At 30.0% G+C, this 57,671-nt stretch carries 39 protein-coding genes (2 of these 39 only partly in view); 18 read left to right on the top strand and 21 right to left on the bottom strand.

What is annotated here, in order from left to right; genetic code table 11:
* From ABNT65_RS06510 to ABNT65_RS06495, 4 genes are all read left to right on the top strand, one after another.
* Positions 1-785: the 3' portion of an IS3 family transposase gene (locus ABNT65_RS06510; protein WP_348746436.1), read on the top strand. Its footprint begins 115 nt before the window's first position; the window shows 785 of its 900 coding nt (coding positions 116-900); its start codon lies beyond the left edge, outside the window; its stop codon occupies positions 783-785.
* Between the two features lie 74 nt (positions 786-859).
* On the top strand, positions 860-1,795 hold the full coding sequence (locus ABNT65_RS06505) for a hypothetical protein (protein ID WP_348747473.1): 936 nt from the start codon (positions 860-862) through the stop codon (positions 1,793-1,795).
* Positions 1,796-2,016: 221 nt separating this feature from the next.
* A complete protein-coding gene (locus ABNT65_RS06500) occupies positions 2,017-4,008 on the top strand; it encodes a S9 family peptidase (protein WP_348707333.1) in 1,992 nt (663 codons plus the stop codon).
* Between the two features lie 294 nt (positions 4,009-4,302).
* On the top strand, positions 4,303-5,226 hold the full coding sequence (locus ABNT65_RS06495; protein WP_348747472.1) for an EamA family transporter: 924 nt from the start codon (positions 4,303-4,305) through the stop codon (positions 5,224-5,226).
* Here the strand turns inward: ABNT65_RS06495 and ABNT65_RS06490 are convergent.
* Positions 5,201-6,013, bottom strand: coding sequence for a DUF1853 family protein (locus ABNT65_RS06490; protein WP_348747471.1), 813 nt, complete (start codon positions 6,011-6,013; stop codon positions 5,201-5,203). The genes ABNT65_RS06495 and ABNT65_RS06490 overlap by 26 nt on opposite strands.
* A 72-nt stretch (positions 6,014-6,085) precedes the next feature.
* On the opposite strand from ABNT65_RS06490, the gene ABNT65_RS06485 reads away from it, so the two are divergent.
* From ABNT65_RS06485 to ABNT65_RS06475, 3 genes are all read left to right on the top strand, one after another.
* Positions 6,086-7,213, top strand: a complete 1,128-nt coding sequence (locus tag ABNT65_RS06485) for a vWA domain-containing protein (RefSeq protein ID WP_348707330.1) — start codon at positions 6,086-6,088, stop codon at positions 7,211-7,213.
* Positions 7,214-7,216: 3 nt separating this feature from the next.
* Positions 7,217-8,677: an AAA family ATPase gene (locus ABNT65_RS06480; protein WP_348747470.1), complete on the top strand. Its 1,461-nt coding sequence runs from the start codon at positions 7,217-7,219 to the stop codon at positions 8,675-8,677.
* Between the two features lie 1,606 nt (positions 8,678-10,283).
* Entirely contained in the window at positions 10,284-11,204 is a 921-nt protein-coding gene (locus ABNT65_RS06475) for a hypothetical protein (RefSeq protein WP_348740256.1), read from the top strand.
* A gap of 289 nt (positions 11,205-11,493) precedes the next feature.
* On the opposite strand, the gene ABNT65_RS06470 is transcribed toward ABNT65_RS06475, so the two are convergent.
* Positions 11,494-12,000, bottom strand: coding sequence for an OmpH family outer membrane protein (locus tag ABNT65_RS06470; RefSeq protein ID WP_348707327.1), 507 nt, complete (start codon positions 11,998-12,000; stop codon positions 11,494-11,496).
* A 164-nt stretch (positions 12,001-12,164) separates the two neighbouring features.
* Between ABNT65_RS06470 and ABNT65_RS06465 the strand changes: the two genes are divergently transcribed.
* The 4 genes from ABNT65_RS06465 to ABNT65_RS06450 all read left to right on the top strand — a co-directional run bounded on the left by ABNT65_RS06465 (position 12,165) and on the right by ABNT65_RS06450 (position 18,634).
* Positions 12,165-13,004, top strand: a complete 840-nt coding sequence (locus ABNT65_RS06465) for a T9SS type A sorting domain-containing protein (RefSeq protein WP_348747469.1) — start codon at positions 12,165-12,167, stop codon at positions 13,002-13,004.
* Positions 13,005-13,120: 116 nt separating this feature from the next.
* A complete protein-coding gene (locus tag ABNT65_RS06460; protein ID WP_348707325.1) occupies positions 13,121-14,980 on the top strand; it encodes a DNA topoisomerase IV subunit B in 1,860 nt (619 codons plus the stop codon).
* Between the two features lie 82 nt (positions 14,981-15,062).
* Positions 15,063-17,780, top strand: a complete 2,718-nt coding sequence (locus tag ABNT65_RS06455) for a DNA gyrase/topoisomerase IV subunit A (protein ID WP_348740254.1) — start codon at positions 15,063-15,065, stop codon at positions 17,778-17,780.
* Entirely contained in the window at positions 17,780-18,634 is an 855-nt protein-coding gene (locus ABNT65_RS06450; RefSeq protein WP_348707323.1) for a mechanosensitive ion channel family protein, read from the top strand. Before ABNT65_RS06455 ends, ABNT65_RS06450 begins: the two co-directional genes overlap by 1 nt.
* 687 nt (positions 18,635-19,321) lie before the next feature.
* On the opposite strand, the gene ABNT65_RS06445 is transcribed toward ABNT65_RS06450, so the two are convergent.
* On the bottom strand, positions 19,322-28,984 hold the full coding sequence (locus ABNT65_RS06445; protein ID WP_348747468.1) for an RHS repeat-associated core domain-containing protein: 9,663 nt from the start codon (positions 28,982-28,984) through the stop codon (positions 19,322-19,324).
* Positions 28,985-29,808: 824 nt separating this feature from the next.
* Between ABNT65_RS06445 and ABNT65_RS20980 the strand changes: the two genes are divergently transcribed.
* Positions 29,809-30,045 (top strand): transposase, encoded by a 237-nt coding sequence (locus ABNT65_RS20980; protein WP_412766845.1) that lies wholly within the window; start codon positions 29,809-29,811, stop codon positions 30,043-30,045.
* A 347-nt stretch (positions 30,046-30,392) separates the two neighbouring features.
* On the opposite strand, the gene ABNT65_RS06440 is transcribed toward ABNT65_RS20980, so the two are convergent.
* The 4 genes from ABNT65_RS06440 to ABNT65_RS06425 form a co-directional block, all read right to left on the bottom strand.
* On the bottom strand, positions 30,393-30,698 hold the full coding sequence (locus ABNT65_RS06440; protein WP_348702971.1) for a DUF6787 family protein: 306 nt from the start codon (positions 30,696-30,698) through the stop codon (positions 30,393-30,395).
* Positions 30,699-30,765: 67 nt separating this feature from the next.
* A complete protein-coding gene (locus tag ABNT65_RS06435; RefSeq protein ID WP_348747467.1) occupies positions 30,766-32,286 on the bottom strand; it encodes a glycosyl hydrolase in 1,521 nt (506 codons plus the stop codon).
* 3 nt (positions 32,287-32,289) lie between these two features.
* Positions 32,290-33,234 carry a hypothetical protein gene (locus tag ABNT65_RS06430; RefSeq protein ID WP_348747466.1) on the bottom strand — a complete coding sequence of 315 codons (945 nt, stop codon included), beginning with the start codon at positions 33,232-33,234 and terminating at the stop codon, positions 32,290-32,292.
* Positions 33,235-33,239: 5 nt separating this feature from the next.
* Positions 33,240-36,281: a hypothetical protein gene (locus tag ABNT65_RS06425; protein ID WP_348747465.1), complete on the bottom strand. Its 3,042-nt coding sequence runs from the start codon at positions 36,279-36,281 to the stop codon at positions 33,240-33,242.
* A 166-nt stretch (positions 36,282-36,447) separates the two neighbouring features.
* Between ABNT65_RS06425 and ABNT65_RS06420 the strand changes: the two genes are divergently transcribed.
* A complete protein-coding gene (locus tag ABNT65_RS06420; RefSeq protein WP_348702967.1) occupies positions 36,448-37,182 on the top strand; it encodes a glycosyltransferase in 735 nt (244 codons plus the stop codon).
* A 292-nt stretch (positions 37,183-37,474) separates the two neighbouring features.
* Here the strand turns inward: ABNT65_RS06420 and ABNT65_RS06415 are convergent, their stop codons facing one another.
* From ABNT65_RS06415 to ABNT65_RS06390, 6 genes are all read right to left on the bottom strand, one after another.
* Positions 37,475-39,208 (bottom strand): ATP-binding protein, encoded by a 1,734-nt coding sequence (locus ABNT65_RS06415; protein WP_348702966.1) that lies wholly within the window; start codon positions 39,206-39,208, stop codon positions 37,475-37,477.
* Entirely contained in the window at positions 39,198-39,743 is a 546-nt protein-coding gene (locus tag ABNT65_RS06410) for a heme NO-binding domain-containing protein (RefSeq protein WP_348702965.1), read from the bottom strand. The genes ABNT65_RS06415 and ABNT65_RS06410 overlap by 11 nt, the downstream gene beginning before the upstream one ends.
* A gap of 59 nt (positions 39,744-39,802) precedes the next feature.
* Positions 39,803-40,204: a response regulator gene (locus ABNT65_RS06405; protein ID WP_348702964.1), complete on the bottom strand. Its 402-nt coding sequence runs from the start codon at positions 40,202-40,204 to the stop codon at positions 39,803-39,805.
* A 130-nt stretch (positions 40,205-40,334) separates the two neighbouring features.
* Positions 40,335-42,926: a DUF6923 family protein gene (locus ABNT65_RS06400; protein ID WP_348747464.1), complete on the bottom strand. Its 2,592-nt coding sequence runs from the start codon at positions 42,924-42,926 to the stop codon at positions 40,335-40,337.
* Between the two features lie 152 nt (positions 42,927-43,078).
* Positions 43,079-44,293, bottom strand: coding sequence for an aspartate aminotransferase family protein (locus tag ABNT65_RS06395; RefSeq protein WP_348747463.1), 1,215 nt, complete (start codon positions 44,291-44,293; stop codon positions 43,079-43,081).
* 99 nt (positions 44,294-44,392) lie between these two features.
* Complete coding sequence (locus ABNT65_RS06390; protein WP_348738362.1) at positions 44,393-46,063, bottom strand: OstA-like protein; 1,671 nt, start codon at positions 46,061-46,063, stop codon at positions 44,393-44,395.
* A gap of 579 nt (positions 46,064-46,642) precedes the next feature.
* Between ABNT65_RS06390 and ABNT65_RS06385 the strand changes: the two genes are divergently transcribed.
* The 3 genes from ABNT65_RS06385 to ABNT65_RS06375 all read left to right on the top strand — a co-directional run bounded on the left by ABNT65_RS06385 (position 46,643) and on the right by ABNT65_RS06375 (position 49,199).
* Positions 46,643-48,070, top strand: coding sequence for an aspartate aminotransferase family protein (locus ABNT65_RS06385; protein WP_348747462.1), 1,428 nt, complete (start codon positions 46,643-46,645; stop codon positions 48,068-48,070).
* 34 nt (positions 48,071-48,104) lie between these two features.
* The gene (locus ABNT65_RS06380) at positions 48,105-48,527 is read left to right on the top strand and encodes a cupin domain-containing protein (protein ID WP_348702959.1); all 423 of its coding nucleotides are present in this window, start codon (positions 48,105-48,107) and stop codon (positions 48,525-48,527) included.
* Positions 48,528-48,785: 258 nt separating this feature from the next.
* On the top strand, positions 48,786-49,199 hold the full coding sequence (locus tag ABNT65_RS06375) for a hypothetical protein (protein WP_348702958.1): 414 nt from the start codon (positions 48,786-48,788) through the stop codon (positions 49,197-49,199).
* 145 nt (positions 49,200-49,344) lie between these two features.
* Here ABNT65_RS06375 and ABNT65_RS06370 read toward each other — a convergent pair whose 3' ends face one another.
* The 8 genes from ABNT65_RS06370 to ABNT65_RS06335 form a co-directional block, all read right to left on the bottom strand.
* Positions 49,345-50,700: a GH25 family lysozyme gene (locus ABNT65_RS06370; RefSeq protein WP_348747461.1), complete on the bottom strand. Its 1,356-nt coding sequence runs from the start codon at positions 50,698-50,700 to the stop codon at positions 49,345-49,347.
* A gap of 110 nt (positions 50,701-50,810) precedes the next feature.
* On the bottom strand, positions 50,811-51,047 hold the full coding sequence (locus ABNT65_RS06365) for a hypothetical protein (RefSeq protein ID WP_348702956.1): 237 nt from the start codon (positions 51,045-51,047) through the stop codon (positions 50,811-50,813).
* A 71-nt stretch (positions 51,048-51,118) separates the two neighbouring features.
* A complete protein-coding gene (locus tag ABNT65_RS06360) occupies positions 51,119-52,627 on the bottom strand; it encodes a hypothetical protein (RefSeq protein WP_348702955.1) in 1,509 nt (502 codons plus the stop codon).
* Between the two features lie 161 nt (positions 52,628-52,788).
* On the bottom strand, positions 52,789-53,697 hold the full coding sequence (gene miaA / locus ABNT65_RS06355) for a tRNA (adenosine(37)-N6)-dimethylallyltransferase MiaA (protein WP_348747460.1): 909 nt from the start codon (positions 53,695-53,697) through the stop codon (positions 52,789-52,791).
* On the bottom strand, positions 53,697-54,512 hold the full coding sequence (locus ABNT65_RS06350) for an ion transporter (protein ID WP_348702953.1): 816 nt from the start codon (positions 54,510-54,512) through the stop codon (positions 53,697-53,699). The genes miaA and ABNT65_RS06350 overlap by 1 nt, the downstream gene beginning before the upstream one ends.
* 71 nt (positions 54,513-54,583) lie before the next feature.
* On the bottom strand, positions 54,584-55,273 hold the full coding sequence (locus ABNT65_RS06345; protein WP_348747459.1) for a cyclase family protein: 690 nt from the start codon (positions 55,271-55,273) through the stop codon (positions 54,584-54,586).
* Positions 55,274-55,276: 3 nt separating this feature from the next.
* Positions 55,277-55,828, bottom strand: coding sequence for an acyl-CoA thioesterase (locus ABNT65_RS06340; protein WP_412766844.1), 552 nt, complete (start codon positions 55,826-55,828; stop codon positions 55,277-55,279).
* Positions 55,812-56,210: a 6-phosphogluconate dehydrogenase gene (locus tag ABNT65_RS06335; protein WP_348738369.1), complete on the bottom strand. Its 399-nt coding sequence runs from the start codon at positions 56,208-56,210 to the stop codon at positions 55,812-55,814. The genes ABNT65_RS06340 and ABNT65_RS06335 overlap by 17 nt, the downstream gene beginning before the upstream one ends.
* A 179-nt stretch (positions 56,211-56,389) precedes the next feature.
* On the opposite strand from ABNT65_RS06335, the gene ABNT65_RS06330 reads away from it, so the two are divergent.
* The gene (locus tag ABNT65_RS06330; RefSeq protein ID WP_348747458.1) at positions 56,390-57,208 is read left to right on the top strand and encodes a choice-of-anchor V domain-containing protein; all 819 of its coding nucleotides are present in this window, start codon (positions 56,390-56,392) and stop codon (positions 57,206-57,208) included.
* Positions 57,209-57,298: 90 nt separating this feature from the next.
* A protein-coding gene (locus ABNT65_RS06325; RefSeq protein ID WP_348747457.1) for a GlmU family protein crosses the window boundary here: on the top strand, positions 57,299-57,671 show its start. The gene runs 803 nt beyond the window's last position; 373 of the gene's 1,176 nt are visible here — the first part of the coding sequence; its start codon is at positions 57,299-57,301; its stop codon lies beyond the right edge, outside the window.

Raw genomic sequence — 57,671 nt, 5'->3', positions numbered from 1 at the left:
AATTAATAGTAAAACAAGTTCTGAAGATACGTCGAAATCATCGTCATATGGGAGGTAGAAAGCTTTATGAAAAGCTTCAACCTTTTTTATTAGAACATCAAATTAAGATGGGAAGAGATCGATTGTTTGATATACTTGGTGCTAATCATCTGTTAGTTAGAAGGAAAAAGAAACAAACAATCACTACAAACTCATTCCATAGATTTAAAAAATATTCTAATCTAGTTAAAAATATGGCTCCAACAGCTCCTAATCAATTATGGGTTAGTGATATTACTTATTGGAAGCTTAATAATAGTTTTAGTTATATAAGCTTTATAACAGATGCTTACTCAAAAAAGATTGTTGGTTATCATTTAGGTTATAGTTTACAAACCTCAGAAACCATTAAAGCTTTAAAAATGGCATTATCTAACTTGCCAAATCATTGTAAATTAATACATCATTCAGATAGAGGAACACAATATTGTAGTAATGAATATGTAAAGTTATTAAAGGAAAACTCTATAAATATTAGTATGACAGAAAATGGAGATCCTCTTGAAAATGCAATAGCAGAAAGAGTTAATGGCATTATAAAAGAAGAATACTTAAATGATTATAAAATTGATAATATTGAAGAGGCTAAGAGTTTACTGGATCAAGTTGTAAAATTATATAATGAAGAAAGACCGCATATGAGCATTGGAAACCTTACTCCAAATCAAGTACATCAGAACAATTTAAAAGTTGAAAAATTATGGAAGAGTTATTATAAGAAAAATCCTATTATTGTAAACCAATAATAGGACTAAATATTAAATGTAAACGTATTATAGGATTAATCTAAAATATGTAAACTTTTTTTAGGACAAGACATATGGCAGAAAGTGCCCGCACCATTTACAACTTATTTTTGCAAGATTTAGCCCAATTTACAGCTTTTAATACTAGGTTTACTAGTGAGTATGCTACTAATTTTTTAAATCAAATTGATACAGCAGATACTATTGTAACAGATGTTAGTACTTTAGCAAAGCAAGGTGTGGAAACCCAAAAAGTGTTAAACTCTATGCAAATAGCTCGTATTTTATACAACCGTATAAAAAACCATGCACAATGGGCATTTCCAGAAAACTCTGCTATTATAAAAGAGTTTACTTCTGGTTACAAAAAGATACATAGAAGTCAACCAAAAATGTTGGTGTTTTTAGATACCTTAGAAAAAGTTGTAGCTAAGTATTTAGAGGTTTTAACAGATGTAACCAAAGGAGGAATGCCAGCAAATATTGTAGAGGAATTGGCAACGGTAAAAGAACAATTAAAGACAGCCAATGTGCAGCAAGAAATTTATAAAAAAGAACGTTTGGTGCTTACCGAAGAACGTGTGAGTACTTTAAACGATTGCTATACTACCATGATACAAATTAACAATACAGCACAGTTAATTTTTGCCAATCAACCAGCAAAAAGAGCGCAGTATAGTTATAGACCTATTTCTTCAAGTGCTACAGTAACTGAGTTTGTGGGCATAGTAGCTCCAGATGAAACAGTAGTAATAACCAATATGTCTTTTGAAACAGGGAAGTATATCAGTTTTGAAAATAGGGGAGCGGCTACTTTGCAGTTTGATTTAAGTACAGATACTACTACCTTAGAAGGAAATATGGTAGAGTTGGAAAGTGGCGCTATGATGAGTCAGCCAATGGATTGGTTATTATCTGATGTTAATAATGGAACTTCCATAAATATTTTAGCATACAATACCTCAGAAACGGAACAAGGAAGTTACTGGGTAAATATAAATGTGGATTAATTTTTAGGATGTTTAATAGGCGCATCTTAAAAGATTAATTTTTCTTTTTTTTATACGGCAGAGTATAAAGTCTTAAAGTACTTTATGCTCTGTTTTTTTATAGAATATCTTTGTATTATAAAATAGCTGTTAGTACTAAATAACCTTAATTAACACTAATTAACATAAAAAAAGTTAGTTAAATATCAAATTTGTACCTGATTAATGATAAATCAGAACAAATGAAAAAAATAGTATATTTAATTGTAGTTATTCTTATTCATAATTTGAGTATGGCGCAAGAAAAAAAAGATAGTATTCCAGGAAATCCAAAATTACCTTCAACTAAAGAAGAGTTAGCTGCTGTAGCGGCTAATGAAAAGAAAGTCTACAAGTATTCGGTAAACGATTATTTTAAAAAGTCTACACAATCTTCTTTTGGTCTTTCTCCAAATGGATTATACCTTTCTTATAGAGAAAGAGATAGTAATGGTAAGGCACATGTATATATAAAAAATACTACAACTAATACCATAAAGAAGGTAATTGAAGAAGGAGAGAATTTAATAGCCGATTATGGATGGATTAATAATAAAAGGCTCTTTTATGCCAAAGATAAAGGAGGAGATGAAAATTACCAACTATATGCTGTTGATATTGATGGGAAGAATAAAAAAGCATTAACTCCTTTTAAAGATATTCAAGTAAGTATTTTAAGTTTTTTAAGGGACCAAGAAGATTATATTATAATTCAAATGAATAAAGATAATCCACAAATTTTTGAGCCTTATAAGCTAAATATAGTTAATGGGAATCTAGAAAAGTTATTTACTAATACAGACCCTAATAATTCAGTGTTTGGATATGTGTTTGATAAAGATGGAGAGTTAAGAGCCTATAAACAACGTAGAAATGGAACAGAGCATGTTTTGTTTTATAAGGTTTCTGGATCAGATAAGTTTGAGGAAATTGTAACAACAACATGGAAAGAAGATTTTTCAATTGCTGCATTTAACTATCAAACACCATATCCTCATGATGCGTATATAGGAACTAATATTTATAATGATACTAAGGAGTTGATATTGTATGATTTAAAGAAGAAAGAAATCATAAAAAAAATATATACGAATAAAAGTTTTGATGTTAATGAAATATCGTTTTCTAGAAAGAGAAATTATGAGTTAGATTACTATGGCTACGTTGGAGAAAAACGTGTAGAAATACCAATAAGTAAGACCTATAAAAAAAGATATAAATTTTTAAAAGAAAGGTTTAAAAATAAGGAGTTTATTATTGTTAGTAGAACAACAAATGAAGATAAGTTGTTAGTTTATGTAACTAGTGATAAATTAACAGGAATATATTATATTTATGATACGTTAAAAAATACTACAAAAGAGTTACTTAATCTTAGACCAGAGCTAGATCCAAGAGATATGGCAGAAGTAAAGCCTATTAAATTTAAATCAAGAGATGGATTAACTATATATGGTTATTTAACCATTCCTAATGAAGCTAAAAAAGGAAAAAAAATACCGCTAATTGTAAACCCACATGGTGGACCTTATGGAATTAGAGACTCATGGGGCTTTAACCCAGAAACACAGTTATTTGCAAGTAGAGGGTATGCAACGTTACAAGTAAATTATAGAGGATCTGGAGGGTATGGTAAAGAATTTTACTTAGCAGGAAGTAAGCAAATAGGAAGAAAAATGTTAAATGATTTAGAGGACGCAGTAGCTTATGTGAAAACATTGAACCTTATAGATGAAAACAATATTGCAATTTATGGTGCTAGTTATGGCGGCTTAGCTACCTTAGGAAGTTTAGTTAAAACACCTGATTTATACAAGTGTGGTGTTGATTATGTTGGGGTATCTAATTTATTTACGTTTGTTGACTCTTTCCCTGCGTACTGGAAGCCTTTAATGAAACAGTTTTATGAGCAATGGTACGATTCTGAAAATCCTGAAGAAAAGGAGATTATGAAAGCTGTATCTCCTGCGTTGCATGTAGATAAAATAACCAAACCGTTGTTTGTGGTTCAAGGGGCTAATGATCCAAGAGTTAATATAAATGAATCAGATCAAATAGTAAGTAATTTAAGAAATAGAGGCGTAGATGTACCTTATATGGTAAAATATAATGAAGGGCATGGTTTTGGGCACGAAGAAAATACGATTGAACTATATAAAACCATGATGGGGTTTTTTGCAAAGCATTTGAAATAAATATTTAACACTGTTTAAGAATTTTGTACAAAAAGCTACGAAACGGGTTTAACTTTTAAAGTTTTACCCGTTTTTAGGTATGTATATTAAAAATATCGGTGGAGTCTATTTTTCAGAGGGTTTCATTAGGGCTAAATAAATTGGTTTTTCAAGACATTATTAGTTGGAAATACTACTTCTAAAAAGAAATTCAAGCCATTATTTTAATGTTTAGTGATGTACAATAAACTCATGCTATTTTATTAATAATACCTAAAACTTTATTGTTACATTTATACACGAAAAAAGCCAGACATGAAAAAATCTACACTACTAGTACTACTTGCATTTTTTGCCATATACATTATTTGGGGATCTACTTATTTGTGGAATAAAATAGCAGTTGTAGAAATACCACCATTATTATTAGCTTCTATTCGTTTTATTACTGCTGGAGCTTTGATTATGATTATAGCTAAACTCTTAAAAAAATCATTAAAAGTAACCAAAACACAGTTATTAAACACTTTTATAGCAGGTTTTCTGTTCCTAGTATATGGGAATGGTGTATTTGTATGGGCGTTAAAATATGTAGATAGCGGATTTGCAGCATTACTAGCTTCAACACAGCCATTATTTGTATTGTTTTTAATGCGATTAATTGATGGTAAAAAAATGCAGAAAAAATCAATTATTGGTGTGTGCCTAGGTATTTTTGGAATGTATTTATTAGTTAGTCAACAAGAAATAACAGCTACAGAAGGAAGTACTTTAGGAATATTCATGATTTTTACCTGTGTATTAAGTTGGAGTTATGGAAGTGTATTTGTCTCCAAAGCCAATTTACCTAAAAACTTCTTTGTTAGTACAGGCTACCAAATGCTAATAGCAGGTATTTTATTATTTATTTCAAGTAAAATATTTAATGAAGAATGGATTGCTCCAACAAATTGGACGTATAGAACTCAGATGTCCATGTTATTATTAATTGTATTTGGAAGCATTGTCGCTTTTTCAGCTTTTAATTATTTATTAAAGGTCGTGTCAACAGAAAAAGTATCAACATCAGCGTATGTAAATCCAGTAGTAGCCTTGTTGTTAGGGTGGTATTTTTTAGATGAAAAACTAACACCTAAATCAATTATAGCATCAATTATACTATTAACAGGGGTTTATTTTATAACTTCAAGAAAAAGGTTGTCAAAAAATAAAGTTACCACCAAACCACAAAAAATTTAACCAGTTCACCATTAGGTTTCTTTAACCAGCATAACGGGGCATTTTGTTCCGCTAAATACACACTAAGAAGCTTCAGGAAATCAGTATAACCAAGCCAATTTACATGAGTGTGAGGCCAAACTAACCAGTTGTGTTTGGATGGTATGTAAAACTTACAATTAGAAAAGGCTGTAAGTTCTTTTAGGGTACAATAAAAACCAATAATACATTTGGGGTTGATTAAGGTAGGAGTATTAATTGTTACTTTTAATGGAACAAAAAGCTGTGCTTTAAAATAAGTTTGTTGTTGCATTAAAGTTGTATCTAAAGAAAGTGTTTTTAAAAACAGTTTACATTCCTCAGTATGCAAAAGAGGAAATTGCTTTTGTTGTAGCTTCGTAAGTTTTTGAATAAACGAATCTTTTCTATTAGGGCCAATCCAATGTTCAATTTCGGAGTTTCCTACTGTATTGTCATACAAGTAAAATTTATAAACAATTTCTAAATGAATAGGAACATTATTTTTTAAAAGTATACAATCCAATTCACCAAGCGTAATTTTATCTTTTTGTATTTGAATGTTTTCAGCAAGAATATTTATAAAATCAAGTTGTTCTAATTCAAAAGAAACAAAACGTTCTACAAGTTTTCCAAGACGAAGTCGTTGTGTAATTTCAGAAGAAAAAGAAGAAGAAGTAGAAGGTATTTCAAAAGGGATAATATCTAAAATAGTATTAGCTGTCCATAAAAAAGGGGTTTTTAAAAAACCTTCATATTGTAACTGTAACTCTTTGGTTTTAAAATGCATTAAAATGTTAAATAAAGTCAAATATAAAAAGATACCTTTTCAAAGAATAGAAAACCTTCGTATTTTTATAGAATGCAATATCAATTTAAAAAAGGACTCCGCTTTAAAAAATACGAAGCACCTAATCAATCTCCCTTTGAAAAGCTATTTGAAATTTTCAAAGAATTAATAACCTATACTTCTGGAGATTTTGACGAAGCTTTTGAGTGGTTAAAACAGTTAGATGTTGAATACAACTTAACCACGCCTGAATATACACTTGATGATTTTTTAGAGGATCTAAAGAAAAAAGGATATATAAAAGAAGAAATAAACAATCCAGACGGAAAAGGAGGATTGAAAATAACAGCGAAAACTGAACAAGCTATTCGGCAAAAAGCTTTGGAACAAATTTTTGGAAACCTTAAAAAGAGTAAGAGGGGAAATCATAAAACCAAAAGTATAGGGCAAGGAGATGAATATACAGGTGAGTTACGAAACTATCATTTTGGAGATTCATTAGACAAAATAGCCATGACTGAAAGCATAAAAAATGCGCAAATAAATAATGGAATAGGTAATTTTTCATTGACAGAAAACGATTTGGTAGTGGAAGAAACCAATTTTAAAGCCCAAATGAGTACTGTATTAATGATTGATATTAGCCATAGTATGATTTTGTATGGTGAAGATAGAATAACACCAGCTAAAAAAGTAGCCATGGCACTTACAGAGCTCATTAAAAGGCAATATCCAAAAGATACGTTAGATATTATTGTTTTTGGAAATGATGCTTGGCCAATAAGTATAAAAGAATTGCCCTATTTAAAAGTGGGGCCTTACCATACCAATACAGTTGCAGGTTTACAATTAGCGATGGATATGCTACGTAAAAAACGAAATACCAACAAGCAAATTTTTATGATTACAGATGGAAAACCTAGTTGTTTAAGGCTTTCAGACGGGACCTATTATAAAAACAGTAACGGACTAGATAGTTTTATTGTAGAAAAATGTTACACTATGGCAGCACAAGCAAGAAAACTACACATTCCAATAACTACCTTTATGATTGCACAAGACCCGTATTTAATGCGTTTTATTGAATACTTTACAAAAGCCAACCAAGGAAAAGCATTTTATACTGGTTTAAAAGGATTAGGAGAAATGATTTTTGAAGACTATGCACAAAATAGAAAAAAACGAATTAGAGGATATTAAAAGATGAATTATAAAGACATAAAAACACTTGGAGATTTAAAAAAAGCAGGGTATAAATCAATAAGTATAAAAGACGAACTACGTAATAATTTAATAGCGAAATTAAAAAATAATGAAACGGTTTTTGAAGGTGTTTGGGGTTATGAAAATACCGTAATACCTGAATTAGAAACCGCTATTTTGTCTAGGCATAATATTAATTTATTAGGATTAAGAGGGCAAGCAAAAACTCGTTTAGCTAGATTAATGATAACCTTATTGGATGAATATATACCAATAGTAGCGGGTTCAGAAATTAATGACGATCCTTTTTTTCCAATATCTAGATATGCAAAAGAATTAATAAAAGAAAAAGGGGAAGAAACACCAATTGTTTGGTTACATAGAGAGGAGCGTTTTTTTGAAAAGTTAGCCACACCAGATGTAACAGTTGCAGATTTAATAGGGGATATTGACCCAATTAAAGCCATGAATTTGAAACTTAATTATGCAGATGATAGAGTAATTCATTTTGGAATGATTCCTAGAGCAAATAGAAGCATATTTGTAATTAATGAAATTCCAGATTTACAAGCCCGTATTCAAGTAGCCTTATTTAATATTTTACAAGAAGGTGATGTGCAAATTAGAGGGTTTAAAGTACGTTTACCCTTAGACATCCAATTTGTTTTTACCGCAAATCCTGAAGATTACACAAATAGAGGGAGTATTGTAACTCCGTTAAAAGATAGAATAGGCTCACAAATATTAACCCATTATCCAGAATCGGTAGAGATAGCGGAAAAAATAACACAGCAAGAAGCAAAGTTATTACAGGAGCAAAAAGAAGGAGTTTATGTATCTAAATTAGCAAGGAAACTGGTTGAACAAATAAGTTTTGAAGCAAGGAAAAGTGAATATGTTGATGTTAAGAGTGGTGTAAGTGCAAGAATGAGTATTTCAATATTTGAAAATTTATTAAGTACAGCAGAAAGAAGAGCTTTTTTAACAGCTGATGATACAACTAGTGTTCGGTTGTTGGATTTCTTTGGAACCATACCCGCAATAACTGGTAAAATAGAGCTAGTTTATGAAGGGGAACAAGAAGGAGCAAATGCAGTAGCTCAACACCTTATAGGTAGTGCTATAAAAACACTTTTTGTAGAAATATTTCCTGAAATTAAAAAATTACGAAAAGAAACAGAAGAATCACCTTATGATAATTTATCAGCTTGGTTCTTAACAAATGAAATTGAATTGCTAGATGATATGGATGACACGTATTTTAACGACCAGTTAAACAATATTCAACCGCTAGAGGTTTTGATAAATAAATATGAGCCAAATCTTAATGAAAAAGACAAACCATTTTTAAAAGAATTAATTTTATGGGCGTTATCTGAGTTTAAAATTTTGAACAAAGAAAGGTTTACAAGAGGCTTTCAATATAATGATCCGTTATCAAGTTATATTAGAAGAATATAAAGGTCTTTTAGATATCAAGCCTCCTCCTAAAAGGAGGCTTTATCCCCTAAAATATATTAAAACAGCTTTCGCCATTTATTGTATATAACAGATTAAAAACTGTTTACCCTAAAAAAAATTGTACAAATACTGTTAAAAAAGGTTAAAAAAAGATAGCTCCCGTTAAGGAGCTATCAATATCAAAATTAATTAAGGGGAAAAACGATTCAAAAATCAACTATAAAACAATTGAATCTTTATTTACCCTACCTAAAAAATCAAAAAAAATATAAATTTTACTATAAAATAATATAAGTTGTTTGTTTTTAAACTATTATAAGGTAAAAAAATAAGAAGTATTCACTAGGAATACTTCTTACCAAATAAACTAACCAAACATTTAAAAATTTAAAAAATCAAACTTTAAACTTTGATACAAAGATACATTCACTTTAGTGTTAAGTTATTGTATATTAGTTGTAAACAAGGCTTAGTGTCGTTGAATGGTAATAATGTGTAGTTAAAATGAATTGGAGAAAGAAAAAAGCTCCCTTAAATAGGGAGCTTAATCTATGCTTAAAAAATTTGGGGGGATCTATTTGAAAACCGAATATAGAACAAATAAATTACAAATTACCCTACTTAATGAAGTTAAAAAAAAAAGAAGTATTCCCCCGCGAATACTTCTTTTAAGTGTCTATCTACCTAAGTTATTTATAATTATTCTCTTAATTATATGGTAAAGATAGTTTTAAAGAATTGATGTGGAAATAAATGTTAGGTGAAATTAAAGTAAGTATAGATGAACGGGAAGGTATTGTAGTTAAGTAGAAATGTTTTTAAAAAAGAATGGGAGCTCATACAAAGAACTCCCAAAAGTACTTACAAACCCTTCTAAAATTTATAAGCATGTAGTTTTTATCGTTAAACGATAATTCATTTTTTTTCTAATGTTAGAATCGGGGGCAATTCATTTAAAACCTAAAGGGGAGTAGATGTAAGATTTGGTATAAAACAAGTAGAAAGTCTTTTACCCTACTTAACGTATATTTAAAAAATTATAAAAAGAAATTGAGGTATATAAAAAAAGGAGCTCCAACCAGAGCTCCCAACATTAACTTATAAACCCTTCTAAAATTTACAAGAATAGCTTAAACCTTCGTTCAAACTGGGCGCGAAAGTATACTAATACATTCTAATAACAAAACCTTTTATCGATAAAAAGAGACAGATTTATTATCTGTTGATGTGATTGTTTTAATTTTTTTTGACTAATAGTGGGAGTGTGTTAAAAAAATAACTTTTATCTTAATGAAATGTCTTTTTGTTCCTTGGTGTTATTGGGATTTGTGTAAAAATGAAAAAAAGTAAAAAAAACACTTTAAGCCTTTGAATAAGGGGTAGAAAACTGAAAAATAAAAAAGGTTTCCGTTGTATGGGAAACCTTTTTATCGATTTTTTGTTAGAAAATCTACTACTAAACTATATCTACTACTACTCTTAAGAAACAAAAAAAAACAAAAAGTCACACATATTTAAAAAATCACCCGAAATGGGTTATAAAAAATGGGAGAAGGAAAGTTAGTTTTGTTTCAAATTAATAATCAAATTTTAAATGAAACTATTTATGAAAAAATCAAAGAAACTAACTGTAGTTATGTTTGCGTTATTAACAAGTTTATTTTTTACTTCTTGTTCTAATCAAGAAACAGAATTACTAGCAATGGATCAACAAGAAAGAAAACTTCCAAAGTTAGTAGATGGAAGACTTACTTTTGAGAGTAAAGAGCAATTTGCAACATATTTAAAAGAGAAAGTTTTAATGAATGAATTACTAACTTCCTTACAAAATGAAAATTTTCAACCATTAAAAAGTGTAATTATGGATGAAGAGAATGGGTATGCTGATTTTGTATTAGATTTATATAATTCAAAAAGAGAAATACAGATAGGCTCTGAAGTAATTTTTATTAAGAACTGGAAGCAGTTTGTTGTAAAAAAGAAGGATGAAAAACTTTTACAACAATTTAAAGAAAATAATACCTTTAATAAAGGTATTGTTTATGAAGGAGTAAAAGTATACGAAATTAAAAAACAAAGAACTCCTTTAAAAAAGCAAGAAGTATTACAAAGAGGATGGGTTGATGCTAAATATCAGTATAATTTTCATGATAACGGAACACCTGTGAAATTTGTATTTGAAGCGTATGTAAATACGTATTATATAGGAATTTTAAGGGTAGATTATGGTATAAGAATGAAATATGAATGGCTACATGGAAGAAGATGGAAACTGTCTGGAGATATCGTTTATAAAGAGGTTAAAGATTTAGCTATTGATGTATGGTCTAGAGGCCAAAGATTAAGAACATTTAGACAAGGTTTTGCGTCAAATACAAGTAGTAGTATGTATATTGTAAGTGGAACATTTAATGTATTACCAGCAACACCATTTACTATTAATTTCTCAGGAAATTTATTTGCTGAAATCCGCCAAGGGTCTAAGCCGAGGGTAAATTACCGTCAATATTGTCAATGGAACTATTAAAATATTCTTAGTTACATTTTCCAGCTTTATAGAAGTTTTGAAATTAAAAAAGGTTTCCATTGTATAGGAAACCTTTTTATTGATTTTTTGTTAGAAAATCTACTACTAAACTATTCTACTACTACTTTTAAGAAACATAAAAAAGTAAAAAGTCACTTATAATTTTAAAAAAAGCCAAAAAAATAAAAAGAATCTAAAAAAATCATCAGTTAATCTATGTAAGAAGATAAATAAAAAAGGCTATCTTTTATATAGACAGCCCTTAAAGATATATTATTTAATAATAGTATTATTCTTTAATTCCTAGTTTATCCATAACCTTCTTAGTAATATCAAAACGCTCATCTAGAAAGGCAAATTGATTTCCAGTAGTGGTTAAGATTTGAGTATAATTATTAGCTTTGGCTACTTCGTTAATAACCTCAGTAAGTTTTTTATACAAAGGCCTCATATACTCATCTCTGCGTAATTGCATTAAGGTAGTGCCATTCTGGCGAAACTTTCCCATGTCTTGTTCTAAAGCCACAATTTCTTGTACTCTAGCTTTTTTATTTTCTTCGGTTAATGTTTTTTCTTCTTTTTTTAAGGCGTCTATTTTAGCTTTATAATCTGTAGCTTTTAGTTGAAAAGTAGAGTCTAGTTGCTTACTGTAGTTTTCAAGTCTTTTTAAAACACCTTTCATTTGCGGCATTTTACTAATAATAAATTCGCTATCAACTGTACCAACTTTAGATTGTTGTGCATTACACATGCTAACAAAAAAGATAGCTATAAATAATGTAGTTTTAAATTTCATGTAACATTGTTTTCAGCAAAAATAGAAAAGTCAATTAGCTAACTTTCTAAAAATTAGTTAAAATTTAAAAATGTTGTATGTAAAAGACTTGTTATAAAAAAAGTATTGTAAGATGATAGAATTTAGTTTACATTTACCTTAGAAAATTTAAAAGTTTACTATTTATGAAAAAAATTACACTAGTACTAGCCAGTACTTTATTTACTAACTTATCTTTTTCACAAGTTACATTAGATGCCGAATATGAGGATAATTTATCTATTGTGAAATTTGCCAAAGCTGGAGATAAGATTGTGGTTTGTAATCATGGAGAAGCAGCGGTTGTAGTTCCTGATTCTACTAAACCTAATAAAGGAACAAATACAATTGTAAAAATATACAATCTAGATAATTCTATCTATAAAACCATTGATATTGGGAACGCAGATAGAATAGAAGATGTTTCACAGCATATTGTGAATACAGACGATAAGTTAGAGTTAATGATTTCACATACCGAATATGATTCAGCTAATAATACTAATAGTTATGCGTTTTATATTATTAATGAAGATTTAGAAGAAGTATTCAGAGCAGATGATTGGAGTGTTGGAGAGCAAGTTTTTGAAGGTAGACAACATGAAGATAAATTTTTGTTTCAAACACAAGAAGGAGTTAAATTGTTATTACAGAAATATAACAATACAACTAATGATACAAAATATAGAGTGTATAGTTTAGAAGGAAGTGCAACTTTATCTAATAAAGAAATAAAAGTAGCAGCAGAAGACAAAGCGTACCCAAATCCAAGTATTGAAACTGTTAATATCCCTTACACAGCATTAAACAATGAACTAGTAGAGATTCAAGTATACGATTTAAATGGAAAGCTATTAGAGGATAAAAAAGCAGACAATCAATTTAATAAGTTAAAGCTTAATGTGAGTAGTTATGCAACAGGAACTTATATTTACACAGTTAAAAATTCATTAGGAACTTACAATGGAAAGTTTATAAAAGAATAAGCTTTAGTATATAAAACCAAAATAAATTAAGCTCTGTTGAAAACTAATTCAACAGAGTTTTTTATTTTTTGATGTTATATGTTATTTTAGCGAACACTTCAATTCACTCAATTTTTATGGCACAAGAAACAAAATATACCGAAGATAATATACGATCGCTCGACTGGAAGGAACATATCAGAATGCGCCCGGGGATGTATATCGGGAAGTTAGGAGATGGGTCATCACCAGATGATGGTATATATATACTTGTAAAAGAAGTTTTAGACAACTCTATTGATGAGTTTGTTATGGGAGGAGGAAAAACCATAGAAGTATCTGTACAAGGAAATAAAGTAATTGTAAGAGATTACGGACGTGGTATTCCGTTAGGAAAAGTAGTAGATGTGGTTTCTAAAATGAATACAGGAGGAAAGTATGATTCTAAAGCTTTTAAAAAATCTGTTGGATTAAATGGAGTTGGTACCAAAGCTGTAAATGCTTTGTCTACCTATTTTAGGGTAGAATCAACTAGAGATGGAAAGTCAGCTTCTGCCGAATTTGAAAAAGGAAACTTAACAAATCAAGATCTTTTAGAAGAAACTTCAAGAAGACGAGGAACTAAGGTAACTTTTGTTGCTGATGAAACCATTTTTAAAAACTATAAATACCGCCCAGAGTACATTATAAAGCTATTAAAAAACTATGTGTACCTAAACCCAGGGTTAACCATTGTTTTTAATGGAGAGAAGTTTTATTCAGAAAATGGATTAAAAGATTTATTAGAGGATAACAATAATGTAGAAGACATGTTGTACCCTATAATTCATCTTAGAGGTGATGATATTGAAATAGCAATGTCTCACAGTAAAACGCAATACTCAGAAGAATACCATTCTTTTGTAAACGGACAAAATACATCCCAAGGAGGTACGCACTTAGCAGCTTTTAGAGAAGCAGTTGTAAAAACTGTTCGTGAATATTACGGGAAAAACTTTGACGCATCAGATATACGTAAGTCAATTATTGGAGCGATATCCATAAAGGTAATGGAACCCGTTTTTGAAAGTCAAACAAAAACAAAGTTAGGTTCTACAGAAATGGGAGGAGACTTACCAACGGTTAGAACGTATATAAATGATTTTGTTAAAACGAAGTTAGATAATTACCTACATAAAAATACGGAAGTAGCCGAGAAGCTTCAAAAGAAAATATTACAAGCAGAAAAAGAAAGAAAGGAGTTATCAGGAATACGAAAATTAGCTAGAGATAGAGCTAAAAAAGCAAGTCTACACAATAAAAAATTAAGAGACTGCCGAATTCATTTTGCCGATACTAAAAAAGAAGGGTATTTAGATACTACATTATTTATAACGGAGGGAGATTCGGCTAGTGGATCTATTACCAAATCTAGAAATGTAAATACGCAAGCGGTATTTAGTTTAAAAGGAAAACCATTAAATTCTTATGGTTTAAGTAAAAAGATAGTGTATGAAAATGAAGAGTTTAATTTACTACAGGCAGCATTGAATATTGAAGATGGAATGGAAGGCTTACGTTACAATAATATTGTAATAGCAACCGATGCCGATGTAGATGGAATGCACATCCGATTGTTATTAATCACTTTCTTTTTACAATTCTTCCCTGAGGTTATTAAAGAAGGGCATTTATATATTTTAGAAACACCACTTTTTAGAGTGCGTAATAAAAAAGAAACTATTTATTGTTATTCAGAAGAAGAAAAACAACAAGCAATCAATAAATTAAAAGGAAAGCCAGAAATAACTCGATTTAAGGGACTAGGGGAGATTTCACCAAATGAATTTGTACATTTTATTGGAGATGATATTCGTTTAGACCCAGTAATGTTAGATAAACAAATGTCTATAGATCAAATGCTACAGTTTTATATGGGAAAAAATACTCCAGACAGACAGAAGTTTATTATTAATAACCTTAAGGTGGAGTTAGACTTGTTAGAAGATCAAAAATAAAATAGCTATAAAACGCTAAACGCTATCAATAAAAAAGTAAATCAATTAACATTTTTCGTTTACAGAAACAAAAGAAGCTTTTATGAGTGAAGACAACAACAATTACGAACATGATGAAGAGCTAAATCAAGAATCTACTGAAAATACAGAAACCATTACTAAGGTAACGGGAATGTATAAAGAATGGTTTTTAGATTACGCTTCGTATGTAATTTTAGAACGTGCGGTACCATCTATTGAAGATGGGTTTAAACCTGTACAGCGTCGTATAATGCATTCTATGAAAGATTTAGATGATGGACGTTACAATAAGGTAGCTAATATTGTAGGGCATACCATGCAGTATCATCCACACGGAGATGCTTCTATTGCGGATGCTATGGTACAAATGGGACAAAAAGAATTGTTAATAGATATGCAAGGTAACTGGGGAAATATCCTAACTGGTGATCGTGCAGCAGCGTCTCGTTATATTGAAGCACGATTGTCAAAGTTTGCATTAGATGTTGTTTTTAATGCTAAAACTACCGAATGGCAACTATCTTACGATGGTAGAAAAAAAGAACCAGTTAATCTGCCAGTAAAGTTTCCATTATTATTAGCACAGGGAGCAGAAGGTATTGCCGTTGGTTTGTCTACAAAAATATTGCCGCATAATTTTAACGAGTTAATTGATGCTTCTATTAAATATTTAAAAGGTAGAAGTTTTACCATTGTACCAGACTTTTTAACAGGAGGTGTGGCAGATTTTACTAATTATAGTGATGGTAAAAGAGGAGGAAAAGTAAGAGTTCGCGCTAAAATATCTCAGTTAGATAAAAAGACACTTGTAATTACAGAAATTCCTTTTGGAACCACTACCACTTCGTTAATTGATAGTATACTTAAAGCAAATGATAAAGGAAAAATCAAGATAAAAAGAATAGAAGATAATACAGCGGCTAATGTAGAGATATTAGTGCATTTACCACCAAATGTTTCGCCAGATAAAACCATAGATGCTTTATATGCATTTACCAATTGTGAAAACTCAATTTCACCACTGTGTTGTATTATTGAAGATAATAAGCCTGTTTTTATTGGGGTTTCTGAAGTTTTAAAAAAGTCAACAGATTTTACGGTAGAACTGTTAAAACAAGAATTAGAAATTCGTTTACACGAGTTAGAAGAACAGTGGCACTTCTCATCATTAGAGCGTATTTTTATTGAAAATAGAATTTACCGTGATATTGAAGAAGTAGAAACGTGGGAAGGTGTTATTGAGGCTATTGACAAAGGTTTAGCCCCACATGTTACACATTTGAAGAGAGCGGTTACTGAAGAAGATATTGTTAGATTGACAGAAATTCGAATAAAAAAGATATCTAAATTTGATATAGATAAAGCGAAGCAATTTATAGAAGGTTTAGAAGAACAAATTGCAGAAGTAAAACACAGCTTAGATAACTTGATAGACTTTGCTATTGATTATTATAAAAACCTAAAAACAAAGTACGGAAAAGGAAAAGAACGTAAAACAGAAATCAGAATATTTGATGATATTGTAGCTACAAAGGTAGTGATGCGTAATGCCAAACTATATGTTAACAGAGAAGAAGGTTTTGTAGGAACATCTTTAAAGAAAGATGAATATATTACAGATTGTGCAGATATAGATGATGTAATTGTGTTTAGAGACAATGGAACCATGATTGTAACCAAAGTTGCTTCTAAAACATTTGTAGGGAAAGGAATTATACACATTGCAGTCTTTAAAAAGAAAGACAAACGTACTGTTTATAATATGATGTATAAAGATGGTACTAAAGGTCCAAGTTATATGAAACGTTTTAATGTTACAAGTATAACTAGAGATAAAGAGTATGATTTAACGAATGGGAGTAAAGGTTCTAAAGTACTGTATTTTACTGCAAACCCAAATGGTGAAGCTGAGGTTGTCACTGTGTTATTAAGAGCAGTAGGAAGTATTAAAAAACTTAAATGGGATATTGATTTTGCAGATTTAGCGATAAAAAGTAGAAGTGCCAGAGGAAATCAAATTACCAAATATGCGATTAAAAAAATAGAGTTTAAAGAAGCAGGAGTTTCTACGTTAAAGCCAAGGAAAATTTGGTTTGATGATACTGTAAGGCGTCTAAATGTTGATGAGAGAGGTGAGTTATTAGGAGAATTTAGAGCAGAAGATAAAATACTGATAGCTACACAAAGTGGCAAAATAAAGGCTGTTACACCAGATTTAACAATGCATTTTGAAAATGATATGATTGTATTGGAAAAATGGAATCCTAAAAAGCCAATTTCAGCTATTTATTTTGACGGAAATAAAGAACGTTATTATGTTAAACGTTTTATAATAGATTCTGTAGATAAAGAAGAGCTGTTTATTTCTGAGCATGAAAAATCAAAATTAGAAATTATAGCTACAGATTATAGACCTATGGCTGAAGTAATTTTTTCAAAAAGAAGTTTAGAGAAAATCGAAGTCAATTTTGAAGAATTTATATCGGTAAAAGGAATTAAAGCGCTAGGGAATCAGTTGACTACGGAGAAAATAAGAACGGTTAATTTATTAGAGTCGTTACCTTATGAAGAACCAGAAGAAGAGAAAGTAGAGGATATAGAAGTTAATGAAGAAGAAGAAGTAACTGATGAGGCTTTACCTTTAGATATTGAAGAAACCAAACCTAAAGAGTTTGAAGAAAGTAAAGAGGATAAAGCTAAGAAGGCTTTAGAACGAGCGTTACAAAGAAAGAAAAAAGCTGCGGAAGAAGATGATGACAGTCAAACGGCATTATTTTAATGAAAAACCTATTTGCATACCGATTTGATTTAGATTCTTTTTTCGGAATTTTAGGATACGTATTCGTAGTAGTATTTGTTTCTTGGGTTATTTCAAGAATTATACGATACGTAATCGTATTGCTAATGAAACATAGACAGGTTGATAAATTTGGAAGGACTAGTATTCAGTTTTTTAGAAACTCTGTTAAGTTTTTTATAGGCGTTTTTGGAATTATTTATATTATAATGACGGTTCCACTTTTTAGAAGTAAGGCTACCTTAATTTTTTCTGGAGCTGGAATTTTAGCTGCTATTATTGGTTTTGCTGCTCAAGCAGCATTATCTAATTTAATTGCTGGAGCATTTATTGTCCTTTTTCGCCCGTTTAGGGTAGGGGATTATATAAAATTAGATGAGGCTAGAGTAGGAATTGTAGAAGATATTACTTTACGCCATACAGTAATAAATAATTTTGAAAATAAACGCCTTATCATACCAAATTCTGTCATTAGTACAGACTCTGTTTTAAATCACACTATTGAAGATTCTCATGTGCTGAGTTTTAATAATTTTAAAATAGGTTTAAAAGCAGATATTGATTTAGCTAGAAGAATTATTCAAGAAGAAGCAATCAAACAACCTAATGTTATAGATAATCGAACACCAGAACAAGTACTGAAATCTTCTCAGCAAGTAGATGTACGCGTAATAGATGTGCATACGGATTATATTCATATGCGTGCATATGTTTGGTTAAGTGAGCCTTTTTTAGAATTTAGAACAAAATGTGCCTTAAAAGAAGCAGTACATAAACGTTTTTTAAAAGAAGGTGTGGACTTACCAATACCTATGCATAAGGTAATTAGGGTGTAATTTTATTGGGATATAAAATTTATAGAAAAAAACAGTCTAGAAATTAAACTATCATGGGCTGAAGATCGATGGGTTTTGGTTTAGTTTAAAAGCGACTAAAGCTTAATCAACAACAGTAAAGTCTACATCTTCTTTCTCATTGTTGAGCTATCATGCTTTGAATTATAAAAACCATCAAGTACTTGCAAATACTTAACGGTTTTATTATCTGAGTAAGACTTTTTCAGTGGCCTCGGAGCTTCGGTTAAATTTTTTTAAACTCCCTAGTATATTTTCTTTAATTATAGGTAGTCTAAATAACAATAAATACGATAGTGTAAAATTATATTTTCAAGATGAATCTGGATACGGGTTAAAGACATTTGTTGGGAAGTATTTATCTATTGTTGGCTAAAACCCTATAGTGGACTATCAACATAAATTTTCAAACACCTATTGACGGTGAAAGTTTTGTCTAGGGAATTAATGGAGTAGATACTATACTATTTGAAGCTTTTTTAATCACAAGCCTAGAGAGTACAAGATTGTTATCATTGATAATGCCTCTTTTCATTCAACAAAATATAAATAAAAATAGTGTTTTTTGAGGTAGAATAATATTAGTTTTTTAATTAAAAAACACCTCAAAATTTTACTTTTGAGGTGTTTATAATTCTTTAAAAAAAGTTAATTAATAAGTGTCTAAAACTACTGTCCTATAGAAGGATCAAACATTCCATCTACACCACTCATCTTATAAAATTTAATCTTAGGATATTTAGATTCAAATTGGCTAATTACCCCTTTACATGAATCACAGTATGGTAATTCTGAAGTTAACTGAATACTACCAGAACCGATAACTCTACCAGCTTCAATTTCTGTATTCAAATGCTCTAATAATTTTACTTCTGTATCAAATGCTCTACTTGTTCCATTAACTATCGAGGTTTGAAACGCTCTAGAAGTAGGGTTAGGAACAACATTTTTCATATTAGTGGCTACTTCGCTACTAATAGAGTTAAATTGGATTTCTTTTCCGCCTAAATTTCCTTCTAAGTAAGCACCATTTCTAGCTCTTTTAGAATCTTCTTTTAAATCATTCTCAAGGTATTTTAAACGTTTGATGCGTTGTCCTTCATAATTTTGAAAATTATTTATCTTAGCTTCCACTTTCTCACGTTCTGCAGCAGCTATTCTTGCTTTTTCTGCTGCTTTTGCTGCTTTTGCTGCTTTTGCTGCTGCTTTCTTTTCAGCTTTAGTAAGTTGTCCACCAACAGCTCCTTCTGCTTCCGCAGCAGCTCCACCAGTAGGCATTTTTCCGTCTAGATCCACAAGATTAATAGGGTTATTGCTAGTGTAAGTATATGGAGAATAATTGATGTGTTTAGGATCAGGGCTTAAGAATATTTTCTTAACAGGATGGTATAATCTAGCTTTGAAGTTATACAATCCAGTAGCTTGATCGTATTCTTGCCCAGTATATAAATAGGTTCCTAATTTGTGTTTCACCTCCGTTCCTTGATGGTTTGAGTATAAAATTTCACCAAAAGGGGTGTATTTATAGGTTTCTTCTACAATTCCTTCAGTAGCATTAACTACATTACGTAAACTACTTTGATAATCACGTACAAAGAAATAGGTTTTACCCTTGTAAAGCATAGCTATAGGAGCATACTGAGCCCCATAAATATACGTTTTATCCCATGAGGTATTATCTACATTATCCGTAAGTTTTTCAAATAAAGGTAAATTACGAGTTCCAAAAATATAGGTTAAGGTATCGTCAATACTAAGCCCATGTTTAGAAGTGTATTTACGTGTTTTTTGGACTCTTTTATTGTTCGCATCGTATAAGAACTTCACCTGATTTTGCCCATCAAATACTTTATGAGTTTTACGAGTAAAGATATCGTAGTCTAATTGGGTATTCAACCCTAAAGGAGTTTGTCCAATTTTAGTGTATAACCCAATTTTACTAGCAGCCTCGGTAGGGCTTTGTAACTTATTAGTACCTTGTTGGTAAGTAAAGTTATTAGTCCTTCCAAATACACTAGATGATTGAGAGGTTAAATTACCATTGGTGTCGTAATCAAATTGAAATCTATCAATACCAGTTCCATGTCTCTCAGCAAGAGTTAACCTATATTGATTATCATAGGTGTATTCATACCTATCAATAGGCTGTCCTTCTTGCTGTTCTGTTTTACGCATAATCATTCCTTGGTGATAATTACCGTCTACTGTATATTCAAGATTTTCCTTAAATAGGGTTTGAGCACCATTGAATTCAGTATTAGATTCAGCCACATGTTCTTGTAAGGTGTATTTCTGGGTTGTATTTAATACACCGCTTCCATGAATGGTTTGGTTAATTTTACCATTGGTACCATATCCATATTTAGCATAGGCAAACGGATTAGCATCTGTTCCTACACCATACAACCTACCATTTTGATCATAGTTATAAACTACAGAAGTACCATTAGGATATACAATGTCTTTAATTTTGCCATCATGATTATAATGATATCGAACAAGTCCTTGTAAATCGCCGTTAATATAAGTAGCTTTTGTGGCCACTTGACCTCTAAGGTTATATGTATACTTATTTTCTACTTGCTTATCATTGATTAGACGTGAGGTATGTGTAATTTTCCCGTTAGATTTGTCTACTTTATTTTCAAAGCTATCATATTGCCAAGTTTTATGAATAGTTTGTTTAATATCTGCTAACCATTCTGGTACATTGGCAAGGAAGCTCATTTCTTGTTGATCAAAGTTGCCAGGGACAGTGATTATTCCAGCTTCAATAGGTCGGTTAATAGGATCATATTTAATGTAATTCCATTTTATATTTGGTTTAAGCTTAGAGAAGTTGTGAGTAGAAGAAAACACGGTTAAACCTTTATTGTTTTTTATTGTATAATTTTTGCCTTCATCTACGGTATTTGTATAGGCTTGATCTCCTATTAAATCTATATTAACACGTGTGTTTTTATATTGATTTGGAGCGTTATTAGTATGTGAAAGAGGCAACCTCCTTTTTACGGTTTTATTACCATTTGTATCATACTTATAAGTATAACTGCTAATCGAGTTTCCGTTTTGCATGGCTGTAGCTCTTCCAAATAAATCTTTAACAGCAGCTTTATCATTATTACGAATCTCAGTAGAAGAAGTTTTAAACTTTAGTTTATTAGTATTACTAATACCAATAGCATTTTCCAGAGAAGCACCTAAAGCGTCTTGATAACCAGTTCTTTTAGTGTTTTCAGTGTCTTTGTTGTTAACACCAGGCATAGTAGTTGCGATGACTCTTTGTAGAGGATCATTGCTGTATTTAGTTTGTGTAAATAACCTACTGATATCAAGATGATTCTTTATTTTGTAATCATGATTGTTTTGTTGGCTAAATGTCTCATAAAGTGATACGAAATTTCCTTGCAAATTTCCATTTAACTCATTGAATTTAACAAAATTTTGCTCATAATTCAAATTAGTAATTGGAGTATAAAGGGGTTTTGTTTTTAACATAGGTTTTCCCCATCCATTGTATAGGGTGGCTTGTGTGATTTTACCAGTTATCTGATTATCAATGTTGTTTTGCCAGTATTGATGTTGTATGTTTCTTGCTATTCCATCTTTATAAATAATATTAACAACTGGTTTTTTACCTATTAATAAATTAGATACTGTACCACGAATTTGGACATTATTGTTATTTGTTTTGTTTAAATATGCTTTAACTTGTCCGTTAACATACACATATAACCCTCCATGCTTTTGTAATACAAGAATATTTTTATGCTGTTTAATGTCAGAACTTTTGCCATTAGCACTAATTATATTCCCGACCTTAATAATACGTTGATTTCCTTTTATTAGTCTAAAGTTTTCATCGGCTGTAAAAGATATGGCAAACTCATCGGATAAATCAGTTACAGGTATATTGGTAATGTTTGATGCATCTCCTAAATAAGTTGTTTTACCTTGAAAGTGTATCCCAATATTTGTGTTAGGAGAATTTATACTATATTCTCCATTATTCTCAACAAATCTACTATACCCGTGATGTGTGAAGTCCATAGTTCTTCCTGTATTATCTATGGAAGCTATATGTTGCTGTGCATTATCTAATATATTCGTAGTGGTTACTCCATTATTAGTTGTTTTATGGGATAACATGTCATTATCATCCCAGGTATAAGTAGTAACAGAGGTTCCTATTGGTCTTATAAGAACATCATCTACAAGTAGGTTGTTGCCAAATAATATAGAAGGCTCTTCACCATAATTTAATAATACTTCAATATATTTCCACTCACTTGTAGCATGAAATATATTTTCACTAGTACTACTATTTTCTATGGTACTACTATTTCCTATTTTAAGTTCATTATTATAGGGTGTATTATTTTGAGAAAATTTCTCTTTTATCCATAGAGATACTAAATAACTATTTTTTTTAGATAAAAAGTTAAATGTCTCTTTAGCCTTAAATTTGTTAGAAGAATATGATATACTTTTGTTACCAGTATGTGCATCTTTATAAAGGCTTCCTTTGAAAGTATGATTGTTTCCGTTTTCAAAATTGAAATAACGAGCTTCTTTAGTTGTAGCATGTACATCTACTCCTTTAAATTTAGCAATAGGCTTTTTATTTTTTGGATGTAGAATTATACTACTAAAAGTATTATTAGTATTGTACCAACTTACAGGAATTCCTGTAGTTTTATCTCTAGTATCAATTGTTTTGTTTCGAATCCAATTTACAGCATAGTTTTTTGATGCTTTTCTTGAAATTCTTTTAGCTTTTTTAGCAAAAGAGATAGCATTGGTATGATGCCCAGTCAACCTTTCAAATATAACTTTATGACTTCTATGATTATCTTTAATATTCTCAATAGTATTTCTTATTCTATCGTGAAAATTAGTTTCCAGATTATCAGGAGTTACATTTGTTTGGGCAAGTAAATTTAAATGCTGTTTTAAGTTATTTAAAATCTTTTGATAATTATCAAAGTTTATATTAGCTAAATCAAGTTTAGCTGTATTATGTTTATTGTGGCTATAATTTTCAATTCCGCCATCAAAGGCCTTAAAACTATTAAGTAAAGGTGATTCTTTATCAACTTTAAAAGTATTATAGGTATCTCTTTCGTTTTTTAAAGCTAATTGAATGTTTTTAAGTAGAGGCTTTAAATCATTGTTATTGTTAACTAATCCAAGTAATGATTCACGTTTTTTATCAATATCTATTTGATCTTGTCTAATATCTCTCTCTAATTGAGTAATTGCATTACGAAGACTATTGATTGCTTCTTTAGCTCTATTTATTTTAGGTTTATTAACCCCATAAGCAATACCATACCCAATAGGACCTCCAACCCATCCAATATCAATTAAATTTTCATATTTATGAATATCACGATATTTTTGATTAATTTGATTAATTTTATCGTTTATTTGATTACGAGAAACTTTTTGGTCATTTCTAAGTGAGTTAATGTCTGAGGTTAACTTGTTTTCTTCAGCTTTGTTTTGAGCTAAACTTTGTTTATAAAAGTCAATGTTTTTAGCTAAGTCTAATAAGTCGTCATGAAGTTGCTCTATATTATCTTGAATCTCATGTTCTTTATGATGCGCGTTATATGCCGCTCTTTCAGTACCATAATAATCTCCAATAGCCGCATGGTATTTTTCTGCTTTTTTATCGTAATTTTTTATTAAAGTAGCCTGATTATTAATATTACTGGTTATTTTTCCAATAATGTTTTCAGGTAATGCATTAGGAGTAAGTCCGTTTGCATTAGCTAGGGTATAGAAGTCTTTCGGTGCATGAATATCTTTATTATTAATCCTAAAGCTTTCATAAGCAACTACATTCCCTCCAGTTATTTTCTCAGGATCATTTCCTTGTTTAACTGTATTAATAGTGCTAAAAGGCTCTTGAATACGATTTACTTTTCTTAAATCATCATAATGTTCAAAAGCATAGGTATGATATTGATTATGTTCTTCAGTAGTGCCTTGCGTAGTATATCCTTTAGAAGAATTTTTACGAGTAATTAAACTATGCTTTGCAAATTCAAACTCTGAAGTAGTAACATTAGCTACACCATCTACAGTGTTTACTTTTTTTATAGGGCGAGATAAATAGATTCTGTTTTCTTGTAAATGTGTTCCGTTTACAGGGTGCCTTAAATCTTCTTCCCATACATGATAATACGTATGGTTGCTAGCTACTACTTTTTGATTGGTATTGTAAGTTAAGGTAGTATAAGGATGTCCATATAAAGTGGTAATATTACCATTGGTATAATTTTGAGAGTCATCATTGTGAATACTTTCAAAAGTAACAAGTGTATTATCCTGTAACTTTAGGTCATTACTTTTAGTAGGGTATCCTTTTCTATGATCTTTTCCATAGGTATTATATCTATTGTAAAAATAATGTTCAATATATCCACCATCAGTGGTTGTTAAATCAATATCGGTATTTATTTTAATATCTTTGCTAGTAGGTATATCAGTTACTTTACCATATAAGGTAAGATGTGAATTAGCATCATAAGCAGCGGAGTTAGCATCGTATAAATAATGATGAGCACTTAACTTTTCACTTCCTTGTTTTATGGTTACTTTGGTAATAGGGTAATCATACAGTTCATTGTCTAAATCTAAACCAGCAATTTTATGTAATATTACTTGAGTAGCATCCTTATAAGCAGGTCTATTACTTCTGGCTCTTTCTTCAGCAGTACTTCCAATTAAAGGTTTGAATTGTTCGGTATAGGCATTCTTTTGTACAAAACCTTTATTGGTAATAGGTCCGTAACTAACATAAGCACTCCCACCAATAGTAGTACTTAAAGAATCCTGATGTACAGTAAGGTTACTGTTTTCTATAGTTTTTGTATCATAAACTTTACCATTACCTAGTAGCTTAATATGATTCTCAATACCATGCGAAGTTTTAAGTGTGTATGGAACAAAATTACTAACAATATTATTAGTTCCTCCTACAACACTAGCATTATCAGCATCAAAAATGTCATTAGAAACTCGTTCCCATTGTCCTGTAGGACTTCTGTGAAAAAGTTTTCCATTTACAGAAATGTAATTATTAGCAATAGAAGTACTCTTATGGTTGGTTCCCATAATATCTTTTACTAGTTCTTTAGCTACAGGCTCTATTATCATTGTAGCATTTTGTATAATATTAGAAGCACTATTAATAAACTTTATGGTTTCTTCCGCTAATTCTAAAGCTTCTCCTAATCCAGGAAGTACTAAGGTAACTACTTGTATAACAATGTTTACAATTTCAACAGATACAGTAATAGCTTCATCTACAAATTCAGGAGCCGCAATTTGTTCTTGAGAAGCCTTGTTAATTAAAGTCCAGTCATTAGTATTAGGGTCGTATTGATAAAATTGAGGCGTTTTAAAAGCTTTGTCATCGCTTTCTGTTAAAGTGCTTACCACATCATTTGCAAACCCACTTGTATAGTAAGGAGAAGAGAATTGTTTACCTAAAAACTGGTTTCCATCATAACGAAAGGCATAATTTTTACCATCTTCAGGATCCAATGCATTATTAGAGCCTACTAATAAGTTATGTGCTTTTCCAATTTTATTAATTACATTACCTACCACAAAGCTTTCCACACCAGTTTGTCCAGCAGCAGCATGCAGAAACTCTAGGTTAATGTTTTCAAAATTTTCATCCCATGTAATCCCATAGGTCATGTTAATTTTTTTCATATCAGGAACAAAACTACTGATTAGGTTTCCAATCAAAGGAATGTCGCTTGCGTCAGGAATATTTTCGTCAAGGTTATCATAGGTTTGTAAAACAGCAAAACTATTCCCCATTTTAATATCTAACTTACCATCACGCCCCATAATAGCAGATAATTTTTCAGCCATAGCATTATGAAGGTTAATAGTTTTAGCTGCCGCTGCTTTTTTGTTAATTTGTTGTCCATTAGTTGTCCAATTCCTATTTTCATCATGATGGAAAATGGTGATTTCTGCATTGGTACCTTGTGAGTCTGTAACTACGGCTAAAATCATATTGTTCTTGGCAGTAATAGCAGAACGATGGTCTAATCTGTTTTCTTCATTTTCAGGTGCATTAAATACCCCATCAAAAGCATTTTCTAAAGCATCCTTGCCTTGTTTAAAAGCAATGGTATTGTTAAAGTTGGCATTTAGTTTAGTCATTTCAATATTCCAAACTAAACCGTCCCAAGTATAGATGTAAAGAAAATCCGTAAGCTCATCTAATAAAGCAACAAAGTTTGTTCCTGACTCAAAAGAGAAGAATTTACTGGTAAGGTTAGCTCTTTTAGAAATGTTATTCCAAGTACCAGGTACTAGTTTGTTTTTTTGAATAATGTTTACTTCAGAACCTCCGAAAGAAGTAGTTAAAGCAAAGAAGTCATCTTGTAAAACAACATGGTATTGTTTTCTTGGGTTGTTAGCTGCATCTTTTTGACGAGCTTCATACAGTTTTTTTTGGTCTACAATAAATTTCTCCTCCTTATTACCGAAAATTTCAATGGCTAAACCAACTAATTCTTCTGCTTCTTTTTCAATAGAAGCGGCAATATCTAGTACTATATCTTCTATTAATTTAGCTTCTCCTTCAAACCAATCTTTAATAGCTTTACCTACTTTTCCATGTGCTAAATCATCACCGGTTCTATATAAAGTTTTTCCCATGTCAGAAAACCCATCATTTAACGCATTCATAATGCCTTTTAAACCTTGTCCTCCAGGTGTTTGTTCCAAAGCGTCAAATAATTTTCCTTTGGCTTGTTTAAGTATACTTTTTGAGTATTGATCTTTAGCTGGATATTTATCATAAAAATAGCCGTTAAAAGGACCTAAATCTTGTTCGTTCCAACGATCTCCAATCCATTGGTATACTTTTACATGACTTTTTCGTTGAGTTAAATCCTGCGATTCAAAAATAGCTACTACATAATCATTTCCATAAAATAATTCAGGAGCACTCCAACGAGAAGTCACTTCATATTTATCATTAAAAGGTGCTTTAGGAAAAGTAATAGGTAAGGTTTTACTAGCTCCTTTTATTTTTTGTTTTCCATATTGAAAGGCATAGCTAACACCTTCAGGCATGTTTTCTTGCTTAATAGCTCCAAATAGTGCTCCGTTAGTAGCATTGTATAATTGAGTTTCTGCTTTAGTAAGCCCAGCTTTTACGCCATCAGTAGTATTGGTTCCAAAATAATCAAAAGTTTTAGCAGGCATATAAGGATCATCCTTAGCATCTAGATAATGAACACCTTTTAACAGTCTTTTTTGTAGTTCTGTACCTTTGTTTAAAAAGGTATATTCAAGGTTTATTTTTTTTATCTGTTGGTCTTTTCTGTTCTTAAGTGTAATCACACTTAGGTATCTATCTTCATAACGTTCTTGGTAGGCATCTCTATCGTTATCAGTACCCGATTCTCCATTTTCAGTATGTGGATCACTATATTCAAAAGCCTCCTTTTTTTGATAACTATAGTTTAATGTTTTACCACGAAGCCCTTCTACTTTAGCTAAATAAGAAGCACGTGTATGAGTTCTACCACTACGCCCAACATTTTCACTAGTAGTTTGGTAAAAAAACTTTACTTGTTCTCCATAAATATCTTCAATAGCTGAAAGATTATAGGATATAGGGAATTTAGTTTGATTGGTAGGATCTACTGAACTACCAATCCAGTTTCCCCATTTTACATTGTATTCATTACTATTAGCATGGTGTTGAGTAAACGAACCATCCCCATAAATGTAAATTTGCCCATCAGGCATAAATAAACGCCATTGCTTATTGGTAGTATGGTATTTTACAATCCAATTGTGCTTTTTAGCAATTCTATAAGTTTTTTCGTTATTGCTTTGTTCTATAAAAAGAAGCGGATAGGTGGCTCCTTGATTGTAAAGTAAATATTTATCATCTTCTAAAGTACCAGTTTGTTGGGTTAATCGTATGATTCTGTTTTCAGGGTATTCCCAACCTAGTCCTAAAGTACCTTGTTTTTGTGAACGATTCCAGGTAGCAGCCTTTTGTGCTACTCCTTCACTGTTATAGGAAATAGTTGCTTGGTAGCCTTCTACAGCTAATAAAGATTCTTGTAAAGTAACATTACCAGTACCTAAATCTAATTGATTTACAGGTAATGCTCCTGTTTTTTGTTGTAATGTTTGTTGTGAGGTAAGCATCTGTTTTTGTGCATATGCATTAGCATAGGAGGCAGGTGCATTACCTAAAAAGATGAGCAACGAAAGAGCAAAGGCTCCCCATCTTCTTAAAGTTTCTTTGTTTTTAATTAGGTTATTGTTTTTCATGAAATTATTTGTTTTTGCTTAAATAAAAGTTTACTATGTTTTTTTTTTGTTTTAATTTATAATTGATTAACAGTTTTTATAAACAATTAATAAAAGGTAAACCCTACTTTTAACTTTTTATATAGAGTTAAAGAAAAATGTAAGTGTTAAGGAGAGTTGTTTTTAAAGGTTTGTAAATTAGTGCTTTGTGAAGGTTTGTTAATTTTTGTAAAAATAAGATTGAAAATGCAGTGTAATGGAAAGTGTTTTGTACGAAGTATGTTGATGTTGTTGACTGTAACGAATATATTGAAGTTAATAAAAGTTATAGTTTGAGGGTGAGGTGTTTAATAAGGGGAGAGAGGCAAGTAAGTGTTTGCATTCTAATCTATTTTTACATAATAACTTTATATTGAAATAAAGCCTATTTATACTTTAAGTTTGTAAAGAATTAGGAAAATAAATGAAAAGAGTATGAAGTAAATTAATTTTGCTCTTTTAAAATAGGAAGTTAAATCATGTAGAGTGTCTTAGATTATTTAGTAACGAAAGAGCAAAGGCTCCCCATCTTCTTAAAGTTTCTTTGTTTTTAATTAGGTTATTGTTTTTCATGAAATTGTTTTTTTTGTTTAAAAAAGTTTGCTATGTTTCTTTTTTTTGTTATAATTTATTAACAGTTTTTGTAAACAATTAATAAAAGGTAAATCCTACTTTTAATTTCAAATTCGGGAAATGGGAGAAAATCCCTCGCCTTTAGGCGAAGACTTTAGTTTGATTATCTTTATTTTATGCAACGTTATCGAAAAACATCTCATACGGGTTTATGATATTAAATATCATTTAGTTTGGATAACAAAATATTGAAAAAAGATACTGAAAGGAGAGTTCGCGAATTGATACGAGAAGTGTGTAAAGTAAATGAAGTAGAAACAATAAAAGGATATGTATCCATTGATCATGTGCACTTATTTGTTTCTGTTCCATCTCATATTTCAGTAAGTAAACTGATGCAATATATAAAGGAAAAATTATTATTTTTTCTATATAAAAAAAGGTTCCCTTTTACAAGAACCTTTTTATAACCTACTACTATATACTATGTTTGATAACTATCCAAACACACTGCAATTTAAGATGATATAATTAACGGTACAATAAGTAAAAACCCTAGAGTATAACTACGTAAGAACCCTATTTTTTATACTCATTAACCCTAGTTTTAAAAATAAAATATTTTTAATGTTTTGATTGTTAGTTTTTTATGTGTTGTTTGGAGTAGGTGTTTTAGCTTTTAAATAAAATAATTGAAGATAAAAAAACACTTGAAATATGTAAATAAGGTAAAATAGTATAGCTAATAAAAGAGCTAAGGTTAATTATGGTAAAGCGAGTTATAGTGAGGTAATCAATAGCCTATAGGTAAATAGAGTTATTTTTTAAAAAGAAACCCAAAACCAAGACGACTAAGAAATTTTTTTTCAAATTCCCAGAAGAATTTAAATTGACCAAAAAGCCAACCAACAATAGGAAGTGTTGTTTGATAAATAGGAAAAATAAGTAAAATACGTAAAGGCCAATAAATCCAAGGAGACATAGTTTCAGGTGAAAGCCCAAAATAAGCTGTAATTGGTTTAGCAACCCAAGCAGCAAAAGAACCATTAATAGCAAAAACAATTAATATGGCAACTATATCTAAGTTGTTATTGATTCCCCAACGTTGTTTTAATTTTTCCATGGCGCAAAAGTATATAAAAGAAAAAAAGCGTACAAGTATTTAGTTTTGCTTCTTTTAACAAATTAATTTAATCTGGAATATTGGTTATGTATTTAGTTGCTTGCTTAAACTTTCCTTTCACATTAATAAACCCATAATTTTTTTGAGGACCAATTTTATACGGAAGTCGCCCAAAAATAGCACTATCAATATGTGGAAAATCATAAAGTGTCCAACTGACAAAGTGTTCAACGTTAAGTTCTTTAAAATATTGTTGCATTTTTTTATGATAGTTAGCTTGTTTTTTTTCAGAATGACTAAATAAGTTAAAAATACTGTTATAAGAATGTTTACCAAATTCTTGTACAACAATAGGTTTATATACTTTTTCTTTTAACTTAGTATAGTCAGTTTTGAACTCTTTTAACTTTTTGTAAAAATGAAAAGAGATAATATCAACTTTATCATTTAATAAATAGGCAGAATCTGCATTACCCCATCCAATGGTAATGGGAGTATTTGGATCATAATAACGTACTCTTTCTACGATAAAGCTTAACCAGTTGATTACTTTGTGTTTTGAATGAATTTTAAAATCTAAATTAGGTTCGTTTTTTATATCATATTGTAAAATAGCTGGGTGCTTTTTAATTTTTTTAATAATACTTTCTACATGTCTATCACAAAGAGTGTAATCTAAAACTTGGTAATTACTATAAAAGTCAAAAAAAGTAATAATAACTTTTAAGTTTAGATTATGGGCAATATTAAGTGTTGTTATCAAATGTTTGAGTTTTTGAGGAGCTACTTTTTCTTTACCAAAAACTTCATAAGGAATAAATATTCGAACAGTATTTAATTTTAAATCTTTAATTATTTTTAAATCTTTTTGTACAACAAGACTATCATATTTATGCCAAAAATCAAACCAAGGCGTGTTTTGTGGGTAATAATTAATCCCTTTAATTTTAAAATTAATTTTTTTTAATTGAGTTTTTGGTTGTTCGGTTTTATATACACTATCACTAACGATATGTCTAATTCTCCAAAAGCCATCTTCTAATAATAAAACAGCTTTATAGTTTTTAGTAGTTTCTTGTTGGTAATAGAGTTTCTGATTTTGATAAAAAAAAGTTTTTTCCTGAACAGCTTTATCATTTAAATAAACAACTTGTCCATCTTCCGAAAAAAAGTCAATGTTAATATTGTGTTGAATAGAGGTAGAATGAATATTTATAGAATCACGGCTATTATTTGTAATAATTTTTTGAATTTTTACTTGAGCAGAATCGGTATAAAAATCCTCAATAGCTTTATGGTTATTGTTTTGTAGTGCATATTTTCTTACATACCAACTTTTAATATAATCATTATGTATATCCTTTATATTTTCTTTATTGAGTTTTCTTCCTCTAGTATTGGTTGCTTTAATAGTAGTTTTAGGTATATAATAGGTGTTTTCTTTGAGGTTAATATGTAATAATTTACTTCTGTCAGCACCCGAGTTGAATTCATAATAAATTTTAGAAATTAAACTAATGAAGCCTAAGTTCACTGTTATAAACAATAGGATAATAAGTACTTGTTTTATTAATTGATGTTTTTTCATAACTTAATTATAAGTGATTGTTAATTTGTTGCTAGAGGCAAAACCTTCTACAAAAGCTTGAACTGTATAGGTCCTTTTTTTTGAAGGATGAACAAACTGTGAAATAGCAATACCATTATTGGTTTTCCCATAGGCTTTCATATGAGTATTACCAAATGTTAGATAAAAACTAACAAGAGTTCCGTTTTCTATTATATTGTTGTACTGATCTTTAATAATGGATGTTTTTAAGGTGGTTAACTCTTTTCCATCTGCTAGACTAGTATTTCTATCAAAGTCAATTGAAAAATTAGTAGGGTTGTTAGACAAAACAGTTATTTCTAATAATTTTGATTGAATAGAATCTGTATAAGCTTGAGTAAACAGTTTCCCTTTTTTAATTCTACTATATATGTTGTTGTAAGCTAATAATTCATTATGTTTTATTAATTTCTTAGTTGATTTATTTCTATAGGTCTCAACCGAGTAATAATCATTTTTATTAGGATTGTCGTAAATATCCATTGGAATCACTACTAGCATGGCAAAATCATCTTCAGAGGCTACTAGGTAAGGTGGGCCGCAATAGGTTTCTAATAAGTTAGTTTTATTTAATGGTTTTATAATTAAATTACCTTTTTCTAAAATTGTCTTATTTGATACAAGTGAATAAGTAAGAAAACCAGAAATATTGGAGAAAGATTTAGGAAGATTAAAAGTAGCTGTTTCCCCATTAACTATAGGTTTTATAATTGAGTTACCATAATCATTACTAATAAAAAGCAGAAGATTGTTTTTAGGAATGTTTGTTTTAGCACTTAAAAAAATTTTATTACTGGCAAATAAAGTATCAGGTTTATAAATCCATGAAAAAGAATTATGAACGTTTTTTTGTATAAAACCAGTTTCTTTTTCTTTCTTGCAAGAAAGAAGCAGTGTTATGTATAAAAGGATAACAATTAATCTCATAGTGTTTAATTACCTATAAAGTTAATGACTTGAAACTTTAGTTTAAAATTATTGTTTTGTAACATAATAGCTTTATTCTTTTCAAAGTTAAAGCCATCTAATCTATCAAAGGTTCCTTCTTCATTTTGAATACCATTTACATAACAATTATTAGTGGTACTTGTAATAGTTTTCACATTATGTTTTTGGACAGGTACATATTCAAAAAAACCTTTTCTATGTGGTCGAATACTTTCTTTTAAAAACAAATGATCTACCCAATGTAAAGTATCATTTTCATAGTAAGGAATCAATAGTTGTGGAATGGTAACTTCTTTGTTTCCTGCATTAAAAAGCATACCCGTAATTTTATTCTTAGAAGTATTCAAATCATTAATTTGTACCTGTTGATATAAGTTTTTAGTAGCTACGGTTGTACTTACATGTAGCACAAATTTTGTAGGAGTTTGTTTAAAGCGTTTAGCATGAAACTCTTTAGGATTAAAACTTAATTTATTTTTATTTGAGTTGATCCAGGCAATTTCTTCAAAATCAATCTTAAAAACAGTTTTTTCAAAAGGGTTTAAATAATGTTTATTTTCAAACTTAGAGCTGTAGGAAGCCAATTCTACATTATTTTCATCATATAGTATAGCTTTTAAGCTAATAGCTGAAGGAAAATAATCAATATTTTGAAGCTCTCCAATTATATGATATTGATTGTCCTTTTTTATTAGTTTAGCCTGATATATATATGCTATTGGTTGTGGTAAAATATCTTCATGATGTGTTTGTTGGGTTGTAATTTTTCGCCTTCCTTGATTATAAAATATGGTTTCAGTAGTATTGAAAAACTGATTAGAAGGTTTATAGGTGCTTGCCTTTTCTGGAATGATAACCCATTTATTTTTCTTTTTAATAGTTTTAATAATAGTGTTTTTATTTACTATTTCTAAAGGGGTAATCCATTTGGTTTTAGCTTTAATAAAAATGGTGTCCTCTTTTTTCTTTAAAATGGTAGTATTAATATTTTCTAGTTTGGCATAAGAACTTAATAAGCCATCAGAGACAGAGATTTCTAGCATAAATTGATCTAAAGGTTTACCAACATCTTCATCTAAATACGAATGAGCTTTGGTAAATTGTTTAAAGTCTAAGGCGTCATAATACGCTTTTACAACATTTTTAGGAGAGTAGTGAACTGTATTTTCTATGTAGAATAAATACATTCCATATATAAAGAAAAAGAATAGTAATAAATTCCAAGGAAGTAATACTAAAGAAAAACCTTTAGAGGTAGGTTGTATATTATTTTTACTTAGTACAATAGGATTTAAAAATAAAAAAGAAAATAAAAACCAGACAATATTAACAGATAAAATAGATATGGGGAAAAAAGACCAAATTAATTTTTGATACAAAGGAATGTCAATTTTAGGAAGAATATTAGCTAAAGGTTTTACATTCTTTTTTTCCCATACTATGATACCATTTTCTAATAAAGATATCTTTTCCCATCCTGTTAAAAATAAGATAGGATCGTAAAACTTATCATTTGAGAAAATATATTTTAAATTAAACTTTTCAGGATTAGCTAAAAATTGTTGTAAGGAACCGATTCCTTCAAAGCCTCTATACTTTGAATTTTCTAAGCGCTCAACAGCTTTAGTAGTAAGTTCAGGTAATCGTCTAGCAGAATGGTAGTTTCCATCTACAGATAATGCAGGTGTTTGAGAAGCTAACCACGCCATTTGATCTCCAAACCCTAACGTAAGATAACGCCATTTGTAATGCATATCTTGATTTAAAAAATTAACAATAGGAAGCATTTTTATGGCTCTGGGCTGTGAAGGTCTAAACTTTCCTATATTAAGAGTAAAAACGGCAAAAAAGACAAGTATGCTACCTAATAATAGAAAACAGGTTACATAATAAAACTTACCAAGTTTTTTGTGTAAATATACTTTATAGTCAGTTTTTATAAAGCGATAAAAAAATTCACCCATTATAGGGTAGCTCATAATAGCTGCCCAAAAGCTAAAACGATCTAGAGTTAAAATAGAAAAAGCATTTTCTCCTAAAATTATTTTTGGTAGGGGAGTTGTACCTCCAGTTCCTAATAAAAATAGCATAGATAATGAGATGCCAAAGAAAAGGAGTCTTTTGCTAAAAAAGCGATAAAATAAATAAGGTAACAAAACTAAAGTTACACCGTATGGAATAATGAAGAATACCAACCCAGAAGATAGTACTTCTAAAAAGTTATCACGAGAGCCGTGTGGAATAGGAACTTGAGTAATTGGATTTTTATTGATGTTAATCCAGTAAGGTAATATACTTACAATCATTAATAGGATGGAAGAGAAACTAAATATGAGAGTATGCTTTAATGATCTATAAAGTTCCTTTAGAAAAAACAATAAATCTATATTTTTATAATTACCTTTTTTAGCTTTAGCGTTGTCCATAATTGCTAAACCAAATAAAGGAAGTATAAAAAATACTATTCCAAAAATAGCAGTAACATGGTGTGAGCAGGTTATTAAACTCATTAATGATAACGAAGAAAATAAATAACGAAGCTTTTTAGTACGTAACCATTTGTAGGTTTCAGGAAGAGAATGCATTAATAGAGCAATACCAGTTAAAGAAGGTAATTGACCAAATAAATGAAGTGTTTCAATAAAAACAGAAGAGAATACAGCAAAAATAGCTGCAAACCCAGCATGGTTTTTATTTGAAGTAATTAACAAACTAAATCTATAGACTCCTGTAACAAATAATAGTATAACAATAAAAGTGAAACTGAATAAAGCAAACTTAAAACCACTTATAAATGATAAAATAGCTAATGTTTGATGTACTAGAGGAGGATAGCCCATAGTACTAAAACCTGTATACCATTTATAAGACCACGGTTCTTGCCAGTTATTCGCATAATGCTCAGCAAAAAATAAATGTATTAGAGCATCGTAACTTTGTTCTAGAGTATAGAAAATACTACTTCCATGAAATAATACTGCCATTCCTATGGCTAAGAAAAGGTATTTATTAGTAATTAATTTCATGATTAAAGTTGATTAATATTGTTATAATAAAGATAAGAAACATCGATGAAATACTAATCTATAGATAAATACTTCTTATCGATAGTAAATGTCTTACTAAACGATTTTACCCTGTAAACACTCTATCTCCACGCTACTTTTGGAGTGTATTTAAATCCCAGATATTATGAAAGTAGGTATTATCATTCCATGTTATAATGAAGAAAAGAGATTAAATCTTCAAGCTTTTAGAAAATGTTTAAGAGACTATACTGAATTTCATTTATGTTTTGTAAATGATGGCAGTAAAGACAATACATTAGAAGTGTTAAATAACTTTAAAGAAGAGTTTAGAAATAGAATTACCGTAATTAACATGAAAAAAAATCAAGGTAAGTCTGCGGCCATAAGAGTAGGAGCTCGTTTTTTCTACAGCCAAACAAAAATTGAATATGTAGGGTATCTTGATGCAGATTTATCTACAGACTTTGAAGATTTTGATGGCTTATTAAAGAGTTTAAAACAAAATAGAAAACTAATAATGGTATTTGGGTCAAGAAATTGTGGAAATCAAGATGTAAATAGAAGTGCTATGAGAAAAATGTTCTCGTCTATAGTAATGTTTTGTATACAAATGATTTTAGGGTTGCCTATAAAAGATACACAATGCGGAGCTAAAGTGTTTAGAAAGAAATACATACCAGTAATGTATAATTCTATATTTAAAAGTAGATGGTTATTTGATGTAGAGATGTTTTTAAGGTTGAAAAAACACTTTAATGGAAAAAATATAATGGAATATATAAAAGAACAACCTTTAAAGAAGTGGAATCATGTTGAAGATTCTAAATTAGGATTAAAAGATAGCCTGCAAATTCCTTTCAGATTAGCTAAAATATGGGTTGCATATAGTTTGAGCTAAGGTGTTTTGTTTCTCTCCAAAATAGCTCTTTAACGATGTAATCTTTAAAGAGTTTTTTTATGTTTTTAATTTTAAAAAAAAAGTATTTGAGATTTGTTTTTGTGTGTTTTATCGATATTTAAATGTGTTTCATCTATTTTATTTGAAAAAACAAGAATAAAGGTTAGGAATAATAATGAAAAATTAGTAAATTTAGGTAAAGTAAAAGAAATTTAAATTAAGAGATAAATTTTTGTTAGTAGTTTGTTTGTATTCCCCAATCAATTTGGAATAAGCCTCGTTAATTTAGTAATTAACGAGGTTTCTTTTTAAGTTTGAAAAAGAAAGTTGTTCCTTTTCCTTTTTCACTTTCCAGCCAAATTTTACCGTCATATAAATCTATTATTTTTTTAACAATAGATAAACCTATTCCTGTAGAGTTTTCGTTTGGATCTTCAAGGGTTTCGAAAACTTCAAAGATTTTGCTATGGTATTTTTTGTCAATTCCAATACCATTGTCTTTTATAGAAAAAGTATAGTGACTTTTATGTTCTTCAACATCTACAGTAACAATTCCTTTTTCTTTATGGGTATACTTAATAGCATTGCTTATTAAATTTTGAAAGAGTTGATGAAATTTAAACTTATCTCCATAAATAATAGGCAACGGATTTTTTATTTCCACAATAAAGTTTTCAGGAATAAAAATAGTGTCAATTATTTCATTAACAAGTTTATTTATATCTACCTTTTGATAGCCTTTATTCACTTTATCTATACTAGAGTATTTTAAAATACCATTAATTAATTGATCCATTCGGTCAATTTTATTGAATAAGGCATTAAAATTGGTTAAAGTATCTTCATCAAATTTTCCATCATTATCTTCTTGAATCCAAGAAAGTAGTGCAGAAATACTTCTTAAGGGAGATTTTAAATCATGAGAAACTACATGTGCAAAGTTTTTTAATTCTTCATTATTTTTTTCTAATTGATGTAATAAAACATTTTTCTCTTGTAAAGCCTTTTTTTCATTAATTAAACTAATAGCGCTATTAAACTGAGCAGAAGCAAGGCTTGCTATATTATTAAAAACTTCAACATGTTCTTCTGTAAAATATCCTTTTTTACTATGTTCAGAGTCAATTATTCCAATAACTTTATTATTAGCTATAATTGGCACAGTAAGCTCAGATAAACGTCTATATCCATCAACAATATACATTTTATTTTTAGTAGTATCGTTTACTAACTGATATTTACCTGTTTTCGCTGCGTTCCCTATAACACCTTTACCATAAGGAATACTTTTAAGGTCAATAATATTAAAGTTTTCAATAGGAATATTGGCATATGCCGCAATAGGTGTAAGCATATTGGTTTCATTATTCATTGCATACACTACACAATCTTCTAAGTTTAAATGATTAGCAGTGTTCTTGGCTATTTCCCAAGCAATTTCATGTAAGTCTCGTTTGCCTAAAATAGAAATGGAAAGCTGATTAAGAGCATTTAATAGACTAGTTTTATGCTCCATTTGTGTAACATCTTCAATTAGTGCAATTTGATATTTAACAGAACCATTAGTATTTCTTACAGCACTAACATTAACTCTACAAACAATAATATTACCATCTTTCTTTTTATACTTTTTTTTAAGTGCAAAATTGTCAATTTTTCCAGAATGTAATTGAGTAATTAACTTGGAAGATTCTTCATGATTGTCTTCATGTGATATATCTTTAATAGTCATTTGAATAAGCTCTTCTTCAGTATATCCAAGAAGTTGTATGAAAGCTTTGTTGACTTTAATTAATTGATGTTTTTGAGTTAGAACAATACCAAGAGAAGAATTATCAACAATTAATTTTAATTGAGAAGATTGCTCATTAAGCAAAGCTTCAATTGTGGTATTGTTGGCTATTAACTTTTGATTGATTTCATAGAGTTCTAACGATTTTTGTTCAAGTATCTCTTCAGCTTGTTTCCTTGCTTCGGTAGCTCTATGTAAGGCACGTTCTAAAATTTTTATTCGATCATTGGTCATTTCTTCTTAGGGTAAATAAAACTTTAGTTCCCTTATCATCTAATAGTTTTTTTTCAATAGAAGCGTTTTCACCATAATGTTCTATAGTTCTTTCCATGAGTCCTTCAGCAAAAGGATACATAGCTCTTTCAGAACGGTATTCAATAATGAGTTTATCTTTGGTTTCTTCGTGAGTTATAAAATAAGGAAGTTCAGCATCAGGATAAATTTTTCTAACATGAACATGAATGTGTTTTTCTATACCAGATATTAATCCAAAAGCCGTTTGGTAGTGGTTAAAAATATCAGGGTATCCTTTTTTTAGGGTGTTAAAAAAATAAAGTCCATAGGCGTGTATTAATGCAGGTACTTCTATATTGGTTTCTTGGCTTAAGCTGGTTATTAAACTTACCATTTCACCAAAATCATAAGTCCCTACTGTAGTATAGATTCCTCCTGATTTTAAGTTAGACTTGGTGATTATGGTATCAGCAGTTTCTAATCCGAATTTTTCTTCAACCATTTCTAAAAATCCGGTAAATACTATTCCTTTCATCTAGTTATTATTGGGGGATTAATCAATTTATTTACTAGTAATGAAAGATAGTAAAAAATTTATAAAGTAACTAATTCATTAACGGTCCAGTAATTAATAATCTTATCAATTAAGGCAACGTAGTCATTATAATGCAATGGTTTTACAACATAACCCGCAATGCCTATTTTGTAGGCATTTATCATATCTTGATGATTATTGGATGTAGAAAAAACTACAGTTGGTACAAATTTTAAGTTTTCATCAGCACGCAAAAGCGATAAAAATTCTAGTCCATTCATTTTAGGCATATTTAAGTCTAAAAGAATTAAATTAGGAATTACTTCTTTGCACTTCGCTAAAGCTTCTTCTCCATTACTAGCTTTCATTACATTGTGTTGCAAGTCTAGCTTCTTTAAAGCTCTGTCAAACTTTAACTTTTCTATTTCGTCATCCTCTACTAATAAAATATTTAAACTCATAATTTCGTGTACGAAGGTTTTTAGCGTTAAACAAATATATTTTATTTATATTAAATATAGTTTATTAGAAGATAGTAACAGCTTATGTATAGGTGAATGGTTAATTACTATCGTTAAATGGTAATTGAGATTATTCTATAATTAATTTTCCTGATAGCATTAGTGTTGAACTCTTAATGTTGAATAAGTAGATACCCGAGGAAAAGTTATCTCTAGAGAAAGGGATTTTATTTTCTCCATTTTTAAGTAATATTTCTTTATTTAAAATCACTTGTCCTAGTTTGTTATAAAGTGTAAAACTACTACTTTCAGAGGTATTACTAGTAAAGTAAATCATTGTTTTTGTGCGTACAGGATTAGGTGTTATTTTTAAGTTATTGTCACTACTATTGGTAAATGAATTTGAACTTAGCGTAGTAGTATTAGTAAGTTTTAATTCATTAATAGTTATTTCTTTATTTTTCTCTAATCCATCATTAGAAACCATGGTAAAAACTATGGTAACAACATCGTTAAATAATACTATATTTTCAGAAGGAGAGGTAAAGTTTTCAAAAGGTATATTATAATTAGCCAATTCAGGAGATAAGTTAACAGTGGCTACATGTTGATTTTCCCAAACATTGATACTGTTTTTTATAAATCTAATCTCAAGTTTACCGGTTCCTTTAGCCTGAAATTGTAAGCTTTTATAATTAGAAATATCCATAGGCTTAAATCGAGGAGTGAAAGCTTTATAAACCGATATGTATTCTTTTGTTGTAGCTTTCAATTCAATGTTTCTTTCAATAGCGTATTCATCTATAGCCACTTGTTTATTGTTGGGATTTACATTAAATAATGCAACTTGAGTACTTGTAGCAGCATCATCAATTCCCCATGGGCCATCTGAAAGAAATAAATCATCAGGAGTTTGTGTACCATCACCAATTCTAAAACCAATATCAAATAAGTTGCCTGTATTTACAGTTACATTTGTCATGTATTTTTTATCAAGGTTAATAGTTGAAGACATTTGAGATAATTCACTGGTTTCTGTTTGTTTAAAACCAGCATCAAATAGGATGTTTTTACTTGCATTAACATTTACAATATCTAGATTTAATTGCCCATTTTTGTAGACTCCTTTTCTAACAAATACAGGAGGTGGTGAAGATAAACTATAACTATTAATTGTTTTTTTTACATTTAAAAGTTTAATAATTTCCTCGCCAAGTAAAGCTAAATTGTCTACTGTATTTGACCATACTTGAAAATTATAATAATTAACATTTTTAGTGTATTTGTCTAAATTCCAGTGACTATCAATACTGAATTCTTCTCCATTTGTTTCGGTTTTTGCAGATAAACTAAGAACAAATTCAATACCTCCGTCTACATTTTTTATGATTGATTTTATAAAATTATGTCCCTGTATATTTATTGTTGAAACAGATAAAAGTTCAGCTCCTAGTAGACGGTCACAGATATACTTAGTATGCTCATAAACACCTTTTTCAGTTTTAATAGCTAATATTGAAGCAATGGTTTCACCTGATTTTTGATAATCAACAGATAATATATCTGTAGCATTAGTAATTGCAATTAGGTCTTTTGGACTAGACTCAATAACTTCATCTTCAAAAATTACACCTAAGGGAATAAAATCATTTAAAGTGATGGTTTTATTTTTTATGTTTTTTCCATAAGAACTACTTTTTGAAATTCTTTTTGCTTTGTTTTTGTTGAATTTATAGTTCGATTTAATACGATTAAAATTACGTTTATTGATTTGTTGTGATAATCTATCGTTACTCTCAAGACCTCCTTCGTTACCACTAGTTGTAGGAGCTTCTATTGTAGGACAAGAGGCTACTCCTGAGCAAGAAGGATCATCACAATCAACCAAACCATCCCCGTCATCATCAAATCCATTAGAACAGTCTTCCATAGGCACAGGAGCCGTAGGACATCTAGCTCCATCATTACTAGAGCTTGATGGACCGAAAGCAAAAATATTAGAGTTAATAGTACTTCCGTTAGTTAAATTGGTAACTTCATTAATAATATATACAGTGCCTGTTTGATTTGCTGATACATAAAAATTTCCCATATTATCAAAATAAACAGCACCGTAAGTGTAATTTAAACCTGATAAGATGGGAACTTCCCCTAAATTCTCTACAATTCCTGTAGTAATATCTATTCTATAAAGTTTATTTGTTCCTTTCTCAACGGTATATAAAAGATTATCTAATGCATTAAAAGCCCAATCATGTACAACAATTCCTTGAGATAAAGTGCCAGTACCTAATGAAGTTAAGTAGCTGGGTGATGTAGGATCTAAATCAATAATGTAATAAGTATTGTTGCCGGCTTTTAAATAATAAATGCCTTCATAACTTACATCTCCAATATATCTATTGGATGTTGGTAATGCATCAATGGTGTAAATATCTACAGAAAAATTTTTACCAACTCTTACTATTGTCTTTTCAGGATAACTTAAAGATCCCCATATATAACCATCTTTAGGGTTGTATCCAGTAGCATTAATGTTTCCTGCTGTTATATCAGTGGCAACCTCGTAAGAAGAGCCAGAAGCTAAATCAACCGCAAATACATCATTTCTTTGAAATAAATAAGCATGATAATCACAATTAAAAGGCTCTTGAGAAAAAGTATTTGGGAGTGATATAATTAATAGGAAAAGATAAGTTATAAAAGATTTTAAATTATGCATGTCACTACTTTTTATTGATTGGTAGTGTAAAATTACATGCTAATAAAGCTTTAAAAAGATAAAATGGATTGGTTAATAATTAACTATAGATGAATGGAGTTTACCTACAGTTAAATAGATGAAAAATAAGGTATCTTAGAGTTAAAACTCAGTTATTCTTCTTCTTCTTGGCTAGATTGATTTTGATTATCAATAGCGTTTAAGGCATTTAATAAAATAGTGCAGCCTATTTCTATTTCAGAATCACTAATGGTTAATGGAGGTGTAATTCTAATAGCTTTTCCTTCAAAAAGTAGCCAAAATAAAATTAAACCTTCTTTAAGGCAATTTAAAATGACATTACTAGCAATTTCACTTGATGCTACTATAGCAGCTAACATTAATCCACGACCTCTAATCTCTTTAATTTTTGAGTGTTTTTCTAAAAGTTTACGAATTAACTTTTCTTTTCTTAAAGTTTCTTTAGTTAAATTAGCATTTGTTATTTCCTCAATAGTGGCTAAAGCTGCAGCTGCAATTACAGGGTGTCCACCAAAAGTAGTTATATGTCCTAGTTTAGGGTTCTCTTTTAAGGAGCTCATAATTTCATGTGAACTAATAAATGCACCAATAGGCATTCCTCCGCCCAAACCTTTTCCTGTTATAATAATATCTGGTATTACTTTATAGTTTTCAAATCCCCAAAAAGTACCTGTTCTACCAATACCAGTTTGAATTTCATCTAAAATTAGTAATGCACCTACAGCTTTACATTTCTCTTTTACTTTAGTTAAATAACCATTAGTTGGTTCTATAAAACCAGCGCCACCTTGAATAGTTTCCAATATAACTGCTGCAGTTTTAGTAGTTATTTGCTCTAAATCAATTTCATTATTATAGGTTATAAACTTAATTCCAGGTATTAAGGGGCGATAAGCTTGATTTTGCTTTTCAGAACCACAAACACTCATAGCACCTTGTGTATTGCCATGATACGAATTTTTAGCACTGATAATTTCACTCCTTCCTGTAAAACGTTTTGCTAGTTTTAAAGCACCTTCTGTTGCTTCTGTTCCTGAGTTAACTAAATAAACAGAAGATAAATCATCAGGTAATGTAGCTACTATTTTTTTACACAGTTCTAATTGAGGTTTTTGTATAAACTCACCATAAACCATCACATGTGTGTATAAAGATAACTGGTCTTTAATGGCGCTATTTACTTTAGGATGATTATGGCCTAAACTGTTTGCAGAAACACCCGCTACAAAATCTAATAATTTATTACCTGAGGTATCATAAATATAATTACCATAGGCATGCGAAATTTCAATAGCTAAAGAATGTGGTGTAGTCTGTCCTTGGTGTTTAAAAAAATCCTCCTTCATTAAAATATAAGTTTAGGTTATATGTGCTATGAAAAAGTTAGATAGAGTAGTAGATTTTACCCTTTATCTTAGTTTTCCCTTTGAGCAATATAGCAATATTTACTCTTTTTTAAAATTATATTTAGGAGAAGTTTTTTTCTTTAAGCTTTCTTTTGTGAGTTGCTCTTGAGCTTTTAATACATCTTTATTAATTTTTTTATCAGTAGTACCCTTGTTAGAAGTAGTAGTCTTGAGGTCATCTTTTTTAATTGTTGTAGGAGCATCGTCTATAAATATATCTTCCATAGTTAATGGTTGCTCATTGCCACGCCAAATAAACCCTCTAAACTTTTTTTCATCTTTTGGAAACTCAGAAGGAGGAAAAGTTTTTCCTTCAGATTTCTTAAAATATTTAGTTTCTATTATCTCATTATCTTCTAAAGTAAATTCAATATCACTAGCAATTTCTTTAGTAATTGTTTCTAGTTTTTGGGTATCATCATCTCTACTAAAGTATAAAGATTCAGCATTCCCTTTAACTAACATCGTTTTAATTTCATTTTTAATGAACTTTCCATAAATATTACGACCTTTAATTTGATTGTAATCATCAATAGCTAAGGAATCTTTTTGAATAATAAAAGAGTTTTGTATTACAAATAAAGAATCTAGTTTGTTCGTTTTTTTCTCAGATAATAGATGAATACTATCACCAGTAATCTGACTTTTACCTGACCATAGAATAGGGTTTTTAAACATTTTAGTTAACCCAGTAACTTGACTTGTATGGATAGAGTCACATTTACCTTGTAAGTCAGATTTAAAAATTTTCACATCATTAAAAATCCTAACAATTCTTTTTTCAGGTTTTCCAGTGATTAAAATTTTATCACCATGAATATACATAGAGTCTTTCTGATGTTCAGAAATGGCTACGGCTTTTTTAATGATAAAAATAGAGTCTTTTTCCTCATATAGTTCAGCATAATTACCTTTAGTAACCATGTTTTGAAGCGTATCAATTACTTTAATATTATTGGTAGCAGAAGCAAACCCTTTTCTTTTATCGTAGTATAAACTATCACCTTCAACTGTCCTATTCTTTAAAAATAACTTGGCTCTTTTAACAAAATAAGAAACTTCAGTATTAGTATCGTAAAAACCTCTTTCTGAATAAATTTTTGTACTATCTTTTAAATTAGTAATAGTACTAGGGCCGTATAGGTATGCTAAACTGGAGTTAGTATAATAATCTAGATGTTCTGATTCTAAATGATTTTTAGTATTTACCACAGTTACTTTAGATTTAGCAGTAAACTTTTTATCTTCTAAAAAATAAGTGCCACGTAAGCTTTTAAGTGTGTTTTTTTTATCTTTTATAGTAGCACCATGCTCATAATATAAAACTTGTGCTTTTCTATCAAAATGAAGTGTGTCTGTAGTCATTTTCATTTCTTTATCATTTACCTCAACATTACCCCATGATTTAGCTTTTTTGGTGTTACCATTATAAATGGCGTAATCAGAATATTGAATAATACTATCTCCTTGTTCAATAACTACTTCTCCAGCTGCTTTAAATAAATTTTTCTTTTTATACAATAAAGCGCGTTTACAGTCTAAAGTAGCTCCTTCATGAGCTATTTTAACATCACCAATTAAAATAGTAGCACCAGGATATTTTTCTTCATCTGCTTCTGAAAACTGACTAGAAAGTACTTTGATTTTTTTGGTTTGAGAAAAACCTTGAACAGCTAAAAATAAAAATGTAAGGATGAATAGTCTTTTCAAAATAAAACTTTTAATGCGCAAAAATAAGGAAAAGAACATGCCAAAAACCTTAAGAAGAAGATAAAAATTGAAATACTCGAAAGCATTGGGTCATGCTAAATGAATTAAAAAGAAAAAGAAGCTGTCCTTTTTAAGGAAAACTTCTTTTTACTTTAAACAAATCAAAACTATATAAAAATGAAAAAATGAAATTTTATGTAAAAGTAATAGAGTAGTTAGTTTTTATTTTTGAGTTTTAGGTGATTCTTAAAAAACTATAGGTGAATGGTATGTATAGATCGATGAAATAAAAATAGATGGAGTTAGAGGATGTTTAAAGAGTGTTTTTAAAATAAAAAAGAAGTAAATCCCCCCGGATGTACTTCTTTAAAACTATTTAAAAACTATAAAAATGAAAAATAAACTAGAAAGTTTATGCTTCAAAGGTACTTTAGAATTAAAGCTTTAATGGTTTGAAATAGTTGAGAATAGGTAAAACTATCGGTGAATGGTATCTTATGCTAGATGAAATGAAAATGAAAACCAATAAAAAGGAAGGAATTATCTTAATTTTGCAGAAAACATAAAAATACAGAGAATATGAGTGCTCATTTTGATTTATCAAAAGAAGAAATGAAATCTTACGGATATAAAATAGTTGATATAATAGCTGAACATTGGGCTACTTTAGAAGATAAAAAACCAGTAGTAAGTGCAAGTAGGAAAGAAATGGATAGTGTTTTTTTACAAGAAGCACCAAATGAAGGAATGCCTGCAGAAGAAGTTTTAGAATTTGTCATGGATAATGTAATACCTAACAGTACAGTAATATCACATCCTAAAGCTTTTTCTTTTGTGCCAGGACCAAGTAACTTTGTTAGTACAATGGCAGATACATTAGCAACTGGATTTAATATTTTTTCAGGAGGTTGGATGGTATCTCCTGCAGCGGCAGAGTTAGAGATAGTCACGATGAATTGGTTATTAAAAATGTATAACTTTCCTGTAGAACAGGGAGGTGGTATTTTTACTAGCGGTGGATCTATGGCAAATTTAACAGCTTTGGTAACTGCTCGTAGAATAAAATGTGGAGATGATTTTTCAAAAGCGGTAATTTATTTATCTGATCAAGCGCACTCATCTAATATTAAGGCTATTCGTGTATTAGGGTTTAAAAAAGAGCAAATACGAGTGTTGCCAACTGATCTAGAATTTAGAATAAGTATTAATAAATTAAAAAATGCGATAGCAAAAGATCGATTGGAAGGATTACAGCCATTTTGTTTTATTGCTTCAGCAGGAACAACTAATACAGGAACGGTTGACCCACTAAATGATATTGCTGATATTTGTGAAGAAGAAGACTTATGGATGCATGTTGATGGTGCTTATGGTGGTGCTGCAATTTTAGCTGAAAAAGGAGCTAGAGCATTACGAGGAATTGAAAGAGCAGATTCGTTAACAGTAGATCCCCATAAATGGTTTTTTCAACCTTATGAAATAGGATGTTTATTAGTTAAAGATGCTTCTTGGTTAAGTGGAACTTTTAGCGAAAAACCAGAATATTTAAGAGATATTGAAGGGAATGAGTCTGAAATTAATTTTTATGATTATGGGATTCAATTAACTAGACGTTTCCGTGCTTTAAAGTTTTATATGTCTATAAAAACATATGGATTGGATACCTTTAAAAAAGCGGTAACTTATAATATAAATTTGGCAGATGAAGTAGAAAAAATGTTACGTAAAAGTAGAAATTGGGAAATTATATCGCCAGCAACTTTAGCAGTAATCAATTTTAGATATAATCCAATTGGGCTTAATTTATCAGAAGAAGAGTTAGATAAATTAAATCAGCAAATATCACAAAAGGTGATGGAGTCTAGAGAGGCATTATTGGTAACTACTGTACTAAATAAACAAGTGGTATTACGTATGTGTTTAATTAACCCGAAAACAACTTTTGAAGATGTAAAAAACACCTTTTTGTTATGTAACTCTTTTGCAGATGAAATTTTGAATAAATAACTTTTTTAAGGAGTTGTAACAAATGAAAATACTAATGAGAATAAAGTTTGTAATTGGCTATTTAATTGTAATTACATTGTTGGGGTGCAAACAAAGTACAGAAGGTATTACAAAGATACAAGTAACTGAACTAGCTAAAACTTCCAGAAGTTGGAATGGAACTGATTTACCAACTTATCCAGAAGGTACTCCAGAAGTTACGGTGTTAAAAATAGAAATTCCACCTAAAACAAAGTTAAAGTGGCATAAACATCCAGTGATTAATGCAGGAGTACTTTTAAAAGGAGAGTTAACAGTTATTAGCCGTAAAAAAGATACACTATACCTAAAAGCAGGTGATCCAATAGTTGAATTGGTAAATCAATGGCATTATGGAGAAAATAAAGATATTGTTCCTGCTGAAATAATAGTTTTTTATGCAGGAATAAAAGATAAGCCTATAACAGTAATTGAGTAGGTTAATTAATGGAATAAATAATATTTAAGAAATAAATATAAAAATCGTTTGAAATGCAGTTTTAAACGATTTTTTCATTTCTAGGATGTATGGACGTTTCTGTAAGTTATTATTTTTTAATTCATAGAGCTTAGTTTTTCATAGCAGATAACCAGTAAGAAATATTGTTTGCTCAGTTTTTTTGAAAAAAAATGACAAATATTTTAAACTTTTTAACAGAAATAAGGTCTAATAACTAAATAATAAAAACAAAAGCGTATGAGAACACTAATGATATATGTATTGGTATTAGGATGTATTGTAAATATAAACGCTTTTACCCAACCACAAAAGGTAGAGACTAAAAGACCAAAATCATGGACTCTTATTGGCAGTAGACAAATAAATTGGGTGCCTGAAATTGATGTAATTCATGTAGGAAAAACCAAGGGTAAGTTTTCTAAACTAAAAATAAAGGTAACTGGAGGTGCTATTCATATGACAAAAATGGTAGTGACTTATGGCAATGGAAGAAAAGATTTAATTCCATTGAAATATATGTTTAGAAAAGGATCTGAATCAAGGGTGATAGATTTAAAAGGAGGTAGACGCGTAGTGAAAAATATAGCTTTTGTATACGATAGAAAGCATAAAGTACGTAAAGCTAGGATTTGGGTAGCTGGTAGGCGTTAAAAATTTCATAGATTAGAAGGGTGATTAAACTATTTAGTTAGTTTTTTCAAATGTTAAAAACTCGGGTTTTATATTGAAGCCTGAGTTTTTTGTTTTAATCGTTTTAAAGTAAAAAACCTTAATTCTAATTAAAAAAAGATACTTTCTACTTTAAATTTACATTGTAAACATTTAAGTCCGATAGATGCGAATTAATAGAAAAGGTGGATGTTTTTTGCCAAAGTATCCAGCCTTTAGTTCGCCAAACTATTGGAATTTTTGGAGCAACAGAAGAATCATAATCAGCAATCCAAAGTCCGTATTTAGCAAAACGTTTATCGGTTAAATGAGCATTAGCATAATAATAACTAGAGTAAATCATAGGTGTAACACCAGACAAGTTTTCCAAATGCGTTAAAAAACTAAGTAAGTTTTTTTGAATATTTTCATCATCAGTTATTGAACTAGCGCTCTCAATATCTACAATAGGAGGGAAGTCTTTGTTTTTTCTATTTTTAATATGTTTCCAAAAAAAAGAAGCTTGTTCTACAGGGCTATCTTTTGTGATATAAAAGTGATAAGCGCCTCTTTTTAATTGAAGTTCCGAAATTCGTTGCCAATTGTATGTAAATTTTGGGTCTGTAAGTGTTACACCTTCGGTAGCTTTACATATAATAAAACCAAGGCTATCTGGTAAAGTAGTATTTAAAATAGTACCATTCCACCTAGAGACATCAATACCATATTTTTTTTGTACTGGTTTTGTTTTTGATGATAAGGATTTTGTAGCTATATGATTTGTTATTGAATCATATTTTTGAAGTAACTGTTTGGTTTTTTTATGATGATGATTAAAAAAAAATGATGAAATAGAAAGCAGTAATAATGCAGGAATCCATATTAAAAGAGTATGCTTATACTTTTTGAAAAAAGAAATTTGAGGTTCAATAATTTCAGGCTTTTTGGGCTCAGTATAAGGTACAGTTTCCGGTATTTTTTCTTTAAGGAGTTCAAAAATTTTATCAGAAACAATAAGTTTTCCAACCATGTTTTTAATGATAAAAAAACTATCATTAAATTGGATTCCTTTATAAACAATAGTATTGGTATTATCTCTTATTTCTTCAGGTTTAGCACTGTACCAACCATGTGCATTTAAAATAAGTTTAGTATGCTCAATTTTAGGATTATCAAATTCATTACTAATAAAAAACATACGTTCCCTTAAGTAATGCGAATCTCTAAAAATTGAAATAATTCCTTTAGTATTTAAATAATCTAATAAAGCAACTAATTGACTTAATTCTTGAATGGCAATCTTCTTTTTTTCATTATTGTTATAAATTTCAACAGTTAAAAAGTACATTGCGTATTGCTCATTAAGCTGAACAATTAAAGCCTTACCTAATGATTTGTTGAAGAAAATACTTTCTAAAAAACGTTTTAAGTCAATAATACCATCCTTATGAAAGGCACTAATTTCCTGTAGCATTTTCTTATCAAAATCATTAAAAGTTTTCAATCCTAATAAATTTTTAAATTAATATTTTTTGTGTTATTCATTTAAATAGAAATAAGTAGCACTAACAATAGGTTACTACTACTTGAATACGTTATGTTAAAAAATATTTTTTAAGCTTTAACCCATTTGTTATCCTTCCACTTGAATAGTTTTCCGTTGGCTGGTTTATTTTGATTAGATTGAAAATGTCCTTCTCTAATATGTGTTGCTCCTTGTGAAGTTAAATAGGCTTTAACATCTATGGTAAATTGATTAGATTGATCGTGGTTATGAGCTCCCATTTCTCCATAACAAAGAGAGTCACCAGGACCATCATACGTGAAGTTTTGTACATAATATTTAGGCATAATAGTATCGTTTTTAAACCAGTTCTTAGTTGTTAAAACTAAGAACTGGTGTTTGGTTAGTATGGTTTATATTATGAGTCAGATGAATCTGATGAATCCGAAGAACTTGAGCTACTTCCAGATGAAGTATCTGCACTATCATCAGCCGCACCAGCTTTATTAAATTTATTAGGGTAATATTTAGCCAACCATGCTCTGGCAATTTCAGATTGGGTAACTGGTTTTAGATAATAGTTGATAGGAACACCAATATTATTACCTCCTTCGATACATTTGTTTATATAATCTTCTAAAGCAGTCATCATAGAGTTAGTGTCAATAATTTGATTTTGACCATCGTCAATTTCAGAAACCCCACTCAAAGTTGCAGAAATGGTAGCATTCTTTAACTGAATCATTTGTTCACCTGTTCTTGCAGCAGTCGCAGCTTCACCAACGGTATTATTTTCACTAGCGGTAGCACCTTGTAAAGTAGCTAACTCTTCCATAGATTTTTTAGGGTCAAAATCTGTAAAAGACTGTACAGCCATTTTTACTTGGTTTGATTTTATAGATGGAATAATTCCCATAGTAATCAACGTAGCATGAGAAGTAACATTTTGTGTACTTAATAAGTTTTTAGCACTGTTTGAAAAAGTAGAACTAACACCAAATCCACCAGTACCAGAAGCAAACCAACCTCCAATATCAAAAGTCTCTTGTAAAGATGCAGCAACAGACTCCATACTTTGAGAAGATTCTGATTCTGTAGTATTTAAAACGTGAACCATTCCTACAAAAGAAGAACCATAAGTAGCACCAGATAATAAATTAAAAGATTTATCACCTCTAGTATCCGATTTAGCTTCAATTTCAGCAATGGATCCAGGACTGTTGGTATTAATCATGTTGTCAGGATACATTGAGTTCCAAACTCTAACCGCTTTATCTACATCTAAAATATAAGGAGCAAATACTTGAGCATTTTTATGCGTACAAGTAATGGTAATAACCATAGTTCCAGCAATACTATGAAGTGAGTGTTGGCTGTTCATTTGTGCTTGTGCAGAAGCAGAAGCTTGAGAAGATCTTCCTTCTCCAAAAATACTTAAAGACTCACTAACAAAAGAGGCTACAGTTGCCGCATGACTTGCAGAGCTTTGTGAATTTTGATCAAATGAAAAATATTGAGAGTTCATTTGTAAAGAATCTGATGAAATGGCTAATTCCTTTAATTGACTTTTGTTATAATCAATAGGACTTTCAACACTTTCGTTAACTGCATTCATTTTAGCTTTTAAAGGTTGAATAGCTTTTTCTGAAGCAATCTTTGCCTTTGCATATTGTACAACAGCTGCTTTTATTTGGTCTCCAACTTGGTTAGATTCAGCAATTACATCATCGGCATCAATACCCATTCCAATCATTTCTTGAATGGTCATGTCAATACTTCGTTTTAAAGCAATTAAAGAATTTAATTCACTTTCAGCACTATCAGCAGGAGCTTGTAACTTAGAAATTTGAACAATGTTTTGTAATTTTTCTTGTGTGACGATATTTCCCAAAACCAAGGAAGGATCGTATGGAATCGTAGATGGCATACGTATAGTTTTTAAGTTTGAATGTGTAAATGTAGTAATAAAATAACCCTATATATAGCCAAAATCCCTCTAAAAACAACAATAAAAGAATAAGCGTTGTAATATGAAGAATAAGAGCATAAAAATAAGAATTAAGGAATAAAATTAAAATAAGTATTGCTTTATTGGGATAAAAATGTGACAATGGCATTAATAATTTGATTTACATCTTTTTGAAAATCAAACCATAATATGTTTTTGTCTTTCCTAAACCATGTTCCTTGACGTTTGGCAAATCGTCTCGTATTTTTCTTAATCTCTTCAATAGCAAAATCTAAAGAAAATTCACCATCAAAATGAGAGAATAATTCTCTATAGCCAACAGTTTGTAAAGCATTTAAATGTTTATGAGTATATAAACTTTCAGCTTCTTTTAATAAACCAGCTTGCATCATAATATCCACTCGTTTGTTAATACGGTCATACATAATTTCTCTATCAGCTGTTAAGCCAATTTTAATTACGTTAAAATTACGAGGTTGCTTGGGCTTGTTTTTATACGAAGAGTAAGTGTTTCCTGTACCAATACAAATTTCTAAAGCACGTATTAAACGATGCGGATTATCAATAGCAATAGTATTGTATGCTTCAATATCCAATTCTTTTAACTGTGCTTGTAAATGTATAATTCCTTTTTCCTCAAGCTGAGTAGTTAAATCTTTACGTATTTCAGTATCCACATCTGGAAAGTAATCTAAACCATTAATAACAGCATCTACATACAAACCACTACCTCCAACCATAATTTGTATAGGATTCTTTTTAAAAAGAGTATCTAAAGTACTGAGAGCATCTTTTTCAAATTGACCTACATTATAATCGTCAAATACACTTCTATTTTGAATAAAATGATGAGGAGCAGCTGCTAATTCTTCAGTATCAGGAACTGCAGTTCCAATGGTCATTTCTTTATAAAATTGACGGGAGTCACAAGAGATAATTTCACAATTAAAATGTTGTGCTAGCTTAATACTTAACGCTGTTTTTCCAATGGCGGTAGCACCTACTATAGTAATAAGAGTGTTTGTCATTAATCGTGTAATTTATTACCACATTGATTGCAAAATATAGCATCATCATTGTGTTGTTCGTGTGAACAATGTGGACATGATTGCGTGTTTAAGTGAATATCACTTTTGGTCATTTCAGAAGTCACAATTCCAGTGGGAACGGCGATAATACCATAACCCAAAATCATGATAATACTTGCAATAAACTGACCTAAAGGTGTATGTGGAGCAATATCTCCATAACCAACCGTAGTTAGTGTTACAATTGCCCAATAAACACTCCTAGGAATGCTTGTAAAACCATTATCTCCGCCTTCTATTAAATACATTACTGTACCAAGGATTAAGCATAAAATCAGTACAAAAAATAAAAATACCGCTATTTTAGCTCTACTTGCTTTTAATGCTTTAATAAAATTATTAGATTCACCAATAAAACGAGCTAACTTTAAAATTCTAAAGATTCTTAATAAACGCAAGGCTCTAAGAGCTACTAAACTGTGTGTTCCAATAAAAAAAATAGAAAGATATTTAGGAATTGTTGATAGAAAATCAATAATTCCATAAAAGCTAAAAATATATTTACTTGGTTTTTTTATAGAAATAATACGAAGAATGTATTCTACAGAAAAAAGAATAGTTAACACCCATTCACCAATGTTTAATAAAGCTCCATATTGAGATTCAATACTAGCTACACTTTCTAGCATTACAAAAAGTACAGATGATAAAATTGCGATTAGCAGTATAATATCAAACAGTTTACCAGCAGGTGTGTCAGCTTCATAAATTATTTCATGAAGTTTTTCTTTCCAGTTTTTTGATGTACGATTCAAAGGCTAATTTTATTAAACATAATATTACAAAAGTATGTTTTTGTATTAGGCTAAACAAATAATGACAGTTCTTAAAAAACAGCTATAGCTCTTACTGGAGAACCAGTACCTCCTCTAATTTTTAAAGGGAGTGCAATAAATTGAAACCTTCCCCGTCCAATAAGCTCGTGAAGATTAATCATATTTTCATAATGGGTAAACCCTAATTCTCCACAAATATGATGTACCTCTTTATTTGATATTTTTGGAACTCCTGGTGACATGGTTTCTACACCAAAGGCTGCAATTTTTTGTTCACCAAGCCATCTAGCACATTCAGCTGTAATACCAGGACCATTTTTCCAATTTTCAGTATTAAAATGTTTTCTATAATGATTGGTGTATAGTAAAACAGTATCTCCCTTTTTTATTTGTAAACCAGTTTTAGCTAAAGTTTCTTTTATTTCATTTGAAGTAATTAACTCACGTAATCCTTTATTAGAAAAATCAAGGCAAATCCCTTCCGTATAAAACATAGAAAGTGGCATGGTATCTATAGACTTTCCTTTATGTTCTGCTGCCATATGGTTTAAAGCATCAACATGAGTACCTGTATGTTCACCTAGCTCTAATTTATATACGCTTGGAGTATTCGTGGTAGGGTTTTCAATACCATTCCACTCTTCATGGGTATTATGTACGGACATTTTAACTTGAGGCAGTCCATTATAAACAGGCATTCCCTCAAAAATATCCTGACTTAAATCAATAATTTCAGGCATGTATTATAGTTCAATTTTAACGTTGTAGTTTTCTAAATCTTTTATGTAGTTATCAGGAATAAAATGGTCACTGTCAAATTCTTCTTGACGTATCTTTTTCATTTCTATACGTTTAATAGCTTTTAAAAAGCGACGTATTTCAATATCGTCATTAATAATAATTCCAGGAACGGGCACACTATTTCCATGTTCATCTTTAGAAACCATAGTAAAATAAGAAGAATTACAGTGATTAACTTTTCCTGTTTGTATGTTTTGAGACTCTACTCGTATACCTACTACCATAGAAGTTCTACCAACATAGTTTATAGAAGCTTTCATAGTGACTAACTCACCAACTTCTATTGGGTTTAAAAAATCAACAGTATCTACAGAAGCAGTCACACAATAAGTTCCCGAGTGTTTAGATGCACAAGCAAAGGCTATTTGATCCATTAAATTTAAAATATAGCCACCATGAATTTTTCCACTAAAGTTAGCGTGTGAAGGAAGCATTAATTCCGAAATAGTAATTCGGGTGTCTTCAACCTGTTTAAAATTATTCTGTTTTATCATTGTCATCTTCTTGGGTAAGACCTCTAAAATGTGGAGAACTTTCTTCTTCTACTTTAGTAATAAAATATTTAGTATCTCCCAACCAGAAAAAAGAACCAAAACGTTCTTTGTAATGAACTTTTACATACCTACCTTGAAATTTTTGCAAGTTTTCAATTACTTTTTTCTTATTGTCTTCTACAGAAAAAGAAAAAATTTGAGCACCTGAAATTCCTTGACTAATTTCTCCTTCCCAAGTTTTAACCATAACACCTTTATAACTAATTTTTATGAGTTCACCAGATCTAACACCTTCACTATAAGGTATAAAGTAAATAAAGGCATAATAAAGAGCTGCTATTAAAGTAATGATGGCTAGTATAAGAACTAATATTTTTTTCATAAATATATTTTTACGAGGTAAAGATAATTATAAAAATGTAAGGTAGGGTTTTTTTTGCGACAACTGTCGTATTAATAACATCAGTGTTGAGTTGAAAACGTTGATAAAAAAACAGTTTCTATGTTTTAATTTAATAAAGATGTTAGTAACGTAAACAAAAACTTAAACATTTAACAATTATGAAAAAAGACTACTTATTCAAAGCTACTTTATTAGCTCTTCCAATAACTGCTTTTTTACTATTATCTTTTTCTGGAGGTAGGACTAATGCTTACTCTGGATCTCCAGGTGATATTGCAGCAAATGGAGGGGATGCTGACAAATCAACGTGTATACAATGTCATTCTGGACCATTAATAAAGGATCAAAATATAACAGTAACAACAAATATACCTACAGCAGGATATGAGTTAAATACAGAGTATGATGTGACTATAACACTTACAGGAACTGCATCAGCTGCTGCTTCTGGTTTTCAAGTAACTGCAGAAAAGGATTCAGATAATGCTAAAGTAGGGACATTTGCTTCTGGAGGATCGGATACTCAAGCAGTAAATAGTGGAGAAAGAGCAACACATACAAGTAGTGGAAATGGACAGCTATCATGGACGGTAAAATGGACTTCTCCAGCAACAAACGAAGGAAAAGTAACATTTTATACTTCTGCCATACAAGGTAATGGAAATGGTAATACTGCAGGAGATTTTGTTTTAACAGCTAACTCAGGTTCAACACCAGTATTAGGTATTGCTCAAGAGAATAGATTAGACTTTGCATTGTATCCAAACCCAGCTAAAAATAGTGTAAAGATAGATTTACCATTAGCAGCTAATAATGCAGACGTACAAATCTATGACTATACAGGTAAATTAATACAAACACAACAAATATCTTCATTACAAAAAGAAGTAAATGTACAAGAATTACCAGCTGGTATGTACTTGCTTAAAATTGCTTCTGGAGACAAGTTAGGTGTAAAACATTTTGTTAAAGAATAAGGAAAAATTAATCTATATTTTATTAACCGATTGTTATCATAACAATCGGTTTTTTATTGTAAGTTTGTTCTACTGGAAATTGAGAATTCTATGAATTATATATTATTTGATGGTGATGTAAGAAATGCATTATTACCATTTACGTATACCAAACCTGTCGCTGATATTAGAGTAGGAATACTTACCATTCGTGAAAAATGGGAAAGATTTTTAAGTTACACTACCACAACAATTACTGAAGAATATTTAGAGGAAAAATACCCGATGGTAGAAATGGCTGAAAATGTGCTGTTAAATGCCTCTTTTTTACCAACTAAGCGATTAGTTGAGATGGTAAAAAGTTTGTCTGTAAATCAAGCCATATTTAAAGGAGAAGATGTTATTGCTTTTCATACTACGGATTCACAAGAAGAAGTAGAATTTGCTAATTATGAGCAGATAGAGTTTGAAGAGGAGATTATTC

The sequence above is a fragment of the Tenacibaculum sp. 190524A02b genome (assembly GCF_964036645.1).
In the GTDB taxonomy this organism is placed as follows: Bacteria; Bacteroidota; Bacteroidia; order Flavobacteriales; family Flavobacteriaceae; genus Polaribacter; species Polaribacter vairaonense.
This window is presented reverse-complemented; position numbering and strand designations above follow the sequence as displayed.

Coding starts and splice junctions, on each gene's coding strand:
- ABNT65_RS06500 (WP_348707333.1), top strand. CDS start 2,017: ATGAAAAAAATAGTATATTTAATTGTAGTTATTCTTATTCATAATTTG.
- ABNT65_RS06440 (WP_348702971.1), bottom strand. CDS start 30,698: ATGGAAAAATTAAAACAACGTTGGGGAATCAATAACAACTTAGATATA.
- ABNT65_RS06420 (WP_348702967.1), top strand. CDS start 36,448: ATGAAAGTAGGTATTATCATTCCATGTTATAATGAAGAAAAGAGATTA.
- ABNT65_RS06505 (WP_348747473.1), top strand. CDS start 860: ATGGCAGAAAGTGCCCGCACCATTTACAACTTATTTTTGCAAGATTTA.
- ABNT65_RS06455 (WP_348740254.1), top strand. CDS start 15,063: ATGAGTGAAGACAACAACAATTACGAACATGATGAAGAGCTAAATCAA.
- ABNT65_RS06410 (WP_348702965.1), bottom strand. CDS start 39,743: ATGAAAGGAATAGTATTTACCGGATTTTTAGAAATGGTTGAAGAAAAA.
- ABNT65_RS06490 (WP_348747471.1), bottom strand. CDS start 6,013: ATGCATTTTAAAACCAAAGAGTTACAGTTACAATATGAAGGTTTTTTA.
- ABNT65_RS06415 (WP_348702966.1), bottom strand. CDS start 39,208: ATGACCAATGATCGAATAAAAATTTTAGAACGTGCCTTACATAGAGCT.
- ABNT65_RS06445 (WP_348747468.1), bottom strand. CDS start 28,984: ATGAAAAACAATAACCTAATTAAAAACAAAGAAACTTTAAGAAGATGG.
- ABNT65_RS06375 (WP_348702958.1), top strand. CDS start 48,786: ATGAGAACACTAATGATATATGTATTGGTATTAGGATGTATTGTAAAT.
- ABNT65_RS06365 (WP_348702956.1), bottom strand. CDS start 51,047: ATGCCTAAATATTATGTACAAAACTTCACGTATGATGGTCCTGGTGAC.
- ABNT65_RS06495 (WP_348747472.1), top strand. CDS start 4,303: ATGAAAAAATCTACACTACTAGTACTACTTGCATTTTTTGCCATATAC.
- ABNT65_RS06460 (WP_348707325.1), top strand. CDS start 13,121: ATGGCACAAGAAACAAAATATACCGAAGATAATATACGATCGCTCGAC.
- ABNT65_RS06340 (WP_412766844.1), bottom strand. CDS start 55,828: ATGATAAAACAGAATAATTTTAAACAGGTTGAAGACACCCGAATTACT.
- ABNT65_RS06385 (WP_348747462.1), top strand. CDS start 46,643: ATGAGTGCTCATTTTGATTTATCAAAAGAAGAAATGAAATCTTACGGA.
- ABNT65_RS06430 (WP_348747466.1), bottom strand. CDS start 33,234: ATGAGATTAATTGTTATCCTTTTATACATAACACTGCTTCTTTCTTGC.
- ABNT65_RS06435 (WP_348747467.1), bottom strand. CDS start 32,286: ATGAAAAAACATCAATTAATAAAACAAGTACTTATTATCCTATTGTTT.
- miaA (WP_348747460.1), bottom strand. CDS start 53,697: ATGACAAACACTCTTATTACTATAGTAGGTGCTACCGCCATTGGAAAA.
- ABNT65_RS06465 (WP_348747469.1), top strand. CDS start 12,165: ATGAAAAAAATTACACTAGTACTAGCCAGTACTTTATTTACTAACTTA.
- ABNT65_RS06380 (WP_348702959.1), top strand. CDS start 48,105: ATGAGAATAAAGTTTGTAATTGGCTATTTAATTGTAATTACATTGTTG.
- ABNT65_RS06335 (WP_348738369.1), bottom strand. CDS start 56,210: ATGAAAAAAATATTAGTTCTTATACTAGCCATCATTACTTTAATAGCA.
- ABNT65_RS06475 (WP_348740256.1), top strand. CDS start 10,284: ATGAAAAAATCAAAGAAACTAACTGTAGTTATGTTTGCGTTATTAACA.
- ABNT65_RS06345 (WP_348747459.1), bottom strand. CDS start 55,273: ATGCCTGAAATTATTGATTTAAGTCAGGATATTTTTGAGGGAATGCCT.
- ABNT65_RS06330 (WP_348747458.1), top strand. CDS start 56,390: ATGAAAAAAGACTACTTATTCAAAGCTACTTTATTAGCTCTTCCAATA.
- ABNT65_RS06480 (WP_348747470.1), top strand. CDS start 7,217: ATGAATTATAAAGACATAAAAACACTTGGAGATTTAAAAAAAGCAGGG.
- ABNT65_RS06485 (WP_348707330.1), top strand. CDS start 6,086: ATGCAATATCAATTTAAAAAAGGACTCCGCTTTAAAAAATACGAAGCA.
- ABNT65_RS06425 (WP_348747465.1), bottom strand. CDS start 36,281: ATGAAATTAATTACTAATAAATACCTTTTCTTAGCCATAGGAATGGCA.
- ABNT65_RS06400 (WP_348747464.1), bottom strand. CDS start 42,926: ATGCATAATTTAAAATCTTTTATAACTTATCTTTTCCTATTAATTATA.
- ABNT65_RS06405 (WP_348702964.1), bottom strand. CDS start 40,204: ATGAGTTTAAATATTTTATTAGTAGAGGATGACGAAATAGAAAAGTTA.
- ABNT65_RS06450 (WP_348707323.1), top strand. CDS start 17,780: ATGAAAAACCTATTTGCATACCGATTTGATTTAGATTCTTTTTTCGGA.
- ABNT65_RS06360 (WP_348702955.1), bottom strand. CDS start 52,627: ATGCCATCTACGATTCCATACGATCCTTCCTTGGTTTTGGGAAATATC.
- ABNT65_RS06470 (WP_348707327.1), bottom strand. CDS start 12,000: ATGAAATTTAAAACTACATTATTTATAGCTATCTTTTTTGTTAGCATG.
- ABNT65_RS06395 (WP_348747463.1), bottom strand. CDS start 44,293: ATGAAGGAGGATTTTTTTAAACACCAAGGACAGACTACACCACATTCT.